Origin of the sequence: Paenarthrobacter sp. NPDC089675 (genome assembly GCF_044749185.1) — a bacterium.
Classification (GTDB): Bacteria; Actinomycetota; Actinomycetes; order Actinomycetales; family Micrococcaceae; genus Arthrobacter.
Genome location: NZ_JBIVHM010000002.1, coordinates 691,065 through 748,735 on the forward strand (window position 1 = coordinate 691,065; position 57,671 = coordinate 748,735).

At 62.8% G+C, this 57,671-nt stretch carries 53 protein-coding genes and 1 tRNA gene (2 of these 54 cut by a window edge); 12 read left to right on the forward strand and 42 right to left on the reverse strand.

Features of this window, described 5'->3' with window-relative positions; all coding sequences use genetic code 11:
• Positions 1-135: the final stretch of a polyphosphate--glucose phosphotransferase gene (ppgK, locus tag ACIPY2_RS07210; protein WP_400265665.1), read on the forward strand. It extends 669 nt beyond the left edge of the window; 135 of the gene's 804 nt are visible here — the last part of the coding sequence; the start codon falls outside the window, past its left edge; the stop codon is at positions 133-135.
• Positions 136-186: 51 nt separating this feature from the next.
• Here ppgK and nrdR read toward each other — a convergent pair whose 3' ends face one another.
• From nrdR to ACIPY2_RS07225, 3 genes are all read right to left on the reverse strand, one after another.
• The gene (nrdR, locus tag ACIPY2_RS07215; RefSeq protein ID WP_400265666.1) at positions 187-678 is read right to left on the reverse strand and encodes a transcriptional regulator NrdR; all 492 of its coding nucleotides are present in this window, start codon (positions 676-678) and stop codon (positions 187-189) included.
• Between the two features lie 162 nt (positions 679-840).
• Entirely contained in the window at positions 841-2,214 is a 1,374-nt protein-coding gene (gene hisD, locus ACIPY2_RS07220) for a histidinol dehydrogenase (RefSeq protein ID WP_400265667.1), read from the reverse strand.
• Positions 2,215-2,218: 4 nt separating this feature from the next.
• Positions 2,219-2,752 carry a hypothetical protein gene (locus ACIPY2_RS07225; RefSeq protein ID WP_400265668.1) on the reverse strand — a complete coding sequence of 178 codons (534 nt, stop codon included), beginning with the start codon at positions 2,750-2,752 and terminating at the stop codon, positions 2,219-2,221.
• A gap of 154 nt (positions 2,753-2,906) precedes the next feature.
• On the opposite strand from ACIPY2_RS07225, the gene ACIPY2_RS07230 reads away from it, so the two are divergent.
• Positions 2,907-3,365: a flavin reductase family protein gene (locus tag ACIPY2_RS07230; protein WP_400265761.1), complete on the forward strand. Its 459-nt coding sequence runs from the start codon at positions 2,907-2,909 to the stop codon at positions 3,363-3,365.
• Positions 3,366-3,392: 27 nt separating this feature from the next.
• Here ACIPY2_RS07230 and dnaE read toward each other — a convergent pair whose 3' ends face one another.
• The 23 genes from dnaE to dinB form a co-directional block, all read right to left on the reverse strand.
• Positions 3,393-6,950, reverse strand: coding sequence for a DNA polymerase III subunit alpha (gene dnaE / locus ACIPY2_RS07235; RefSeq protein WP_400265669.1), 3,558 nt, complete (start codon positions 6,948-6,950; stop codon positions 3,393-3,395).
• A gap of 73 nt (positions 6,951-7,023) precedes the next feature.
• Positions 7,024-7,950: an RluA family pseudouridine synthase gene (locus ACIPY2_RS07240; protein ID WP_400265670.1), complete on the reverse strand. Its 927-nt coding sequence runs from the start codon at positions 7,948-7,950 to the stop codon at positions 7,024-7,026.
• A complete protein-coding gene (gene lspA / locus ACIPY2_RS07245) occupies positions 7,943-8,530 on the reverse strand; it encodes a signal peptidase II (protein ID WP_400265671.1) in 588 nt (195 codons plus the stop codon). The genes ACIPY2_RS07240 and lspA overlap by 8 nt, the downstream gene beginning before the upstream one ends.
• 98 nt (positions 8,531-8,628) lie before the next feature.
• Positions 8,629-9,318: a DivIVA domain-containing protein gene (locus ACIPY2_RS07250; RefSeq protein ID WP_400265672.1), complete on the reverse strand. Its 690-nt coding sequence runs from the start codon at positions 9,316-9,318 to the stop codon at positions 8,629-8,631.
• Positions 9,319-9,475: 157 nt separating this feature from the next.
• Positions 9,476-9,763 (reverse strand): YggT family protein, encoded by a 288-nt coding sequence (locus ACIPY2_RS07255; RefSeq protein ID WP_400265673.1) that lies wholly within the window; start codon positions 9,761-9,763, stop codon positions 9,476-9,478.
• 109 nt (positions 9,764-9,872) lie between these two features.
• Positions 9,873-10,406, reverse strand: a complete 534-nt coding sequence (locus tag ACIPY2_RS07260) for a cell division protein SepF (protein ID WP_400265674.1) — start codon at positions 10,404-10,406, stop codon at positions 9,873-9,875.
• 86 nt (positions 10,407-10,492) lie between these two features.
• Positions 10,493-11,245 carry a YggS family pyridoxal phosphate-dependent enzyme gene (locus ACIPY2_RS07265; protein WP_400265675.1) on the reverse strand — a complete coding sequence of 251 codons (753 nt, stop codon included), beginning with the start codon at positions 11,243-11,245 and terminating at the stop codon, positions 10,493-10,495.
• Positions 11,233-11,940 carry a polyphenol oxidase family protein gene (locus ACIPY2_RS07270; protein WP_400265676.1) on the reverse strand — a complete coding sequence of 236 codons (708 nt, stop codon included), beginning with the start codon at positions 11,938-11,940 and terminating at the stop codon, positions 11,233-11,235. The genes ACIPY2_RS07265 and ACIPY2_RS07270 overlap by 13 nt, the downstream gene beginning before the upstream one ends.
• A 60-nt stretch (positions 11,941-12,000) precedes the next feature.
• Positions 12,001-13,221: a cell division protein FtsZ gene (gene ftsZ, locus ACIPY2_RS07275; protein ID WP_400265677.1), complete on the reverse strand. Its 1,221-nt coding sequence runs from the start codon at positions 13,219-13,221 to the stop codon at positions 12,001-12,003.
• A gap of 214 nt (positions 13,222-13,435) precedes the next feature.
• Positions 13,436-14,380: a cell division protein FtsQ/DivIB gene (locus tag ACIPY2_RS07280; protein WP_400265678.1), complete on the reverse strand. Its 945-nt coding sequence runs from the start codon at positions 14,378-14,380 to the stop codon at positions 13,436-13,438.
• Positions 14,364-15,743 (reverse strand): UDP-N-acetylmuramate--L-alanine ligase, encoded by a 1,380-nt coding sequence (gene murC / locus ACIPY2_RS07285; RefSeq protein ID WP_400265679.1) that lies wholly within the window; start codon positions 15,741-15,743, stop codon positions 14,364-14,366. The genes ACIPY2_RS07280 and murC overlap by 17 nt, the downstream gene beginning before the upstream one ends.
• Entirely contained in the window at positions 15,740-16,858 is a 1,119-nt protein-coding gene (murG, locus tag ACIPY2_RS07290) for an undecaprenyldiphospho-muramoylpentapeptide beta-N-acetylglucosaminyltransferase (RefSeq protein WP_400265680.1), read from the reverse strand. Before murG ends, murC begins: the two co-directional genes overlap by 4 nt.
• Positions 16,855-18,165: a putative lipid II flippase FtsW gene (ftsW, locus tag ACIPY2_RS07295; protein WP_400265681.1), complete on the reverse strand. Its 1,311-nt coding sequence runs from the start codon at positions 18,163-18,165 to the stop codon at positions 16,855-16,857. The genes murG and ftsW overlap by 4 nt, the downstream gene beginning before the upstream one ends.
• Before the next feature lie 2 nt (positions 18,166-18,167).
• Entirely contained in the window at positions 18,168-19,742 is a 1,575-nt protein-coding gene (murD, locus tag ACIPY2_RS07300) for a UDP-N-acetylmuramoyl-L-alanine--D-glutamate ligase (protein WP_400265682.1), read from the reverse strand.
• Positions 19,724-20,833 (reverse strand): phospho-N-acetylmuramoyl-pentapeptide-transferase, encoded by a 1,110-nt coding sequence (gene mraY / locus ACIPY2_RS07305; RefSeq protein ID WP_400265683.1) that lies wholly within the window; start codon positions 20,831-20,833, stop codon positions 19,724-19,726. Before mraY ends, murD begins: the two co-directional genes overlap by 19 nt.
• Entirely contained in the window at positions 20,830-22,320 is a 1,491-nt protein-coding gene (gene murF / locus ACIPY2_RS07310; RefSeq protein WP_400265684.1) for a UDP-N-acetylmuramoyl-tripeptide--D-alanyl-D-alanine ligase, read from the reverse strand. Before murF ends, mraY begins: the two co-directional genes overlap by 4 nt.
• Before the next feature lie 6 nt (positions 22,321-22,326).
• On the reverse strand, positions 22,327-23,964 hold the full coding sequence (locus ACIPY2_RS07315) for a UDP-N-acetylmuramoyl-L-alanyl-D-glutamate--2,6-diaminopimelate ligase (RefSeq protein ID WP_400265685.1): 1,638 nt from the start codon (positions 23,962-23,964) through the stop codon (positions 22,327-22,329).
• Positions 23,965-24,068: 104 nt separating this feature from the next.
• On the reverse strand, positions 24,069-25,865 hold the full coding sequence (locus ACIPY2_RS07320) for a peptidoglycan D,D-transpeptidase FtsI family protein (protein WP_400265686.1): 1,797 nt from the start codon (positions 25,863-25,865) through the stop codon (positions 24,069-24,071).
• A gap of 42 nt (positions 25,866-25,907) precedes the next feature.
• A complete protein-coding gene (locus ACIPY2_RS07325) occupies positions 25,908-26,567 on the reverse strand; it encodes a hypothetical protein (RefSeq protein WP_400265687.1) in 660 nt (219 codons plus the stop codon).
• Complete coding sequence (gene rsmH / locus ACIPY2_RS07330; protein ID WP_400265688.1) at positions 26,564-27,562, reverse strand: 16S rRNA (cytosine(1402)-N(4))-methyltransferase RsmH; 999 nt, start codon at positions 27,560-27,562, stop codon at positions 26,564-26,566. The genes ACIPY2_RS07325 and rsmH overlap by 4 nt, the downstream gene beginning before the upstream one ends.
• A 164-nt stretch (positions 27,563-27,726) precedes the next feature.
• Positions 27,727-28,158 carry a division/cell wall cluster transcriptional repressor MraZ gene (gene mraZ / locus ACIPY2_RS07335; RefSeq protein WP_400265689.1) on the reverse strand — a complete coding sequence of 144 codons (432 nt, stop codon included), beginning with the start codon at positions 28,156-28,158 and terminating at the stop codon, positions 27,727-27,729.
• A 479-nt stretch (positions 28,159-28,637) separates the two neighbouring features.
• Positions 28,638-29,006, reverse strand: a complete 369-nt coding sequence (locus ACIPY2_RS07340) for a DUF3040 domain-containing protein (protein WP_400265690.1) — start codon at positions 29,004-29,006, stop codon at positions 28,638-28,640.
• Positions 29,007-29,237: 231 nt separating this feature from the next.
• A complete protein-coding gene (dinB, locus tag ACIPY2_RS07345) occupies positions 29,238-30,470 on the reverse strand; it encodes a DNA polymerase IV (RefSeq protein WP_400265762.1) in 1,233 nt (410 codons plus the stop codon).
• 105 nt (positions 30,471-30,575) lie between these two features.
• Here dinB and ACIPY2_RS07350 point away from each other — a divergent pair, with 105 nt between their 5' ends.
• Together ACIPY2_RS07350 and ACIPY2_RS07355 are read left to right on the forward strand one after the other, a co-directional pair.
• On the forward strand, positions 30,576-31,148 hold the full coding sequence (locus tag ACIPY2_RS07350) for a hypothetical protein (protein WP_400265691.1): 573 nt from the start codon (positions 30,576-30,578) through the stop codon (positions 31,146-31,148).
• Complete coding sequence (locus ACIPY2_RS07355; RefSeq protein ID WP_400265692.1) at positions 31,145-32,239, forward strand: polyprenyl synthetase family protein; 1,095 nt, start codon at positions 31,145-31,147, stop codon at positions 32,237-32,239. Before ACIPY2_RS07350 ends, ACIPY2_RS07355 begins: the two co-directional genes overlap by 4 nt.
• A 50-nt stretch (positions 32,240-32,289) precedes the next feature.
• Here the strand turns inward: ACIPY2_RS07355 and ACIPY2_RS07360 are convergent, their stop codons facing one another.
• Positions 32,290-32,643 (reverse strand): Rv2175c family DNA-binding protein, encoded by a 354-nt coding sequence (locus tag ACIPY2_RS07360; protein WP_400265693.1) that lies wholly within the window; start codon positions 32,641-32,643, stop codon positions 32,290-32,292.
• Positions 32,644-32,938: 295 nt separating this feature from the next.
• Here ACIPY2_RS07360 and ACIPY2_RS07365 point away from each other — a divergent pair, with 295 nt between their 5' ends.
• On the forward strand, positions 32,939-34,285 hold the full coding sequence (locus ACIPY2_RS07365; RefSeq protein ID WP_400265694.1) for a LysM peptidoglycan-binding domain-containing protein: 1,347 nt from the start codon (positions 32,939-32,941) through the stop codon (positions 34,283-34,285).
• 72 nt (positions 34,286-34,357) lie between these two features.
• Positions 34,358-36,406, forward strand: coding sequence for a Stk1 family PASTA domain-containing Ser/Thr kinase (pknB, locus tag ACIPY2_RS07370; protein WP_400265695.1), 2,049 nt, complete (start codon positions 34,358-34,360; stop codon positions 36,404-36,406).
• Positions 36,407-36,472: 66 nt separating this feature from the next.
• On the opposite strand, the gene ACIPY2_RS07375 is transcribed toward pknB, so the two are convergent.
• Together ACIPY2_RS07375 and ACIPY2_RS07380 are read right to left on the reverse strand one after the other, a co-directional pair.
• Positions 36,473-37,876, reverse strand: coding sequence for a class II 3-deoxy-7-phosphoheptulonate synthase (locus tag ACIPY2_RS07375; protein WP_400265696.1), 1,404 nt, complete (start codon positions 37,874-37,876; stop codon positions 36,473-36,475).
• 141 nt (positions 37,877-38,017) lie between these two features.
• A complete protein-coding gene (locus ACIPY2_RS07380; protein WP_400265697.1) occupies positions 38,018-38,791 on the reverse strand; it encodes a lysophospholipid acyltransferase family protein in 774 nt (257 codons plus the stop codon).
• Positions 38,792-38,898: 107 nt separating this feature from the next.
• Here ACIPY2_RS07380 and ACIPY2_RS07385 point away from each other — a divergent pair, with 107 nt between their 5' ends.
• The 3 genes from ACIPY2_RS07385 to ACIPY2_RS07395 are packed head-to-tail and all read left to right on the forward strand — an operon-like array spanning position 38,899 to position 41,004.
• Entirely contained in the window at positions 38,899-39,687 is a 789-nt protein-coding gene (locus ACIPY2_RS07385; RefSeq protein ID WP_400265698.1) for an alpha/beta hydrolase, read from the forward strand.
• Positions 39,684-40,487, forward strand: a complete 804-nt coding sequence (locus tag ACIPY2_RS07390; protein ID WP_400265699.1) for an alpha/beta hydrolase — start codon at positions 39,684-39,686, stop codon at positions 40,485-40,487. Before ACIPY2_RS07385 ends, ACIPY2_RS07390 begins: the two co-directional genes overlap by 4 nt.
• The gene (locus ACIPY2_RS07395; RefSeq protein ID WP_400265700.1) at positions 40,474-41,004 is read left to right on the forward strand and encodes a hypothetical protein; all 531 of its coding nucleotides are present in this window, start codon (positions 40,474-40,476) and stop codon (positions 41,002-41,004) included. Before ACIPY2_RS07390 ends, ACIPY2_RS07395 begins: the two co-directional genes overlap by 14 nt.
• 45 nt (positions 41,005-41,049) lie before the next feature.
• Here the strand turns inward: ACIPY2_RS07395 and ACIPY2_RS07400 are convergent, their stop codons facing one another.
• The gene (locus ACIPY2_RS07400) at positions 41,050-42,108 is read right to left on the reverse strand and encodes an ROK family glucokinase (RefSeq protein ID WP_400265701.1); all 1,059 of its coding nucleotides are present in this window, start codon (positions 42,106-42,108) and stop codon (positions 41,050-41,052) included.
• A gap of 187 nt (positions 42,109-42,295) precedes the next feature.
• On the opposite strand from ACIPY2_RS07400, the gene ACIPY2_RS07405 reads away from it, so the two are divergent.
• Complete coding sequence (locus ACIPY2_RS07405) at positions 42,296-44,107, forward strand: AMP-dependent synthetase/ligase (RefSeq protein ID WP_400265702.1); 1,812 nt, start codon at positions 42,296-42,298, stop codon at positions 44,105-44,107.
• A gap of 59 nt (positions 44,108-44,166) precedes the next feature.
• Here the strand turns inward: ACIPY2_RS07405 and ACIPY2_RS07410 are convergent, their stop codons facing one another.
• Positions 44,167-47,562 (reverse strand): pyruvate carboxylase, encoded by a 3,396-nt coding sequence (locus ACIPY2_RS07410; protein WP_400265703.1) that lies wholly within the window; start codon positions 47,560-47,562, stop codon positions 44,167-44,169.
• Positions 47,563-47,866: 304 nt separating this feature from the next.
• Here ACIPY2_RS07410 and ACIPY2_RS07415 point away from each other — a divergent pair, with 304 nt between their 5' ends.
• Positions 47,867-48,676 carry a ParA family protein gene (locus ACIPY2_RS07415; RefSeq protein WP_400265704.1) on the forward strand — a complete coding sequence of 270 codons (810 nt, stop codon included), beginning with the start codon at positions 47,867-47,869 and terminating at the stop codon, positions 48,674-48,676.
• 127 nt (positions 48,677-48,803) lie between these two features.
• Here the strand turns inward: ACIPY2_RS07415 and ACIPY2_RS07420 are convergent, their stop codons facing one another.
• From ACIPY2_RS07420 to ACIPY2_RS07445, 6 genes are all read right to left on the reverse strand, one after another.
• Positions 48,804-49,397, reverse strand: coding sequence for a MerR family transcriptional regulator (locus tag ACIPY2_RS07420; RefSeq protein ID WP_347110688.1), 594 nt, complete (start codon positions 49,395-49,397; stop codon positions 48,804-48,806).
• 236 nt (positions 49,398-49,633) lie between these two features.
• Positions 49,634-50,137, reverse strand: a complete 504-nt coding sequence (locus ACIPY2_RS07425) for a bifunctional nuclease family protein (protein ID WP_400265705.1) — start codon at positions 50,135-50,137, stop codon at positions 49,634-49,636.
• Positions 50,137-50,853 (reverse strand): MerR family transcriptional regulator, encoded by a 717-nt coding sequence (locus tag ACIPY2_RS07430; protein WP_400265706.1) that lies wholly within the window; start codon positions 50,851-50,853, stop codon positions 50,137-50,139. The genes ACIPY2_RS07425 and ACIPY2_RS07430 overlap by 1 nt, the downstream gene beginning before the upstream one ends.
• A 24-nt stretch (positions 50,854-50,877) precedes the next feature.
• Positions 50,878-51,354, reverse strand: coding sequence for an FHA domain-containing protein (locus ACIPY2_RS07435; RefSeq protein WP_347110687.1), 477 nt, complete (start codon positions 51,352-51,354; stop codon positions 50,878-50,880).
• Positions 51,355-51,492: 138 nt separating this feature from the next.
• Positions 51,493-51,879 (reverse strand): glycine cleavage system protein GcvH, encoded by a 387-nt coding sequence (gene gcvH / locus ACIPY2_RS07440; RefSeq protein WP_400265707.1) that lies wholly within the window; start codon positions 51,877-51,879, stop codon positions 51,493-51,495.
• Positions 51,880-52,029: 150 nt separating this feature from the next.
• Positions 52,030-53,238 carry an MFS transporter gene (locus ACIPY2_RS07445; protein WP_400265708.1) on the reverse strand — a complete coding sequence of 403 codons (1,209 nt, stop codon included), beginning with the start codon at positions 53,236-53,238 and terminating at the stop codon, positions 52,030-52,032.
• Between the two features lie 170 nt (positions 53,239-53,408).
• Between ACIPY2_RS07445 and ACIPY2_RS07450 the strand changes: the two genes are divergently transcribed.
• Complete coding sequence (locus ACIPY2_RS07450) at positions 53,409-53,855, forward strand: MarR family winged helix-turn-helix transcriptional regulator (protein WP_400265709.1); 447 nt, start codon at positions 53,409-53,411, stop codon at positions 53,853-53,855.
• A 92-nt stretch (positions 53,856-53,947) separates the two neighbouring features.
• On the opposite strand, the gene ACIPY2_RS07455 is transcribed toward ACIPY2_RS07450, so the two are convergent.
• From ACIPY2_RS07455 to ACIPY2_RS07475, 5 genes are all read right to left on the reverse strand, one after another.
• Positions 53,948-54,024 (reverse strand) — tRNA-Pro (locus tag ACIPY2_RS07455).
• Positions 54,025-54,165: 141 nt separating this feature from the next.
• A complete protein-coding gene (gene der / locus ACIPY2_RS07460; RefSeq protein ID WP_400265710.1) occupies positions 54,166-55,716 on the reverse strand; it encodes a ribosome biogenesis GTPase Der in 1,551 nt (516 codons plus the stop codon).
• Positions 55,717-55,727: 11 nt separating this feature from the next.
• Positions 55,728-56,459, reverse strand: coding sequence for a lysophospholipid acyltransferase family protein (locus ACIPY2_RS07465; protein WP_400265711.1), 732 nt, complete (start codon positions 56,457-56,459; stop codon positions 55,728-55,730).
• Complete coding sequence (gene cmk / locus ACIPY2_RS07470; RefSeq protein ID WP_400265712.1) at positions 56,449-57,162, reverse strand: (d)CMP kinase; 714 nt, start codon at positions 57,160-57,162, stop codon at positions 56,449-56,451. The genes ACIPY2_RS07465 and cmk overlap by 11 nt, the downstream gene beginning before the upstream one ends.
• On the reverse strand, positions 57,162-57,671 hold the 3' portion of the coding sequence (locus tag ACIPY2_RS07475) for a prephenate dehydrogenase (RefSeq protein ID WP_400265713.1). Its footprint extends 597 nt past the window's final position; 510 of the gene's 1,107 nt are visible here — the last part of the coding sequence; its start codon lies off the right edge, out of view; its stop codon occupies positions 57,162-57,164. The genes cmk and ACIPY2_RS07475 overlap by 1 nt, the downstream gene beginning before the upstream one ends.

A 57,671-nucleotide genomic window follows, 5' to 3' on the forward strand; every position in this document is an offset into this window, starting at 1 on the left:
ATCTCAAAGCGGTCGGACGAGTACTTCCCCCACCTTGAGCTTCGCACGAAGATCGTCACGGCAAAGCTGAAGAACGACGCCGGGATCGTTGGTGCCGCGCTTGAAGTGGCACTCCACTATAAACTGGCCAACTAGGCACAGTGCCGGTGGCGGCCTGCGGCTTCCCCTCCGCGGCCGCCACCGGAGTCAGAGTTGGCTCTTTTGGGCGCCCCTGGCTTCCTTTGCATGGGCTTCTGCCTCGTGTCGCAAGAGGGCAATAGCCGATTCGAAGTCTTCCAACGATTCGAAGGCCTGATAAACGCTGGCAAACCGGAGATAAGCCACTTCGTCGAGTTTGCGGAGGGGGCCAAGGATGGCGAGTCCCACCTCATGCGCATCAATTTCGGCAGCACCCGAGGACCGGATGTTCTCTTCCACTTCCTGGGCCAGCATGGCAAGGTCGTCTTCCGTGACCGGACGGCCCTGGCAGGCCTTACGGACTCCGCTGATGACCTTGATCCTGCTAAAGGGTTCGCCAACTCCCGAGCGTTTGATCACCGACAAGCTAGTGGTCTCGACCGTGGTGAATCGGCGCCCGCACTCGGGGCACTGACGACGACGGCGGATGGAAGAACCGTCGTCGGCCATACGGCTGTCGACAACGCGGGAATCAGGATTCCGGCAGAACGGACAATACACGCTGGGCCTCCCCTGATTGGCTCCGGCCTGAAAGTGCTGGTCCGTGCGTGCGGACGCAAAAGGTGCCGGAGGTTATCTCCGGCACCAGTTTACGATCACCAGTGCCCTAATGACAAGCGTGTAACTACTATATGTAGTGGTGGGCACCCTTATATGTAGTGGTCAGGACCGCTCGGCAAAACGGATCTTCACGGCGTCTCCGTGCCCTGGAAGGTCCTCGGCGCCGGAAAGGCTGACGATATGGCCACTGACCTCTTCCAAGGCGGTCCGTGAGTAGTTGATGACCTGGACTGCGCGCAGGAACGTGGTGACGTTCAACCCGGATGAGAATGCTGCTGTACCGCTCGTGGGCAATACGTGGTTGGATCCGGCACAGTAGTCACCCAGGCTGACCGGGCTGTAGTCACCCACAAAGACCGCTCCGGCGTTGCGGATCCGGGACGCCACGGAAGGCGCGTCGGCAGTCATGATCTCCAGGTGTTCCGCTGCATACGCATTGCACACTGCGATCCCCTGCTCCAAGTCGTCAACCAGCACTACGCCCGACTGCGGACCGGACAATGCCTCGCATACGCGCGAACTGTGCTTGGTGGCGCCAGCTTGTCGCCTGAGTTCAACCACGACGGCGCCGGCCAGTTCTTCGGAGTCGGTCACCAGCACGGACGCGGCCTTGGGATCGTGCTCGGCCTGGCTGATCAGATCGGCCGCGACGAGCGGGGCCTGCGCGGTCGAGTCGGCCAAAATGGCAATCTCCGTCGTGCCGGCCTCGGAGTCGATACCCACCACGCCCTTGACCAGGCGCTTTGCCGTGGCCACGAAGATGTTGCCCGGACCCGTGACGACGTCGACGGGCTCGATGGGCAGTTCCTCGCCGGATCCCGGGATACCGTAGGCGAAGGACACGATCGCCTGCGCACCACCGATGGCATAAACCTCATCGATGCCCAGCAACGAGGCAGCGGCCAGGATGGTGGGGTGCGGTAGGCCGCCGAAATCCTTCTGGGGAGGCGATGCCAAAGCAATGGATTCCACACCGGCCGCCACCGCAGGCACCACGTTCATGATGACGGAGGAAGCCAAGGGGGCCAGCCCGCCGGGTACGTAAAGGCCAACACGCCCAACCGGAATCCAGTTCTGGCTGACTACGGCACCGTCACCGAGGGCAACGTCGACGTTGGCAGGCCGCTGCTTTTCCGCGAACTGCGTGGCCCGGCTGATCGATTCTTCCAATGCTGCCCGTACTCCGGGATCAAGCTCTGCCAATGCCTTGACCAGCGCCTCCGCCGGCACGCGCGGGTGTGACTGCTCCACGCCGTCGAAATTGCGGGCGAGGTCCCCCAGAGCGGCAAAGCCGCGGCTGCGGACGTCGGCAATGATGTCCAGGACCTTGTGCTCGGCATCAGCGAGCGTTTGATGCTGCGCGCGCGGAACCGCAGAACGAAGTTCTGCCAAAGAGAGATGCCGGCCACGGAAGTCGATACTGCGGAAATTCAGGGACGCCGTGGCAGTGGAGGAAGTATCCGAAGGTGTGCTCACCCGGCTATTTTACGGGCTTGCGGGAGAGAACCCCGAACAGGCCCAGGATGAAGGTCACAAAGGCAGTGGCACACGGCCACAGCAGGAGCACTGCGTAGGAGCGCAAGGTAAACCCGTACTCCGGCCCAAGTGCAGGATCGGGAGCCGTACCCCACAGCTGCGCGGCGAGCAGGCCGACCGCCCAGGACACCGCTGCCCCGACGGCGCCACCGGCCAGCGCCAGCCCGAACCGGCGCCCGGTTCCGGCTCCGTTCAACTTCCCGTCGAGGGCCAGTCCCACCACACAACCGGCGGCCACCATGATGGCGGCGAGAACCAGGTCCCGAGGCAGCCATGAACCCGGGTTCGATGGATTCGCGAGTTCCGGATTGCCGGAGAGCACGTTCAAGCCACCGGGAGCAAGAACCCACCACAGCACGCCCAACACGACGCCGGCCAATGCAGGAATAATCAGCCAGAGGGTATCCCGCGAACGCCAAAAAGCGGTACGGGGAGGTGGCGCGGCTTCCCTCGGGACATCAACAGTTGGCTCGGTCATGCCACTCACATTAACAAAGGTTTACGTGGGTCCGGGAAAATGCGGATGCAAGGGCCGCCGGGGCATACCCTGAAGGAAGACGCCAGGCCCCCAGCCCAGGAGAGCAACAACAGTGGCAAACGCCGTACCCGGTTTTGAGCAGACTTTCAGGGAAATGTTCCGACGCCATGCGGCCGGAGTCGCCATCATCACGGCAAATTTGAACGACAAGCCGTTCGGCTTCACGGCAACCTCGGTCGCTTCCCTTTCCGCGGAGCCGCCGCGGTTCACGTTCAATATGGCCAGGAGTTCGAGTTCCTGGCCGGCCGTCGCCAACGCGACCTACATCGGCGTCCACATGCTCGGCCTTGAAAACCAGGCACTGGCGGACCGCTTCGCCCGCACCAGGGACCGTTTCGACGGCGACCACTGGGAGCCGGGTCCACACGGTGTCCCCATCCTCAAGGACGTCACGGGATGGCTGGTTGGAAAGATCCAGATGCGCCTGTCCTTCGAGAACAACGCCGTAGTGGTAGTCGAGGTGGTTGATGGCCAGGTCGGCGAAACGGGCACTCCCCTGCTCTACCACAGCGGGGCCTACAGCAAGCCGACGCCGCTGGACTACGAGATATAGCAGTCCAGCGACGCGCCTGGATTTGGATCAGTTGTCCAGGCAGGCCGGCCCCAGCAGGACCTTCAAGTCACCGAACAGCGATGGGCTGGGATTGACCCGGAGGTGAACCGGCAGGCCCATGACCTCCACCTTGGTATCGCCCATGAGTTTCAGCCGGACTTCAGAGTTGCCCCTGTGCGTGCGCAGTACATCGCGGAGGTCCGTCACCACCGTCTCCGTGGCCTTGAACGTGGGGATGGTGATCACCACGGGGCCATTAACGCTTTCGCTGAGATCGGGAACGGACAACTCCATGCAGTTCAGGGTGACCGCTCCGTCGTCCCGGCGTTGCAGACGGCCCTTGACCACCACAATGAGATCCTCCGCCAATACCGACGCGATGGGACCATAGACCTGGCCGAAGAACATGACTTCCATCGAACCGCCAAGGTCCTCGATCTCGGCGCGTGCGTAGGCGTTGCCACTGGCCTTGGCGATGCGCCGGCTCAGTGATGTGATCATCCCGGCGATGGTGACAATAGCGCCGTCGTGCGGTCCGTCTTCGGCAATGATCGAGGTAATGGACATCTCCGCGTGCTGGCTCAGTACACCTTCCAGGCCCTGCAGCGGGTGGTCGGAAACGTAAAGGCCCAGCATGTCCCGTTCGAAGGACAACTTGTCCTTTTTCTCCCACTCAGGCAGGTCCGGAATTTCCGTTGTGAGCGAGGCCTCAGGTTCCTGGTCCTCGAAGCCGGCAAAGAGATCGAACTGTCCGATCGCCTCATTTCGCTTGAGCGTAATGACGGAGTCGATGGCTTCTTCGTGGATCATGGCCAAGGCGCGGCGGTGGTGGCCCAGCGAGTCGAATGCCCCGGCCTTGATCAGCGACTCGATGGTGCGCTTGTTGCACACGATCGCCGGGACCTTCATGAGGAAGTCCTTGAATGAGGTGTAGGCACCTTCTGTCGTTCGGGCCGCGACCATGGCTTCCACGACGTTTACGCCGACGTTCCGGATTGCCCCCATTCCAAAGCGGATGTCCGTTCCCACCGGAGTAAAGTTCAGCGACGATTCGTTGACGTCCGGCGGGAGCACGGTGATACCCATCCGGCGGCACTCGTTGAGGTAGATCGCAGACTTGTCTTTGTCATCACCAACGGACGTCAGCAAAGCGGCCATGTACTCCGGCGCGTAATGGGCTTTCAGGTAGGCGGTCCAGTAGGAAATCACTCCGTACGCAGCCGAGTGCGCCTTGTTGAAGGCATAGTCGGAGAAGGGAAGGAGGATGTCCCAGAGCGTCTTGACGGCTTCCATGGAGTAGCCGTTGTCCTGCATGCCTTGGGAGAATCCGGCAAACTGCTTGTCCAGTTCCGACTTCTTCTTCTTACCCATGGCACGCCGGAGGATGTCTGCCTGGCCCAGCGAGTAGCCTGCCAGCTTCTGCGCCACGGCCATGACCTGCTCCTGGTACACGATCAGGCCGAAGGTCCCGCCAAGGATTTCCTTGAGCGGTTCCTCAAGCTCAGGGTGGATCGGGATGACCTCCTGGATGCCGTTCTTGCGCAAGGCATAGTCCGTGTGGGCGTTGGCGCCCATGGGTCCAGGCCGGTACAGGGCAAGGACTGCGGAGATGTCTTCGAAGTTGTCAGGCTTCATGAGCTTCAGCAGCGACCGCATGGGACCGCCGTCGAGCTGGAATACGCCCAAGGTGTCGCCGCGGGCCAGAAGCTCGTAGGACGCTGCGTCGTCCAGTTCCAGGGTTTCGAGGTCGAGCTCGACGCCCCGGTTCATCTTGATGTTTTCCAGGGCGTCCGAAATGATCGTGAGGTTTCGCAGCCCCAGGAAGTCCATCTTGATCAGGCCGAGGCCCTCGGACGTGGGGTAATCGAACTGGGTGATGACCTGGCCGTCCTGGAATCGGCGCATAATCGGAATGACGTCGATGATGGGGTCCGAGGACATGATCACACCGGCAGCGTGCACACCCCATTGGCGTTTCAGGCCCTCGATGCCCAGCGCCGTTTCAAAGACCTTGGCGGCTTCAGGGTCGGTGGCTATGAGTTGCCGGAAGTCCCCCGCCTCGCTGTAGCGCTTGGCCTCAGGGTTCTGGATGTCCGCCAGCGGGATGTCCTTGGCCATTACGGCCGGCGGAAGGGCCTTGGTCAGCGTCTCCCCCATGCTGAACGGGTAGCCCAGCACGCGCGAAGAGTCCTTGAGCGCCTGCTTGGTCTTGATGGTTCCATAGGTCACGATCATCGCCACGCGTTCGTCGCCGTACTTCCTTGTGACGTAGTCGATCACTTCCGAACGGCGGCGATCATCGAAGTCGACGTCGAAGTCGGGCATGGAAACGCGGTCAGGGTTGAGGAAGCGCTCGAAGATCAGGCCGTGCTGGAGCGGGTCGAGGTCGGTGATTCGCATGGCGTAGGCAACCATGGATCCGGCACCGGAACCACGGCCCGGTCCCACGCGGATGCCATTGTTCTTTGCCCAGTTGATGAAGTCGGCCACCACCAGGAAGTATCCGGGGAAGCCCATGGAGGTGATGACCTCAAGCTCGTAATCGGCCTGCTTGCGTACCTTGTCGGGCACACCCTGCGGGTAACGGTACGCCAGGCCTTTGTCCACCTCTTTGACCAGCCAGGAGGTTTCGTCTTCTCCGGGCGGGCAAGGGAAACGGGGCATGTAGTTGGCGCCGGTGTTGAAGGACACTTCGCAGCGCTCGGCGATCAGGAGCGTGTTGTCGCAGGCATCCGGATGGTCCCGGAACAGCTCCCGCATTTCCTGCGGAGACTTCAGGTAGTAGCCGCTGCCCGAGAACGCGAAGCGCGAACCGCCGTTGTCGTATGTTGGCTCCAGCAGCGTGGAGCCGGACTGGATGGCCAGCAAGGCCTCGTGCGCTTTGGCGTCGTGTTCGTGGGTGTAGTGGAGGTCGTTGGTGGCTACCAGAGGGAGGTTAAGTTCCTTCGCCAGCCGCAGCAGATCCCCAGTGACCCGCCGCTCGATGTCCAGGCCGTGGTCCATCAACTCGCAGAAGTAGTTCTCGGCGCCGAAAATGTCCCGGAACTCGGCGGCGGCTTCCACGGCCTCCCGGTACTGGCCAAGCCGCAGCCGGGTCTGCACCTCACCCGACGGGCAGCCCGTGGTGGCAATGAGCCCTTCCGAGTAAGTGTTGAGCAGTTCGCGGTCCAAACGGGGCCACTTGCCGAACACGGAATCCAGCGACGCAATGGACGATGCACGGAAAAGATTCCGCATGCCCACGTTGTTGTAGCTCAACAGCGTCATGTGGGTATAGGAGCCACCACCGGAAACATCGTCCTTGCGCTGGCTCTCGTCTCCCCACCGGACACGTTCTTTGTCCCCCCGTGCTGTTCCGGGGGTGACATAGGCTTCGACGCCGATGATGGGCTTGATGCCTTTGTCCGTGGCTTTGCGCCAAAAGTCGAAGGACCCGAAAAGGTAACCATGGTCCGTAGTGGCCAAGGCAGGCATGCCCAAACGCTCAGTCTCATCAAAGAGTTCGCCAAGCCTGGCTGCTCCATCCAGCATGGAGTACTCGGTGTGGGTGTGCAGGTGGACAAACGAATCATTGCTGGAACTCACCCCGACAGTCTACCGTCTACCCACTGACGGAACTGGGACCGGCAAGGCCGGGCCGCGGGACCATTGCCATGGATCAGGCAGCTCCACTTGCGAGCAAATCCAGTGCATATTGCAGATCAGCCGGATATTCACTGGTCACTTCAACCCAGTCACCCGAACGGGGGTGGTTGAAACCCAGTTTCCGTGCATGCAGCCATTGCCGGGTGAGGCCCAGGGTCGCGGCGAGGCGGGGATCGGCGCCGTAGGTAAGATCACCCGCGCACGGATGACGCAACGCCGAGAAGTGCACACGAATCTGGTGGGTGCGGCCTGTTTCCAGGTGGACCTCCACCAGGGTGGCCTTGCCGAACGCTTCCAGGACCTCGTAGTGAGTCACCGACGGGCGGCCGTCCTCAATCACGGCGAACCGCCAATCGTGTCCTGGATGACGGCCGATCGGAGCATCGATCGTGCCCTCCAACGGATCCGGAAGACCCTGCACCACAGCGTGGTAAACCTTGTCCACCGTACGTTCCTTGAACGCCCGCTTGAGCACGGTATACGCATGCTCCGTCTTCGCTACCACCATCACGCCCGACGTGCCGACGTCGAGCCGGTGAACGATACCGGCCCGTTCGGGCGCTCCGGAAGTGGAAATCCGGTACCCCGCGCCTGCGAGGCCACCAACCACCGTGGGACCCACCCAGCCCGGAGATGGATGCGCAGCAACGCCCACAGGCTTATCGATGACGACGAAATCCTCGTCATCCAGCAGGATCTTCAGGCCTTCCACAACTTCCTCCACGACTTCCAAGGGGTCCGGCCGTTCCGGCACGGTAACTTCCAGGACGGCACCCGCAACGAGTTTTGCCGACTTTCCCAGGGCAGTACCCGCGCTCGTCACGTTTCCTTCGGCAATCAGGAGTGCAGCAGCCGAGCGTGAGATCTCCAGCAGTTTGGCCAGCCCCGCGTCCGCCCGGGCTCCCGCCAAAGCCTCGGGAACAACAACCGTTTCACTCACCGGCCGGCTCCTCAGGGCGGTCTTTCACAGGCTTGCCCGCCGCGTGGCGCTTGCCGTCCATGCCGATACCACGAAGGGTCAAGAGGCAAATGATGACGACGCCGGAAACCACGGCTGAATCGGCAATGTTGAAGATCGCGAAATTCGGCAACTGGATGAAGTCCACCACGTGGCCCATCGCGAACGACGGCTCACGGAAGAGCCGGTCCGTTAGGTTCCCCAAGGCTCCCCCCAAGAGCAGACCCAGCGAGAGGGCCCACCAGGCTGAGCCAAGCCGCCGCAGCTGGAAGAGGATGGCTACGGAGACAGCCGCCATCACGATAGTGAAGATCCACGTGACGTTCTCGCCTATGGAGAAGGCCGCCCCCGAGTTGCGGATGTAGTACCAATGGAGCAGGGGTGGCAGGACGGGAATCCTTTCACCTTCTGTCATGGTGCTGGTCACCCAGAGCTTGGTGAGCTGGTCAAAAACGTAGGCAAATACCGCGAAGCCTGCGAAAAGCCAGATCAGGGCAGGGCGCCATTTTCGTTGGACAGCGGGCGCGGCCTGCGGCGTGCTGCCGGGAAAGTCGTCGGTCATAGGGCTTTCATTCGTGAACCGTAGTGGGAAACGCCAAGGCGTTAACAGCAAAAGCCGGCGGCCGAGGAGTCCTCAGCCACCGGCTTTCAGAATACTTGCTAAACGTCGGCCGTCGCTTCGCCGACCTCCGGGGCAGCTACGGAACCACGGGCGTCGAGGTCACGGAGCTGGCCTTCGATGTAGGCCTTCAGGCGGGAGCGGTAGTCACGTTCGAAGCCACGCAGCTGCTCAACCTTGCGCTCGAGCACCGAGCGCTGCTGCTCCAGGGCGCCAAGGATCTTGCGGGACTTCTCCTGCGCGTCGTTGACCAGGCTGGAGGCTTCGATCTGCGCCTCGGCAATGATCTTTTCCTTCTGCTGCGCACCATCGGCAACGTGTTTGTCGTGCATCTGCTGTGCCATGGCGAGCAGGCCGGCAGCGGACTCGGCAGAGGGGGTGACCGTGTTGTTCGCGGCAGGCGCCTTGGCGGCAGCAGCAGCCTGCTCAGCTTCCTTCTTCTTGGCAGCCTCTGCAGCCTTGGCCTCAGCTTCGGCCTTCGCCTCGGCTTCCTTGTCCACCTTGACGGGGGCCGGAACCTTCTCAACGACCGGAGCCGGAGCAGCAGCCGCCGGCACAGCCGAACCAGCTTCGCTGAGCTTCTTGCGAAGTTCGTCGTTCTCCTGGTTCAGGCGGCGCAGTTCAACCACGATCTCGTCGAGGAAGTCATCCACCTCGTCCTGGTCGTAGCCTTCGCGGAACTTGGTCGGCTGAAAGCGCTTGTTGACAACGTCTTCTGGCGTCAAAGCCATCTGGTCACCTCGTTGGTCTAGTTAGTCAGTAGGCCTTCCGGCCGTTCAAAACTACGGTACCTAAATATCATCTGGTTCCTCTAATTCAACACCATCGTGTTGAATTGGAGAATTTGCGGGCCCTGAGGCCCGGGACGGGCATTCCTGCCCAGGTGCGCTAAGCGAGGCCGCTGCTCACCGCCATGGCGATGCTCACGGCGATGATCAGGACCAGGAAGCCCAAATCCAGGGACACTCCGCCGAGTTGCAAGGGCGGTATCAGTCGCCGCAAGCGCTTCAAGGGTGGGTCCGTCACCGAATAGACCACATGGGCTGTAACCAACGCCACACCCCGGGGCCGCCACTGGCGCGCAAACATCTGCACCCATTCAAAGATCAACCTGATGATCAGAGCAATGAAAAACAGCAACAACACAATATAGATAAGGCCGAAAACAATGCCCACGAGTTAGCTCAGATCTCCCACTTGTTCCGGAATGCCGATCGGTCCCTACTATTGCAACACAGATGCCAGGCAGGATGACCCGCCTGGCATCTGAAGATGAAGACTGTTCTCAGCTCTGGTTGAAGAAGCTGGCCTGCGATTCGCTGGCCTTTTTGTCGTCGCCAATCACTTCCACGTAGGACGGAGAGAGCAGGAAAACTTTGTTGGTCACCCTCTCGATACTGCCATGGAGGCCAAAAACGAGACCGGCGGAGAAATCCACCAGGCGCTTGGCGTCGGCTTCCCCCATATCGGTGACGTTCATGATGACCGGAATGCCATCCCGGAAGCTTTCGCCGATGAGCTTGGCATCGTTGTAGGAGCGCGGGTGGACAGTGGTGATTTGCCTCAAGCCGGAGGCGTCTTCGCGGCTCGACGCCGCACGCTTGATGGGTGTCACGGGTGCGCGGTATTCCTCTTCGGCTTCTACAGTGGGCATTTCACGGACAACTTCCCGGACCGGTGCAGGAGCTCGGCGCTCTTCCCGTTCCTGTGACTGGGGGCGTTCTTCGTCGTGTTGCGCGACAGCCTGCTCAGATTCGTAGTGTTCATCGCCGTCGGCGAGCCCAAGATAGATCATTGTCTTGCGCAGAGCGCCAGCCATGGTGCACTCCTATCGTTTCTGCAGTAGGCGGGCCGCCATGACTTGACGTAGTTGGAACCCCGGCCCGTCATTCCAATACTTTGACGCTACCCCACGGCCGGACGTGATCCGAGAATATCGGAGCCAATTCTCAGGTGTGTCGTCCCGAACTTGATGGCAGCTTCCAGGTCCTGGCTCATCCCGGCAGAGATCCCCGAAGCATGGGGATGGTTCCTCCGGAGTTCCGCGGAGATACCGGCCAGTTTCTCAAAGGCGGCTTCCGGATCGGCTCCCAGGGGAGCAACAGCCATGAGCCCGGCCAGTGTCAGCCCAGGCGAGGCTTCTATCCCATCGGCCAAGCTCCCGACGTCGGCCGGCCGGGCACCGCCGCGGTGCGCTCCGGCGTCGTCATCCAACGTGACCTGGATATAGCAATCAAGATCGCTGCGGCCCGTTGCATCCTGCTCACGGGCCATCGCCTTTTGAAGCGCGGACACAAGTTGCACGCGGTCAATGGACTGTACCGACGAGGCATATCTCACTACCGACTTCGCCTTGTTGCTCTGCAGTTGGCCAATGAAATGCCATCGGACTTCCAGGCCGTTCAGTTCGGCGGACTTGGCGGCAGCCTCTTGGTCACGATTCTCACCCACATCCTTGACTCCAAGGGCAGCCAGACGACTGACGTCCTCAGCCGGATGGAACTTGGTGACAACAATCAGTTGCGGCCGGTCAGTCCTTCCGGCGGCGGCAGTTGCCTGCTCGATGCGCCGCGAGACGGCCGCCAGACGCTCCGCCAACTGCTGCGCGCGTGCGTCCAACGGCGCTCCGCCCGTTTCGAAACCGCTCAATGAGTCCACACCAAACCTGCAAATCGACCCGTGCGGGAGTGCCGCCTGTATGAGAACAAAGCCTCGTTTTCCAAAGTGCAGCCGCCCGAATACTCCACCGGGATGTCGAGGTCGCCCAGCTGGGCCCTGACACCGGCAGGCAGGTCCAACGCCGGTGTCCCCCACGTCGTTTCCGACCATGCCGCCGGCACGACGGCGGCGACGTCCTCCCGCAGGGCGCCGGGGACTTCGTAGCAGCGTCCACAGATGGAGGGTCCGATCCAAGCGGAGATATTGACCGCTCCTTCGGCACGCATCGCGGCCACCGCAGCGGGCACCACCGCGGACGCGACGCCGGGGCGGCCCGCGTGGGCGACGCCGACGACGGGAACATGCCCGGCGTCTTCTCCCACCAGGACTACCGGCACGCAATCGGCCACCATGACGGCGAGGGGCTGCACGGCCCCGGAAGCATCGGGAACCGACACCATGGCATCGACGGTAGGCCCATCACCAAATTCACGGATCATTGCCACGCGGTTCCCATGGACCTGATTCATGTACTGAAAGCGGTTAGGGCCAAGTTCCAGGGCCGACTCCAACTTCTGCCTGCGCCCGACTACCAACTCCGGGTCGTCGCCGACGTGAAGCGCCAGGTTGCCGGCACCGGTATCAGTGAATGCCACGGATATCCCGGGCCGGACTTCGTTGCGCCACCAAAACACCTGGTATTGACTCCCTATGGTTTTGTTTCAGGCCTGTCGACTTATTTCAGGCCCGTCGGCCTACTTCAGGAAATCGGGTACGTCGAGGTCGTCGGAGCGGTTGCCCGTCAGGTCAGGCTCAACCACGGCGGGAAGATCGACGTCGAAGCCCGAGTCGGCAGGGAGCGCGGACGGACGCTGCTGCCCCCAGTTGCTCAGGCTGGCTGCGCCGATGCCGGCTGTTGCATGCTGCGGCGCTGCTGCGTTGCTCGGAGCTGCCGACGGTGCGGCCGGGCGGTCTGCCGGGACCGGGTTTTGGGCCGGACGCGACTGGTCCATCGAAGGCGAGGTTGCCTTGACGTCGTCGAAACCTGCAGCGATGACCGTCACGCGGGCTTCGTCGCCCAAGGCGTCATCAATGACGGCACCGAAGATGATGTTCGCTTCGGGGTGCGCGACTTCCTGAACCAGGCGTGCGGCCTCGTTGATCTCGAACAGACCGAGGTCCGAGCCGCCCTGGATGGAGAGCAGGACACCGTGGGCGCCATCAATCGAAGCTTCCAGGAGCGGAGAAGCAATGGCGAGCTCTGCGGCCTTGACGGCGCGGTCTTCACCACGGGCAGACCCAATACCCATCAACGCCGAGCCTGCACCCTGCATGACCGACTTGACGTCCGCGAAGTCCAGGTTGATCAAGCCGGGAGTCGTGATGAGGTCCGTGATGCCCTGGACACCGGACAGAAGGACCTGGTCAGCGGAGCGGAAGGCGTCCAGGACAGAGACGTTGCGGTCGCTGATGGAGAGGAGGCGGTCGTTAGGGATGACGATCAGGGTGTCGACTTCGTCGCGGAGCGCGTCGATACCCGCTTCGGCAGAACCTGCCCGACGACGGCCTTCGAACGTGAAGGGGCGGGTGACTACACCGATGGTCAGGGCACCAAGCGAACGGGCGATGCGGGCCACAACGGGAGCCCCGCCCGTGCCTGTGCCACCACCTTCACCGGCCGTGACGAACACCATGTCGGCACCTCGGAGCACTTCCTCGATCTCATCGGCGTGGTCTTCGGCGGCCTGCTTACCGACCTCGGGGTTGGCTCCCGCGCCGAGGCCGCGGGTGAGTTCGCGTCCGACGTCGAGCTTGACGTCGGCGTCGCTCATGAGCAGCGCCTGCGCGTCAGTGTTGATGGCGATGAACTCGACGCCGCGAAGGCCGACTTCAATCATCCGGTTGACTGCGTTCACGCCACCGCCGCCGATGCCGACGACCTTGATGACGGCCAAGTAATTCTGCGGTGCTGCCACGTTTCGTGCCCCTTGCTTGTGTCCTATAGCGAAACTGATCGAGTCCAACTTGAATTCTTGGACCTTAACCCTCTAGTTGAAGGTTATAGTTATGTCAAGTAACTCTACAGCGACGGTATTTGCTCTGCTTCACTCATGCAATGACCGCTTGCGCGTGTCGTCTGATTGAGGCAAAACAAGACCACCACCGGCCGCAGATTACTTTGTGAAACAGCTATTTGGTGAATGGATGCCGTGGAACGCTGACGTCGTAGACGCTCACTGGAACCTTGGGATCCGCAGGCATCTTGAGCAAAGCCTCAAGCGCTTTCGCCTTCAGTTCCTTGTCCTCGGCATTGCCCCACACTACCGTCTTTCCGTCCACCAATTTTAGCTCCACAGCATCCGGCGAAGCAGCCGATGCCGTAGACATTCTCGCGAGCACGTCCGCCGGCAAAGTATTCAAAACCTGGGCGATCGCTTTGAAAAGCCCGGTGTTGGTGGCCCCTGCCCCGGCGTCGATCAGTGGAAGCGGTACCGCCGATTGATCCTTGGCAGTTCCAAGCTGGACGCCATCAACGTCCACCATGACGAACGAATCGCCCTGCTTCAACAGGGCAACGGGTACGCGCTCCTCCACATGCACCAGCAGTTCCGACGGCGGGCGTGCCTCGATGGTGGCGGACCGAACCTGCACCAACGGTTTCAACAACTCATTGACTTCCGTCTCCGTTACCTGTGGAAGCGGCTTGCCCTGGACCTTGGACAAGGCGTTCTGCACGACCTCGGGGGTCAACAACCTGGTGCCGTCCACCGAGATGGTTCGGACAGCCAGCGCCGGCGAAAAGACGGCACCGGCAATCACCACAGCGACCACGGCAGCAAGAACAAGCAGCGTCCACAGGACGTGACGCCGGGTACGAAGGCGTTTCGGTTCGGGAAAGGCGATCACGTTGCCGCCGGAGCGAGGCCGGCCGGCTTTGGCTTTCCCTGTTTTATGCGGCCGCTTCGGCTGGGTATTGTTTCCCTTGCCGGCCGCCCCCACGTTCTCCATTTGCCGTTCGGCGCTGATGACGGCGGCGGACTCGGAAGCGCGGGCATCAGCCCCGTTGACAGATCGGGGTGATGCTTTGGCGGAGTCCGTCCCGGGCTTGAACGTTGGCTTACGCGTGCTGGCCATCAAGTTGCTCCACGATGGCCGGACCATATGACGTGACGTCGCCGGCCCCCACCGTCAGGATGACGTCGCCTTCCGATGCAGCTTCCAGAATTGCCGTTACGGCCTGATCGGCGGACACCAAATGCCCGTGTGACAACTTGTCCGTAATCAGCGTGCTGGTAACGCCCGGAATGGGGTCTTCACGGGCCGGATAGATATCCAGGATCAGCGCGGTGTCCGCGAGGTCCAGGGCCGCGGCGAACTCGGCTGCGAATTCACGGGTCCTGGAGAACAAGTGCGGCTGGAACAGGACGTGCACCTTTTTGTCCCCCGCGACGGACCTTGCCGCCGACAGGGCGGCCCGCACCTCGGTTGGGTGGTGGGCGTAGTCATCATAGACCCGCACTCCCCTCCCCTGCCCCTTCAATTCAAAACGCCGCGAAGCTCCCGTGAAATGGCCGAGGGCCGCAGCGGCAGCCCGGGGGTCAACACCAAGCTCCAAGGCAACGCCAAACGCTGCGGCAGCATTCAAGGCGTTGTGCCTGCCCGGTACCTGCAGCTCCAGAGGGTAGCGGACGCCCTCCACCGTGACCGAGACCCTACCAGGCCCGTCGTCCTCAAGGCGGATATCGGCGTCGTCAGCGGTTCCGTACTTCAACACCCGGGTGTTGCCTTGGGAGGCAACCCGACCCGCAAGCGCCCGCGCGCCGGCATCGTCGGCACACGCCAGCAACACTCCTTCCGACGGCAGGAGCGCCGCGAACTTGTCGAAGGACGCGTAGACTGCCTCAGCCGTCCCGTAGTGGTCCAGGTGGTCCGCTTCGACGTTGGTGACTACGGCTATGAGCGGTTGGTAATTGAGGAACGATCCATCGGATTCATCGGCCTCGGCGACAAAAATGTCAGAGGCACCCGCCGCTGCATTGACACCGAGGGCGGGCACGTTGGCGCCGATGGCGAACGTTGGATCGGCCCCGGCCTCTTTCAGCAGCACGGCCACCATGGACGTGGTGGTCGACTTTCCGTGTGTCCCGGCAACCGTGACCACCCGGTGCCCCGCCATGGTTGCGGCCAGGGCCTCGGAACGGTGCAGAACAGGAATGCCGGCGGCCCGCGCAGCAGCCAACTCCGGGTTGTCATCCCTAATTGCCGAGCCGGCAACCACCGTGCTGGCATCGCCCAGGTTGGCGGAATCGTAGCCTACGTCGATTCGGGCTCCGGCGGCCTGGAGATCGTGCATCACCGGTAGGTCCTTTGCATCGGAGCCGCTGACCGGCACACCACGGGAAACCATGATCCGTGCCACCGCGGACATGCCCACTCCGCCAATGCCAATAAAGTGCACGCGCCCCAGGGACTCCAGAGGGACAACAGTTTGCATCATGCGGATACCGCTTCCAGGACAAGATCAGCCATGCGCTGATCGGCGTTTCTTATGCCAAGACGCTCGGACGTCCGGGCCATGTCTTCGAGCCGCTGCCGGTCGCCCAACAACGGTATGAGGGTAGTTTCCAGCCATTCAGGCGTGAGGTCCCTGTCCTCAACAAGCAGCGCGCCACCGGCCTTCACCAAAGCTTCGGCATTCAAGGCCTGTTCCCCATTTCCGATCGGCAGGGGAACAAAAACCGCCGGCACCCCTACTGCCGAGACTTCGCTGACCGTGGCCGCCCCCGCCCGCGCAAGGAGTACGTCGGCGGCAGCATAGACATTCTCCATGCCGTCCACATACTCGACCTGCCGGTAGCCGGCAGCGGTCAGCAGGCCGCCGTCGTCATTGGTAACGGCCTTTCCGGTACCGGTGATGTGCAGCGTCTGTATCCCTGCAGCTCCAAGGGCAGGTAGCGCTGCCGCGATGGATCGGTTGATGCTGGCCGCGCCGGACGAACCGCCCGTGACGATCAACGCGGGCTTTCCGGGTTCGAGGCCCAGCAATGACTTTGCACCGGCCGCCGCAGCAGCGCGGTCCAACGCCGAAATAGCGCGGCGCATCGGCATGCCGACATGTCGCGCACCACGAAGCCTGGTGCCCGCAAACGCAACGGCAACGTGCCTGCTGAATCTGGCTCCCACACGGTTCGCAAGCCCTGGCTTCATGTTGGCCTCGTGGATGACGATCGGAATCCGGCGCTTACGGGCAGCCAGGTACATTGGCGTGCACACGTACCCACCCACACCAACGAGGACGTCCGCCCGTGCATCGTCCAGGATCCGGCCGGCTTGCTTGACTGCCCCCGAGAGGCGGCCAGGCAACCTCAGCAGGTCCAGCGACGGCCGCCGTGGGAACGGTACCCGGTCGATCGTGGCGAGCTCGTAACCGGCAGCAGGAATGAGCCGGGTCTCCATGCCGGTGGGGGTCCCTACTGCCAGCATGGCGGCATCGGGACGCTTTGCCTTGATGGCGTCCGCAATGGCAAGTAGCGGACTGATGTGCCCGGCGGTCCCTCCGCCGGCCAAAACTACGGACAGCGGCTTGGTGGACTGGGGTGAGTCTGTTGTCATGAAGTGCGGGTACGCTTTCGTGCGGTTTTGGAGGAGAAGCGCGGTAAGAATCGGGGGCGCTGTTGGGGAGGTAGCTGGCCGCGGGCCAAGGACAACACTACGCCGACGCCGCTTAGGGACATCACCAAAGCCGAGCCGCCTGCGGAGATGAACGGCAGCGGTACACCAATAACTGGAAGGAGCTGGGTCACCACAGCCATGTTCATGCTCGCCTGGCCCAGGAGCCACACCATGATTCCGCCCGCGAGCGTCCGCTGGAAAGGATCGGTTTGGCGGACCACCACCCGGAAGATCGCTATGCCGAGGATGGCGAACAAGACCAGCACCACAATGGTGCCAACCAAACCCAGTTCCTCGCCGATGATCGCGAAGATGAAGTCGTTGTGGGCTTCAGGCAGCCAGTTGTACTTTTGCCGGCTCTGGCCGAGCCCCAAACCTGTCCAGCTGCCTTGGGCCAAGCCGTACATCCCGTTAGTGGACTGGTAGGTGAAGTCCGAATCGGCGGTGCATGAATCCCCTGCGATGCCGAGCCATGCCGTAACGCGGCACATGCGGTTGGGACTGATGACTGTCATTGCCGTTGCCCCGATGACGCCCAGGGCAGCGGCGATGGCAAGCATCTTCCCTGGAACACCCGCGAAGAAGAGTCCTGCAGCCACGATCGCCATGACCACGATCGCCGTGCCCAAGTCATTGCCCACGAGGATCAGGCCCAGGACGAGCCCGGCTCCAGGCACCACCGGGATGATGACATGCATCCACCGGTTCAGGTACTTCTCCTTGCGCGCCAACACGGCAGCGATCCAGACACACAAAACGAGCTTGGCAATTTCCGATGGCTGGATGCTGATTCCACCGATGTCGAGCCAGTTTTGGTTGCCCAAGGTGCTGCGGCCGAAGACCTGGACCGCCGCAAGGAGGACCACCACCGCACCGAGGCCCCACCAGGACAGGCGCTTCATCCAGCTCACGTTCGTCCGGGAAATGACATACATGGCCACCAGCCCCACGGCTCCGAACATGGCCTGCTTCAATGCATCAGCGTATGGAGACTTACCCTCCGAGATGGCCTCCACGCTGGAGGCCGAAAGAACCATCATCACGCCAATGGCCGTCAAAGCCATGGCGCAACCAAGGATCAAGTAGTACGTGGAGCTGTTGGGAGCCTTGCTCCTGCCCTCCAGGCTTTCCCAGAAGCCGCGGAGATGCCTGCGGAGACCCGCGGGCTGTTTTCCGGCTGCCTGCGCGGCCCTTTCTTTCCCGTCGCCGGGCGCTTTGCCGCGGCTGCGGGTGGGCGTGCTGACCATTGCTACTCCTCGGTGGTCTGTGCCTGCCCTTCCACGAGCTCGCGGACTGCCTGGATGAAAGCGTCGCCACGGTGAGCGTAGGAAGAGAACTGATCCATGGAGGCTGCTGCCGGAGCCATAAGGACGGTATCGCCGGGTCCGGCAACACCGGCCGCCGAAGCCACGGCCTGGGCCATGATGGTCTCGCCAAAAATCGGCGAACCGGCTGCGGTTTCCACCCTTTCAGTGTCACCCTTGGGCTGGAAGATCACGGGGACATCGGGCGCGTGTCGCTGGAGCGCGGCTTCAAGGGCTTCGGTGTCCGTGCCGATAAGCACTACTGCCTTTAGCCTGGGAGCCTGTTCCTTGACGAGCTGGTCATAGTTGACCCCTTTGGAAAGACCGCCCGCAATCCACACAACGTTGGTGAAAGCGGACAATGCCGCAGACGCTGCGTGCGGGTTTGTGGCCTTGGAGTCGTTGATCCACAAAACGTCGTTGTGCTTGGCAACGAGTTGGATCCGGTGGGCACCCGGAAGGAAATTCAACAGTCCCTGCTTGACGGCTGCGGGCTCGACGCCGTAAGCGCGGACCAAAGCCGCAGCAGCCAAGGCGTTAGCCACCATGTGGCGCGGGGCCACAGGACCCAGGTCGGACATGGAAGCCAGCTCAGCGGCAGAGTCCTTGCGCCCGGCAATGAACGCTCGATCCACCAGGAGTCCCTCAACAACACCCACCATGCTGATGGCGGGGGTTGTGGTCGTGAAGCCGATTGCGCGGCACCCCTCGATGACGTCGGCATTTTCGACCATGCGCTCGGTCTCGATTTGCTCTGCGTTGTAGATGGCGGCCTTCTGCGTGTTCTCGTAGACCTTCGCCTTGTCGGCAAGATAGGACGCATAGGAGCCATGCCAGTCCACGTGGTCTTCTGCCACGTTCAGGCAAACGCTGGCAACAGGAGACAACGAATGGCTCCAGTGCAGCTGGAAGCTGGAGAGTTCCACTGCGAACGCGTCGTACTCCACGGGATCGCGGAGGGCATCCAGGATTGGGGTTCCCACATTGCCCACCGCGATGGCCTTGAGCCCGGCCGCCTGGAGCATGGATTCGGTCATTCCCACGGTGGTGGTCTTGCCATTGGTTCCTGTGATCGCGAGCCAGTCGGCGGTCTTCCGGCCCTCGCGCACCCTCAACCGCCATGCCAGTTCAACATCGCCCCAGACGGGGATGTGCTTGCGTTTGGCCGCAGCCAGCAACGCTTGGTCCGGACGCCACCCTGGTGATGTCACCACCAGTTCAGGTTTCTCACCTTCGATGAGCGGCAAGGCGTTCACGGCTTCCTCGCCGAGGAGGACGTCTACCGCACCCACGATCTTGAGGGTGTCGGCCTGCGCGACGGCCTTGGCCGAGGTAGCGGCGTCAACCACCACCACCTTTGCACCGAGTTCGATCAGCGTGTCCGCGGCAGCGAAGCCGGAGACTCCGATGCCCGTCACCACAACACGGAGACCGCTCCAATTGGCGTCCCAGCTAGTGAGGCCGGCGAGCCGATCGGCCGCAGTCGGTTCAACGGTCCCGTTCACAGCAGCACCACCCATTCAGCGTAGAAAATTCCCAGGCCGGCGGCCACGAACAAACCGGCAAGGATCCAGAAGCGGACAACAACCGTGACTTCGGCCCAACCCTTGAGCTCGAAGTGGTGCTGGAGCGGAGCCATCTTGAAGACCCGTTTACCACCGGTGAGCTTGAAGAAGCCCACCTGGATAATGACCGAGAGCGTGATCAGTACGAAGAGGCCGCCAATGAACGCCAGGAGAAGTTCGGTGCGGGACAGGATGGCGAAAGCTGCCACCGCTCCACCAATGGCGAGCGAACCGGTGTCGCCCATGAAGATCTTCGCCGGAGAGGTGTTCCACCAAAGGAACCCGACCAGGGCCGCGCTGAGGATGGCAGCGAGCAGTGCAAGGTCCATAGGGTCACGCACTTGGTAGCAGCCGCTTCCGGCCTCCCTGGGTGAACCGCACGCCTGGTTGTTCTGCCAAATGCCCATGATGGTGTACGCGCCGAAGACCATGATCGAGGCACCTGCCGCGAGGCCATCCAGGCCGTCGGTGAGGTTCACGCCATTGGTTGCCGCCGTGATGATGAGGTTGGACCAGATGATGAAGAGGATCGCGCCAACCACTGTGCCGGCAAAGGCAAGGTCAAGCCATGGAATGTCGCGGACCAGGGAAATCTGGGTGGAGGCCGGACGGAGTCCGTCCTCGTTGGGGAACTGCAGCACAAGGATGGCAAAGATGATGCCAACGGCTGCCTGCAGGATCAGCTTGGCCCGGGCATTCAGGCCAAGGCTGCGTTTGTTGGAGATCTTGATGTAATCGTCAAGGAAGCCGACGAAGCCCATGCCCACCATGAGGAAAAGCAGGAGGAGTCCGGAAGCAGTGGGACCGGGAGACCGGGGATTCATCATCCACATGATCAGGTGGGTCACGAAGTAGGCAACCAGGACAGCAGCGACCACGACCGTACCGCCCATAGTGGGAGTACCCCGTTTGGTGTGGTGCGAGGTCGGCCCGTCGTCACGGATGAACTGACCGTAGCGTTTGGCCACCAGGAACCGGATGAAGAGTGGCGTCCCGATAAGGGCCACCAACAGGGCGACGCCTGCGCCGATCAATAGTGCAATCACAGCAGCTCGTTCCCTTCGCTTGCGGCGTCAGTTGCCGCGCTGTCCCCGGTGGGCTCGACCCGTGGGGGTAATGCTATCCGATCGCCCAGGTGCCGCAGCCCCACGCCATTGGAGGACTTGAAGAGGACCAGGTCACCCGGTCGCAATTCCCGCTGCAGGAGTTCGTACGCCTCTTCCACGGTTTCGGTGAAGGAACACTCGTCTCCCCAGGAACCTTCCTGGATGGCCGAAACGTAAAGCGCCCGGGCCTCCCGGCCCACCACTACGAGTCGCGAGATGTTGAGCCTGACCACCTGGGTACCCACGGCCGTGTGCTCCCGGATGGAGTCCTCACCCAGCTCGAGCATCGCGCCCAGGACAGCCCAGGTGCGGCGGCCCTGGCCAAGGTCGGCAAGCGTCCGCAAGGCAGCCCGCATGGATTCAGGATTGGCGTTGTAGGCATCGTTGATAATGGTGACGCCGTCGGGACGCTCTGTGCGCTCCATGCGCCAGCGGCTCGCCGCGGTCTGGGAGCTGAGGGAAGCGGCGATGTCCGCCGCCGGAACACCTGCGGCGAATGCCGCCGAGGCGGCCGCCAGCAGGTTCGTCACGTGGTGTCCGCCGATCAGCTTGCTGTGCACCTCGACGGCGGGACCGCCGTCGGGCAGCACCAGCTCGAACGTCGGGTGCCCCTGCGGGTTGACCACAACGTTGCGTGCTTCGACTTCCTCGTTGGTGGACGGGGACGCGGTGAACCCCAGGATGTGCGCCTTCGTCCGGGAACGCATGGCGGCCACGCGGCCGTCGTCAAGGTTGAGGACAGCGGTGCCATCCTCCCCCAAGGCCTCAACCATTTCCCCCTTGGCCTTGGCGATGTTCTCGACGCCGCCGAATTCGCCCGAATGCGCCGTACCTACTACCAGGACCACGCCGATGTCAGGCTTGACCATGTCCGCGAGGTACTTGATGTGGCCAACACCGGTGGCACCCATCTCGATGACCAGGTAACGGGTGTCTTCCGTCGCGGAAAAGACCGTCAGCGGAACACCCACCTCTCCGTTGTAGGAGCCCTGGGGGGCAACAGTAGGGCCTGCCTGCGAAAGGATGCCGGCCAGGAGATCCTTGGTGGTTGTCTTGCCGGCGGAGCCCGTGATGCCGATAACCGTGAAGTCTTCGCCTCGTTGGGTGCGGGCGGCCCGGATGCGGCGAACGGCTTCCGCGGCCAAGGCACCCATGGCGATGACGGCGTCTTCAACAACGACGGCGGGATAAGGCCTGCCGTCGTTGTCGGCGACTTCGCGTTCGGTCAAGGCCAGGACGGCGCCCCGTTCAAAAGCTGCGTGGACGAAGTCGTGGCCGTCCGCGTGTTCACCGGGCTTTGCAACATACAGCGAACCGGCTGTTGCCTCCCGTGAATCGGTGACTACGGAACCGGGCACGACGTCCCGGTTTCCTGTCAATCGGCCATGGGTGATGTCGGCGATCTCCGCCGCAGTAAATGCAATCATCTCGGTTCAGGACTCTATCCGCTGGTCCGGTGAAACGCTGAATCCCCTGGATGTCAAGGCGCTCCGGAGCTCCACCCTGTCGTCGAGGGCCAGGTTCACACCCTTGACCTCCTGCCAGACCTCGTGCCCGCGGCCTGCCACCAGGATGGTGTCCTTCGCGGTGGCCGTCTGCACCGCCAGCCTGATGGCCTCGTCGCGCGGGTACGACTCGATGATGGTGCTGCTCAAACCCTCTTTCTCAACCGCAGCACGGGCGCCGGCCAGCACCTCCGCGCGGATGGCGGCTGCATCCTCGTCGTGCGGATCGTCGTCGCTGACGATCACCACATCGGCCAGTCGGGCGGCAATGGCGCCCATCGTGGGACGTTTTCCTTGGTCCCGTTGACCGGTTGCGCCAAACACCACGATGACCCGTGAACCCTCTTCCGGGGACCGCACCGCCTTCAACGCGCGGGCCAGCGCATCCGGGTTGTGGGCAAAGTCGACCACCGACGCCGGCGAGGTGGAAACCAGCTGCATTCGGCCAGGCACCGCAACAGTGAACGGGTCGTGCTGGTCCAAGGCTTGCTGCAGCGTTTGGTGGTCAACGCCCGAGGCAGCAACCATTGCGGCGGCCAGCGCCGCGTTCGCCACGTTGAAGTCGCCGGGAAGCCCCGTGTGCACCCGCAGCACGCGGCCGTCGCGGTGGCCCAATTCAACCTCCGTTCCAAGCCCCCGGGCTGCAGTTGAAACCACCCGCCAATCGGCGTCGAAATCATCCGAGGTGACCGCCAGGGTGGTGACCGGAATGCCTGCACGGCCCGCGAGCTGACGGCCCCAGCCGTCGTCGACCGTTACCACGGCTTGGCGCGCGTGACCGGAGGTAAAGAGCTCGGCCTTGGTGTTGAAGTACTCCTCCATGCTCCCGTGCAGGTCCAGATGGTCCTGCGTGAGGTTGGTGAAGCCCGCGACATCGAACATGACACCGTCCACGCGGTGGTAGGAGATCGCGTGGGAAGAAACTTCCATGGACGCGGCTTCAAGGCCCTTCTCCCGCATCAGCGCCAGCAGTCCGTGGACCTCGGTGGACTCGGGCGTGGTGAGGAGGCTGGGAATGGGATCGCCGCCGGCGAGGATTTCGATGGTTCCGATGAGGCCCGGCGTCTTGCCCAACGCACGGAGCAGGGAGTTGATGAAGTAGGTGGTGGTGGTCTTGCCGTTCGTGCCCGTGACACCGAACAGGGTGGGGTGGCCCCCCTCTTCGGGCTGGCTGCGGTAGATGAGGGCCGCCAAGCGTCCGACGACGGTCCGCGGCTCCTCCACGACCAGTACGGGAACAGGCTGCTCACCGTACAGCGCGAGCTGGCGCGCACCGGCGTCGTCCGTCACCACGGCGACCGCTCCCGCCTCGACGGCCTGGGTAACGAAGTCGGCTCCGTGCCGCGAGGCGCCCGGGAGCGCAACGTAGATATCGCCGGGCTCAACGGCCCGGGAGTTCAGCGAGATGCCGGTAACTCCCCCGCCCTCTACTTCTTCGGGCACGGCGACGCCAAGTTCACCGGCAATCGCCGCCAACGGCACCGCGGCTACCGATTCCGGGCGAAAGCCCGAGCCACCGGCGTTCGACGTTGTGGCGTGGGAAGCTGCCTCATTGTGCTCTGACACGTGGTTCTCCATTGGTGCTCATTGGAACGACCGGCTGGGGGCCAGCGGCGCCCTGCCGGTCGTGGTGGATCGAATCCCTGGGCCGAAACAGACGCCCAAGAAGCTTACTTGACGAACTGCGGCAAATGCGCGGCAGTCCCGGTGGACGGCGGGACGTTGTAGGTGCGGAGCACCTGTGACATGACGGAACGGAAGACCGGACCATTGGTGATGCCGTAGATGCTGCCTTTGGGGCGCTGCAGTACCACTTCCACAATGAACCTCGGGTCGTCCATGGGAGCCATACCCACCATTGAGGCGGTGTAACCATCGAAGCCGGGCAAACCGTCCTCACGCGGAGCCTGCGAGGTTCCGGTCTTGGCGCCCACACGGTAGCCGGCAATGGCGGCATCCTTGATCTGGCCTTCAGTGACGGCGCTTTCAAGAATGTCCCGGACCTGTTGCGCCGTTTCCTTGGAAACCACCTGGCGGGAGTCCTTGGCCGGCACCTTCTGTTCCACTCCCTCGGGGGAAATGTAGCTGTCGATAAGGCGCGGTTGGAGCATCACGCCGTTGTTGGCGATGCTCTGGTAGGCGCGGACCGTTTGCAGCGTGGATTGCGACACACCCTGTCCGAACAGCACGGTATATTGCTGCCGCTCATCCCACTGGTCAGGCTTAGCCAAGATACCCGTCGCCTCCGCAGGAAGACCAATATCGGTCTGCTCGCCGATGCCGAACTTCTTGAGGTACTCGTACCGCTGATCCTTGCTCAACCTGCTACCGGCCATCACCGTACCCGTGTTCATGGACCATCCCAGGATCCCGGCCAGGGTGCGTTCCTCGGTTCCGTGCTCAAAAGCGTCAGTGAAGGTCTGGCCGTCAATGGTGTAGGACGGCGGGATGGTGAAGTGGTCCAGCGGGTTGGACTTGCCCTCCTCGATGACCGCGGCGGCAGTGATCATCTTCTCGACAGAGCCCGGCTCATAGGCCGCTGTAACCGCCCGTACGCCGCGATCCTTGGCGTCCACCTTGCCGGGATCGTTGGGATCGGGGGCGTTGGTGTCCGCCAGGGCCACCAGGTTGCCGGTCTTGGTGTCCATGACCACTATGACGCCCCACTCGGCGCTGAGCTTGTTGACCTGGCTCTGGATGGCCTGCTGGGCGAAGTACTGAATATCGGTGTTGATGGTGAGCTTGACGTCGCTGCCATCCACGGCCGGCGTCAGTTCGTCCGTGGCGACAGGGATTCGCAGGCCATCGGCCCCGATTTCAAAAACACGCTTACCTTCGGTGCCTCGCAGGATCTGGTCCTGGGTCTGCTCGATGCCGGCCTGCCCAGTCGTGCCGTCCTGGAGGAAACCCACCACCCCGCCGGCTACGCTGCCGTTGGGGTAGACACGCTTGCTGACGCCTTCCGCGGCCACTCCCGGGATCCTGAGCTTGGTGATCCGGTCCTCAAGCTCGGGTTTGATGTCCTTCGCAACCACGGCGTACTTCTTGTCGCCGGTCAGCGATTCGCGGACCTTGGCGGCGTCAGCGCCCAGCAGCGAAGCCAGTTCGGCGATGCCTTGGTCACGGGAGACGGTTTCCACGGCCTCGGTCTGCTGGTTGTAGCGCTTGAACTCCGAGGTTGCCGTGTTGAGTACCTGGTCCACCACGATGTTGTAACGGATGACGCTGCTGGCCAGGACGTTGCCATTGGCATCCACAATCCGACCACGCTCGGCCGGGAGGACCTGAGGAGTCAGCCTGTTGGCGAGGGCGGCCTCCGCCATACCGCCCATATCCAGGCCCTGGACCATGAAAAGCTTGCCACCCACAACCAGCAGCAAGGTCAGCATGATGCCCAGGCCAACCCGGAGGCGCTTCCTGGCCGCCGGCACCTTCGTCTTTTTCGATTTGCCGGGGATCTGCGCCACGATGATTCCTTGCTGCTGGCCTTGGTTCAGTGGACTGGCGGGCTACTGCCCTGGGTTCTTCTGCTGGGGGGCCGGGACCGAACCGCCATGGAGTTCTGCCGGCGGTGTTGGCTGGGCCGCAGGAGCGGCAGGCTGGGCCGGCGTGGCTGCAGGTGCAGCGGAGCCTGAAGGCTTCTGGTTTTCCAGCGGGTCCTTGGTGGTTGCAGACGGAACAACGGAAAGCTGCCCGGCTATGGCTGGCGGAGCAATGAGGGCGCCCGGGTTGTCCCCTTTGACTGCGGGAGTCGCCTTGCCGGTTACTGTCATGGTGTTCACATCTATCTGGCCCTTGACCGTGGACTGTACCATTCCCAATTCTGCGGCCTTGGCTGCCAGATTCTGTGGAGCCTCGAAGTTTTGCTTCTTCTGTGTCAGATCCTGGTTTTCCTTGGTCAGAGTGGCAGCTTCAGCCTTCAACTGCACCAGCCGGTACTGTGCTGTGGACACCGAGATGTTCAGCACAAGAACGGTCAGAAGCGCGGCAGCAAGGGCAACGAGGCACAGCACCACCACCGGAGTACGCCGCTTGCCCGGTGCGCTCCGCACAACGGACAGCGGCGTACGCGCCTTCCGTCCGGCGTCGGGCTTTCCGACCGGTGCGGGCAAGGCGCGCGCAGTGTTTCCCACCACAGAGGGCATTGTCTTCGCTGCGGCGGTGCTCATACGACTCTCCTTGGCTTGATGCGCTCCACGGCCCGCAACCGGGCAGACGCCGCGCGTGGGTTTTCGGCGATTTCTTCCGCTGTGGGAACCTCTGTGCCCTTGGTCAGCGTCTTCAGTTCGGGTTTGTGTTCTTCAAGTTCAACCGGGAAGCCCAAGGGAGCAGAGGACTTGGAACCGGCTTGGAAGACCGATTTGACGATCTTGTCTTCCAGGGAGTGGTAAGACATGACAACTACCCTGCCGCCGAGGGCCGTGGATGCCACCGCCGCAGGAACGGCCCGCTCCAGAACATCGAGTTCCTCATTGACCTCGATCCTTAGCGCCTGGAATGTGCGCTTGGCCGGGTGTCCGCCGCTCTTTGCCGCAGCCGCGGGAACCACTTCGCGGATCTGCTCCACGAGCTCCCCCGTGGTGGCGAACGGCTTCCGGGCCCGGGCACTGACAATCCTGTTGGCAATCCGGCCGGCGAACTTCTCCTCGCCCCATTTGCGGATAATCCGGACGAGTTCTTCTTCGCTGTAGTTGTTTACTACATCTGCTGCCGTCTGACCCCGACTCGTGTCCATCCGCATGTCCAGCGGGGCGTCGTAGGAGTAGGCAAATCCGCGTTCACGTTCATCCAACTGAAGGGACGAAACTCCGAGGTCCATCAGGATGCCGTTGACCTCCGCGATACCGAGGTCCGCGAGGACATCCTCGATCTCGTCGTAGACCGCGTGGACGAGGTCCGTGCGTGCGGCGAAGGGCTCCAGCCGGGCGCCCGCCAAGGCCAAGGCCTCCTCATCGCGATCAATACCCACGAGGTGGAGATCCGGAAAGCGCTGCAGCATGGCTTCGGAGTGGCCGCCCATTCCGAGGGTCGCATCAATTACCACTGGAGTCTCGCCACGCTGGCGGGCGGCGTCGAAGCCGGGAGCAAGAAGGTTGATGCAGCGGTCTTTAAGGACGGGCACGTGGCGTTCCGATGTCGGCTTTGCCGCGTCTTGCTCCTCCACGCTGCCTCCTCTTTCCTCAATCGCCTTGCTTGCTTTTCTTGGACCGGATCCCCATCCGCGCCTATCTTTCCGCCGGCCTGGCTCCGGGGAAGTTGAGCCAGGAAAGCAGTCAAACGGGCGGCTGGAGATCCCATCCAAGAACGGGGTACCGCTCCTTGGTCCGGTTAGAAAAACCCGGGAAGGTTGTCATCGTCGGTTTCCGAGAACGCGGCTTCTTTCTCGGCGAGGTACTCATTCCAAGCTTCGGCGTCCCAGATCTCGGCCCTGGTCCCGGCACCGATGACTGCCAGTTCCCTGCCGAGGCCCGCGTAAGCCCGGAGCGCCGGCGGAATGGTCACGCGCCCCTGCTTGTCAGGTACCTCGTCAGAGGCTCCAGACAGGAAGACCCGGATGTAGTCACGCGCTTGCTTGGAGGACAACGGCGCCTCCCGCATCGACTCGTGAATGCGTTCGAATTCTTTCTGGCTGAAGACGTAAATGCAGCGCTCCTGGCCCCTCGTGAGAACCAGCCCCTCGGCAAGCTCCTCGCGGAACTTGGCGGGGAGGATGATGCGTCCCTTCTCATCAAGGCGCGGTGAATGGGTGCCTAGAAACACCGGCCCACCGCCCCTCAATCAAGGTGCCCGCACTATCCAGCTCTGCCATTACCCTCTTATGCGCTCCACTTTACTCCACAAAGCACCACAGTCAACGCACAGGACGGCGTTTCTCCACCACTTTTAGTTTGAAAAGCACCGGAATCACGGGGAAGGGGCCGGGTGGTGCGAAGTGGAGCACGCCGCCAGGCAAGGGCACGGGGTGGCGGCAGCTGTCCGACGTCAGGGGCGCGGGCCAGCGGCAGATGGCCGAATCGAGGCCGGGCGACAGGTCAGGTCAGCGCACGTGGTGCAAAGTGGAGGGGCTCACGCTGTGGGGCGATGTGGAGTGCGGCGTCGGGCCTTAAAACGCAAAAGGCCCGCAGGCGGGCCTTTTGTTTCGCGATGACTCGGAGTCTCAGTCCCGGGGACGCCGGAACTCATGAATTATTTCTGGTGCACTCCAAACCTGGCAGCCGGAGCAACCGGGTGGGGCGTGTTCAGCTATCGTCCCTGCGCCGCTCGTCCCAACGCTCCTCGAGATTGCTCATGAAGGAGCTCTTGGACTTGGTCCGGCCGGGCCTGCCTTTGCGAGTCTTACCGAACGCGGCTCCACGGAGCGTGGCGAAGTAGACGCCGGCACCCATGACCACAAAACCAAGGACACCCACAAAAATCTGTTGCATGGACACGCCCACGAGCAACAGCAGGACGCCCGCTATGGCGCCCAGCACACCGATAATGACGTGCCGCGTCGACCAACTGCGGATGGGATCCGAGCCCATGGTGTTGGCAAACTTTGGATCGTCCTCGTGAAGCTGCTTCTCGAGTTGCTCCAACAGCTTCTGTTCGTGCTCCGAGAGGGGCATCGCGACCTCCTTAAGTCAGCCAGCGTCCGGACGAACTACGGCCTTTCCGTCTGTTACCAGAACGAACAGGTCCTTTGCTTCGTTCCCGGGAATGGCTACCGACTTTGGCAGGTTCCGCGGGAGCAAAAAGCTCAGGTAAAAGCCGTCCAGACGATCTAAATATCTGTACTAATTAGGATAGTTTGTCCAGCGCCGTTCTGAAAGACGGCCCAAAGGCGCGCAAACGGGGTGCTACGGCGATTCCTGCGACTTGCCCGGTTCCAGGAGCCGGGCGGGAAGCAGCGTCTTCGATCCGAAGCGCTCGGCAACCCGGTCCAGCGCCTGCTCCGCGGCCCGCCAGTTCTCATCACGGCGGTCCAGGCTCAACTGCATGGATGTCCGGGCGGCAGGCTCCAGCTGCTCCAGCCTGACGCCTACGAGCCTGACGCTCATTGGCCTGGCCCCCAAGGACTCCATCAGTTGGACTGCCACTTGGTAAATCAATTGCGCACTGTCCACGGGCGTTTGCAAAGTGCGGCTGCGGCTCACTGTGGAGAAATCCGAGTAGCGGAGTTTGAGGGCAATAGTCCGGGACAGCAGTCCGGAACTCCGGAGGCGGGCGGCGGTCCGGTGCGACAACCTCAGCAGCTCCCTGTTAAGCAATGCGTCGTCGGCTGTGTCCATGGCAAAGGTTTCTTCCGCGCCGATGCTCTTTTCCAGCCTCGTGGGAGTCACCGGACGTGGATCGACACCCATGGACAGACGGTGGACGTGCTCGCCTCCGGCCCCCAGGATTCTCCTGAGCGTGGCCACCGGGGTGGACGCCACATCCGCCACTGTGCGGATTCCCAGCCGGGCCAAGGCCTCCGCGGTTTTACCGCCTACACCCCACAAGGCATTGACCGGCAGGCTGTGCAGGTAAGGAACGGTATCCTCTGCGTTGATCTGCAGGATGCCATCGGGCTTGCAACGCGTAGAGGCGATTTTGGCAACAAACTTCGTACCGGCGATCCCAACGGAAGCGGTGATTCCCAGCTCGGACTGAACCCGGCGACGGACCAACTGGCCTATCTCGAGGGGGGACCCCAGCCGCCTGATGGCTCCCCCGACATCGAGGAACGCCTCATCCACGCTGAGGGGTTCAACGAGGTCCGTGATCGAGGAAAAGATCTCCATGATCTGTTCCGATACCTCGTAGTACAGCTTATGCCGGGGGTTGATGACGATGGCCGCCGGACACATCCGCATTGCGATGGCCATGGGCATCGCCGACTTGACCCCGGTAGCCCGGGCCTCGTAAGAAGCGGAAAGGACCACGGAACGTTCTGCCGGGAAACCGACAATAACCGGCTTGCCCCGCAACTCAGGGCGACTGCGCAATTCCACGGATACAAAAAAGGCGTCCATGTCCACGTGCAGGATGCTGGTTCGCCGCATGTCCCGCAGGACCTCTTCGGTTCTGCGGGTCGGTTCCGTGCCGCCCATTGGGCTGCCGTCCGATGCATCCTGCCTCACAACGGCAATACTATGCCCGGCCACTGACTAAACTGGAGGCTCAGCCCCGGCGTCAGCCCACGGAAGGATACCCCTGTGAAGTTCCCTGGATCTCCCCAAACGCGAGGGCTTGCCCTGCTCGCCGTGACCGTCGCCGTTGCTGCATCGGCCTGCACGGCCGGCCCTGGCGCTCCGGACTCCGCTTCGACGTCCTCCTCCGGCACGTCGTCAAGCACGACGCCGGCAACTTCCTCGGCGTCCGGTTCCGCAACGCCGAGCAGCTCCGGGGCAACGGACACCCCCGCTTCGGCAGTTCCCAATGCAACGGCAACCGTAGGCGCGCTGGTGGAGGGGTTCCCACAGCAGCTCATTCCAGTCATGCCCAAGTCTTCCGTGCGCTCAAGCAGCTTCGACAAAAGCGCCTCCCCCGCCACAGTTGCCTTGGTCGGAACCGTGAAGGCCCCGCCGGAGGGAGTCGTGGACTACTACAAGGCGTCCCTTGAAGCCCAGGGGTTCAAGATTGTTCCGGGACCGGAAGCCGTCGGCAACGTCACGTCGATCGACTTCATCCGTGGCGAGGGCGAGACCGTGAACCTGTCCGTGCGCCAAAAGGAGGGTGTCTCCACCTTCACCATCGGCGCAAACGTGGCGGCCGGGTCCGTCAAGTGAACCCAGCTCAGCAACTTGAGTCCGAACAGTCCAGCTTCATCTCCGGCGTTTCCCGGAGGTTGGAATCGTTCTTGTCGGACCAGCGAGTCATCATGGACACGGTGTCGCCGGACGTCGCACCGCTTCTGGGTTCCATTTCGAGCCTGGTGACAGGTGGCAAGAGGCTGCGAGCCCTGATGTGTTACTGGGGCTGGAGGGGCGTCGGCGGCAATGCCGATGACTCCGGGATACTGACGGCTGGTTGCGCCCTGGAGCTTTTCCAGGCGGCCGCTTTGATCCACGACGACATCATTGATCGCTCGGATACCCGTCGGGGTGGCCCCAGCGTCCATAAGCGCTTCAGCCAATTGCACCAAGCCAATGGCTGGGCCCTTGATAATGAGCGCTTCGGACACGCCGCGGCAATCCTAACCGGAGACCTTTGCCTCTCCTTCAGCGAGGAGTCCTTCACGGAGATCGGACCACCGGCGGCATCCGGGACCGAGGCCCGCCGCATTTTCAACCTCATGAGGGCAGAGGTCATGGCCGGACAATACCTGGACATCCTCGAGGAAGTGGCAGGCCCTGTCCGGGACCGTATGGGTTCGGTTGAGCGGGCAAAGGCGATCATCCGCTACAAGTCGGCGAAGTACTCCATGGAGCATCCGCTGGCATTGGGCGGAGCACTGGCGGGGGCCTCCACGGACCTCCTTAGGCTGTACTCCGCCTTTTCCTTGCCACTGGGCGAAGCGTTCCAAATGCGCGATGACGTCCTTGGCGTTTTTGGCGACCCGGAGACCACGGGAAAACCTGCAGGGGACGACCTCCGCGAAGGCAAACGCACCGTCCTTGTCGGTTTTGCGATCAATCTGGCGCCCGCAGAGGAAGCGGCATACGTGGATCGAATGCTCGGAAGGCAAAACCTGAGCTCGGAAGAAGTTGACCGGATCCGTCACATTATTGTCGAATGCGGCGCTTTGGACGCCACAGAGTCGCTCATTGCAGAACTCAGCGATACGGCTTTCTCGGCCCTGGATCGGCTGCCGCTGGATGAATTGCCCCTGGCCGCCCTGCGTCGACTGGCAGAGGCTGCAGTCAGCAGGGCCGCATAGAAACGACGACGGCGGCATAGCGCCGCCGTCGTCCTTGGCCAAGCCGGGATTTACCAGGCGAGGGACTGGGCCCTGCGGCGGATTTCCGTCTTTCGGCCCTCACGCAGGGCATCGATAGGCCGGCCGCCCAAAGACTCATCGGGCGTGAACAGCCAAACGATCAGTTCTTCGTCGCTGTAACCGGCATCGCCGAGCACCGCGATGGTCCCCTTCAGGCTGTCTACGACATGCCCATCCTGGATGAACAGTGCGGGGATCGACCGGATATTCCGTTCCCCCCGTTTGAGCGCGACGAGCGCGCGCTCGTCCAGCAATCCGTGCACTTTGGTGATGCTGACATCCAGGATTTCGGCAACATCGGGCAAAGGCAACCAGTCGGAAACAAGGGTTTCTACATTACTCACGGATCAAGGTTGCCATGGCTGCCCATCCCGCGCCTAGCTGTACTGCCCAGGGAGGTTGGTTAGCCGGGTGAATCTGTGGCTTCAGGGCAATTTCCCGATCGTCCCGGGAGCGTCGGCAATTCATCTCCGCTTTCATGCGGCGACAGGAATTGTTGTGCGGACGCAATAAGTGTGAGAGATTCACACTGATCACACTTGCAACATTGATAACAAATGCAACATTGTTAACATCAGTAACACTGGTAACAGCGGAAACTCCCCGACCTGCCCGCTGCCGAGATGAGGACAACAATCCATGACCACGCCCCGCTCGACGAAACGAACCATGAGCATGCCGGTTATCGCGGCAACCACGGCTGCGCTTCCCGCCGTGGTCTTGTCCTCGCTTGCCTTGGCCCAACCGGCCACGGCGGCTCCGACACCCCAACCGCGGAAAATCCCGGCAACACTCGCCGCCGCCATCAAGGCCCAGGCCGCTCAAACGGGCAATGTCATTCCCGCCCAGGCCGTTGCTTCCACGATCCCTGCGGGCCTGCGCCCGCTGGCGCCCTCGGTGCCGGATACCTACAAGATCGTGCGCGGTGACACCATCAGTGCGATCGCGCGCCGTTTCAACCTGGACACCAACGATGTCCTGCGGCTGAACAACCTCTCGGCCACAACGCTGATCTTTCCCGGCCAAACCATCAAGCTCACGGGCACGGCACCCAAGGCACCTGAGGCCGCGCCGGCCCCTGCCCCTGCGCCCGCAGCAACCACCAACGCCACCACCTACACCGTGGTACCGGGAGATACCCTCAGCGGAATTGCCGCGAAGCACGGTGTCCCCCTCTCCAGCATCTTCAGCTGGAACAACCTCAACGGCAGCTCGATCATTTACCCCGGCCAGAAAATCAAGGTCAGCGGCGGGAGCACCGCACAGGCTCCGGCGGCACCGACCGCACCAGCACCGGCTGCCCCAGCGCAGCCTGTCAGTGGCGGTTCCTACACCATCAAGGCCGGGGACACGCTCAGTGCCATCGCTTCGCGCCTGGGCGTCTCCTTGTCCGCGCTGATGAGCGCGAACAACGTGACCGCCACAACCGTGATCTACCCGGGCCAAAAGCTGACCGTGCCGGGTTCTTCCAGCCTGCAGCCGGCTTCCGGCACCACCCCGTTGGTGCCAAGCTCGTTCCTTGGATTTACGTACCCGCCTGCGGTGGTCAATTCGGCCAATGAGAACAAAGCGCTTTTGAACGCCTCCCCCGTGCCAAGCCGGGCCGAGATGAAGACCATAGTTGCCGATACTGCCCGCCGCCTGGGCGTCAGCCCTTCCCTGGCATTGGCCTTTGCCGAGCAGGAGTCCGGATTCGACCAGCGCGCTGTTTCGCCGGCCAATGCAATCGGCACCATGCAGGTCATCCCGTCGTCGGGCCAGTGGGCATCAGACCTTGTGGGACGCAAATTGAACCTGCTTGACCCGTACGACAACGCCACGGCAGGCGTGGCCATCATCCGCGCGCTCGTCGCGACCAGCAAGGATCTGGACACAGCCATTGCCGGCTACTACCAGGGCCAGTACTCGGTGAGCAAATATGGCATGTACGACGACACCAAGAGGTACGTCGAATCGATCAAGGCACGGCAACGTACGTTCAGCTAAGCCATGTGCTTGAGAAAGGCCCGGATTCCGCAGGAGTTCGGGCCTTTTCCTCGCCTCGATTAGGATCGTAAGGTGCAAGAACCTCAGCAGGACCACCTGATCGGCACAACTGTGGACGGGCGCTACCAGGTGCGCTCACGCCTCGCGAAGGGCGGGATGTCCACGGTCTATCTGGCGACGGACAAACGGCTGGAACGCGACGTGGCCCTGAAAGTCCTGCACCCCCACCTGGCTAACGACCAGACCTTCCTGGAGCGGTTGAGCCGCGAAGCCAAGGCCGCAGCAAGTCTTTCCCACCCCCATGTGGTGGGTGTCCTTGACCAAGGCGAGGACGGCCATATCGCGTACCTTGTGATGGAGTACGTCAAAGGCCATACGCTCCGCGATGTACTGAACGAACAGGGCGCCCTCCCGCCGCGTTTGGCGCTGGCTTTGATCGATCCGGTGGTCGAGGGCCTCGCCGCCGCCCATCGATCGGGCCTTATCCACCGTGACATCAAGCCCGAGAATGTGCTGATTGCCGACGACGGCCGGATCAAGGTGGGCGACTTCGGACTGGCCCGTGCCGTCACCGCGACCACCAGCACAGGTGCGCTGATTGGAACCGTCGCCTACCTTGCGCCCGAATTGGTCCTGGGGAAGGCCGCCGACGCCCGCAGCGACATCTACGCCGCCGGGATCATGCTTTATGAGATGCTCACCGGGCAGCAGCCCTACTCCGGCGAGTCCCCCATCCAGGTCGCCTACCAACACGTCAACTCAGCAGTAGGGCACCCATCCGCAGTGGTACCGGGCCTTGCCCAGGACCTGGACGAACTGGTCCAGTGGTCCACCTCCGTCGACGCGGAAAACCGGCCTGTGGACGGAACAGCCTTCCTGAGCGAGCTCAGGCACGTGCGAAGGACCCTCAGCGACGAGCAGTTGGATCACCGGGCTGAAGGCTCTGTCCATGGTGCCTTCCCGGCACCGGGAGTCGAAGGTTCCGGAGGGCAGGCCACGGAAGCCATCCCCTCCGCCGTCTCCCCCACCGAGTTCATCTCCCGGCAGAGCAACCCCACCACGGTCATGGCAGCCTCAAACGCGGGACCTGGGCAAACACGGATGGTGGTGCCCGGAGTGGACGAAGATCTCCGCCAACCGGGCAAACGCGAGCTGAAACGCATCGAACGGCAGGACGCGAAGGATCGTGCCCGCGCTGCCGCCACGCCTACCCGGCCCCTAAGCGAAGGCAATCCCCGGAGGCGAGGTGTCATCTGGGCCATCGTGATCCTGGTAATCGCCATCCTTGCCGGTTCGGCCGGATGGTTCTTTGGCATGGGCCCGGGTTCTCCCGGGACGGTTCCGGACGTCAAGAACAAGACGGTCGCCGAAGCCCAACAGCTCTTGCGGACCGCTGGTTTCCAATCCGAACCCCAGGACGTCTTCGACGACGACATCCAGTCTGGTTTCGCGGTGGGCACCAAACCTGAATCAGGGTCACAGGTGCGGAAGTTCCAGCCCATCACGCTTTTCGTTTCGAAAGGGGCCGAACTCTTCGCACTTCCAGGTCTTGCTGGCGGAACCCTGGACGACGCAAAGAACGCCCTGAACGCGGCCCAAATGGCCCTTGGAAACGTCACCCAGGCCTTCGACGACAAGGTTCCCGCCGGCGTCGTGATTTCGCAGGACCCAGCCAAAGGCACCGAGGTGCGGCACGGGACTCCGGTAGCGCTGGTGGTTTCCAAGGGACCGCAGCCCATTCCCGTGCCGGATGTTCGCGGCCAGACCCAGGATGCCGCAGTCAAGGCCCTGCAAGACGCCGGACTCAAAGCAGTCATCGCCCCGGAAACAGTCAACGACAAGACCGTGCCAAAGGGCTCCATCGTGTCGCAATCGCCAGCCAACGGCAACCTGGTCAAGGGCGACGCCGTGACTTTGACGGTTTCCAAGGGCCCGAAAATGGTCAAAGTGCCTAACTTCATCGGCAAGCAGGCCAGGGACGCGCGCAAGCAATTGGAGGATCTCGGATTCGACGTAAAGGTCAACGAAATCCTTGGCGGCTTCTTCGGGACCGTCCGTGACCAGAATCCGGTCAACACCGAGGTCCCCGAGGGATCCCTCGTCACCTTAACCGTCGTTTAAGTCGGAATCACGAAAAAGAGGCGCGGCCCGGATATTCCGGCCGCGCCTCTTTTGTGTGTCTTTGGCCTAGCGCTTGGAAAGGGCTCCCGCCACAAGGAACGCCATCTCCAGGGACTGCATGTGGTTCAGGCGGGGGTCGCAGACTGACTCGTAGCGGTCCAGGAAGGCGTCCTGGTCGATGGGGTCGGCGCCACCGAGGCACTCGGCCACGTCGTCGCCGGTCATCTCGACGTGCAGGCCGCCGGGAACTGTACCCAGGGAGTGGTGTACCTCGAAGAAGCCGCGTACCTCGTCGATCACGTCGTCGAAGTTGCGGGTCTTGTAGCCGTTCGGCGAGGTGACGGTGTTGCCGTGCATGGGGTCCGTCACCCACAGGACCTGGGCGCCGGATGCAGTGACGCGCTCGACGACGGCGGGCAGCTTTTCGCGGATGTTCTTCGCACCCATGCGGGTGATGAACGTCAGTCGACCCGGTTCGCGGTTCGGGTCCAGCTTGTCGATGAGGCGCAAGGCATCGTCGCCGCTGGTGGTCGGGCCAAGCTTGACGCCGATGGGGTTCCGGACGCGGGACAGGAAGTCCACATGCGCGTGGTCGAGCTCGCGGGTCCGTTCGCCGATCCACAGGAAATGCGCCGAGGTGTCGTAGGGCAGGCCGGTGCGGGAGTCGATGCGGGTAAGGGCCCGCTCGTAGTCGAGCAGCAGGGCCTCGTGGCTGGCGAAGAACTCGACTCGCTTCAGTGCCTCGAAGTCGGCGCCACAGGAGTCCATGAACTTGATGGCGCGGTCGATGTCCCTGGCAAGGGATTCATAGCGGGCGTGGGCGGGGTTCTCCGTGAAGCCCTTGTTCCACTGGTGGACGAGGCGCAGATCCGCGAAGCCGCCCTGTGTGAAGGCACGGATCAGGTTGAGGGTGGAGGCGGACGTGCGGTAAGCCTGCAGCATCCGGCCGGCGTCGTGTGCGCGGGACTCCGGGGTGAAGTCGTAACCATTGACGATATCGCCGCGGTAGGCCGGGAGCGTGACACCGTCACGCGTCTCGTCGTTGGAGGAGCGCGGCTTGGCGAACTGGCCCGCCATGCGGCCCATCTTGATGACGGGCATTGCTGCACCGTAGGTAAGGACCACGGCCATCTGAAGAATGGTCTTCACGCGGGCACTGATCTTGTCGGCCGTGGCAGCCTCAAAGGTTTCTGCACAGTCGCCGCCCTGAAGCAGGAAAGCCTTGCCCTGCGCTGCGGCCGCCAGGCGCTCCCGCAGAACATCCACTTCACCGGCAAACACCAGCGGCGGGACGACGGAAAGTTCCTTGACGGACGCCTCGAAGACCTCGGCATCCGCCCATGAAGGCTGCTGGGAGATGGGCAGGTCACGCCAGGCGTCGAGTCCGGGATAGTTGGCGGCTCCGCTCTGGGCGGTGCTGGCAAGCGGATCTGCTACAGATGGTGCGGTGTTCGCGGTAAGCTCAGTCACCCTACAAGAGTAGTGCCCGCGCGGCGGTTGGGACATCGGGCCCGTAACTGACCCTGCCCGATCCGTCACAGTGTCGCCTGATGGTTCCCAGTGCAAGCGGATGGTTCCAGTGCGTGCGGATGGGTCCCAGCGCCGCGGGTCCTATCGAACCGCGGGTCCCGGTTCGTCCCTGTCGTCTGCTATGTCGCCGGGGGCTTCCGCCGCTGCTTCGGCCTTCTTCACAGGTTCCGGCCCCTTCCCTGCCAGGCTTGCCTTGACCACGGCGGCGTATTCATCGACGTACTCCTGACCGGAGAGCCTCATGAGTTCACGCATGATCTCGTCCGTCACCGCTCGCTGTATGAGGCGGTCATCTTCCATTCCGTAGTATCGGCTGAAGTCCAGTGGTTGCCCGAAGATAATCCCGATCCTGCGGATGTTGGGCATCCTCTTCCCGATCGGTTGCACTTTCTCCGTACCAATCATGGCTACCGGAACCACCGGCACCCGCGTTTGCAGGGCGAGCCTCGCAACGCCCACCTTGCCTCGGTAGAGGCGCGCATCGGGGCTCCTGGTTCCTTCGGGATAGATGCCAAGGAGTCCACCGGCATTCAGCACGTCCTTGCCGGCCTGCAAAGACATCTCCGACGCTGCGCCCCCTGAGCGGTCCATTGGCAACTGGTTGCTCAATCGGAAGAACAATGCCGTCATCCGGCCCTTAAGTCCTTTTCCAGTGAAGTACTCAGACTTCGCCAGGAAAATCACGGGCCTGTGGACCATCAAGGGCAGGAAGATGGAGTCGGAAAAAGACAAATGGTTGGAGGCAAGGATCGCGGCTCCATGGTCTGGAACGTTGTCCAGTCCTTTGACCCAAGGCCGGAACAGGAGCTTGACGAGAGGACCCAGGAAGATCCTCTTCATGACCCAATAGAACACGCTCGTCCTCTCACGGCCGATGGGTTGGCACTCCCGGCGGCAAGGCAGGGATTCAACAGCAACCCTACTCCAGTGAGAAATCTGCCGAACAGTGACACGATGGAGCCATGACGGAACGCAACCACGCTCCCGCCCCGCTTGCCTTCCACTACCCGGGCCACGGAGAGAATGCCTCCACGGGCGTCGCCATCTGCCATGGCTTCACGGGCAGTCCGCTCAGCGTCCTTCCCTGGGCCGAATTCCTGGCTGAACAGGGCTTCGCGGTTTCCGTCCCGTTGCTCCCGGGCCATGGAACCAGCTGGCGCGACCTTGCCACCACCCGCTGGCAGGACTGGTACCGGACGTTCGAGCAAAGTTATTTGGATCTCGCCGCGCAAACAGAGACATGCTTCGTGGCCGGCTTGTCGATGGGAGGCGCCGTGGCCCTGCGCGTGGCAGCACTCCACCCCGTCCCCGGCCTTGTCCTGGTCAACCCCGGACTGAGCTTCTATGACCGCCGCGTCAAGTACGTGGCTGCCTTGAAGTACGTCATGCCGACCACCTCTCCCATCGAAGAGGAAAATCCAGTAACCACAGTCACCGAGGACGGAGATTATTCAAAGACACCCTTGAAGGCCGTGCATGAATTGAAGAAGCTGTTCGGACAGGCAACACGGGCGCTCCCCCGGGTCCAGGCGCCTGCCTTGGTATTCAAGTCCGTGGTTGACGGTGTCATACCGCCGACTTCGCTGGCTACCATCGCCAAGCACCTTGACCCGGCCAAACTCAAGGTGGTCTCCCTTCCGGGAAGCGGTCATGTGGCGACGCTGGACGTTGACGCGCCAGTGATTTTCGAGGAATCCGCCCGTTTTTTCCGCCGGCATGCCGATGACAGAGTAGCCTCGGAGTCATCATGAAAATGCTTCCCGATTTCTCACCGTTCCGTAGTCCCTGGAGCGGCTCGGGTCCGCGCGTCGGGGTGGTGATGTCCCATGGCTTCACGGGCAGCCCGCACAGCGTCCGGCCCTGGGCGGAGCACCTTGCCGCGTCCGGATTCGCCGTCAGCCTTCCCCTGCTTCCCGGGCATGGGACGACGTGGCAGGACATGGCCACCCGGTCATGGCATGAGTGGCACCAGGCAGTGGACGAGGCATACCTGGAACTGGCCGCGGAGTGCGACTACGTCTTCGCCGCGGGCTTGTCCATGGGCGGGACCTTGGCACTGCGCATCGCGGCCACCCGCCCGGTGGCCGGCACGATCGTGGTTAACCCGGGAATGGTGCTGGATGATCCCCGTGCCTTGGTGGTGGCAGCACTGAAGTACGTAGTCAAGAGCACTCCGGCGATCGCCAACGACATCCTCAAGCCCGATCAGGACGAGGGCGCCTACGCCCGTACACCTGTGGCAGCGGCCCACCAATTGAAGAAGATGTACAAGGACACCGCAGCGCTGCTCCCACGCATTGATGCTCCTGTGCGGGTATTCCGTTCCACGGTTGACAACGTGGTCTCCAACGCGAGCCTGAAATTCCTGCAGGCCAGGGTTCAGGCCCCTGTTGACATCACTTACCTCCACAACAGCCACCACGTTGCCACCCTGGACAACGATGCTCCCGAGATCTTCGCCGGCACTGTGGAGTTCATCCAGAAAACGCTGGCGATGCGAGACGGCAACGGGCCTTCGCTGGAAAAGGACAAAGCCGATGAACAGGCCTGATCCAAACTCCGCCGACCAGAGCGCCAACAATGATGACGACGCGGTGTGGCTCGATCTTGTTGCCAGGCTGGAAGCTACGCAGTCATCCCTCGTCGATGACGAGGACAAAGACGAAAGCACAGGCACCGTGTCGAGTGGGGCCGGAAGGGTCTTCGCGGACTTCGATCCGCTGGGCCTGCAGGTCCCGACTGATCCAGTGGCAGGGAACGCGCCTGCAGAAAAGGAATTGGACGGCAGGACGCCGGGTCCCCGCGACTTTGAGGTGGACGACGACGATGACGGGGCCTTCGTGCCCGAGGACCCGCCGAGCCTGGCGGGAACCGAACCCCTGACGATGCTGGCTTGGCTGGGCGCCGTGGGAGGCCCGCTTGCCCTGCTGTTCACGGCGATGTTCTGGCGGACGGCTCCGCTGGCAGCAGTCATGGGGATCGTTGCCGCCTTTATCGCCTCGGTGGTCTACCTCATCATGCGTCTTCCCCGCGAAAAGAACGAGGACGACGACGGCGCCCGCATCTAGTTACCCCCTCGCGTCAGGCGGCAATGAGTGCCGGGCGCCGGACGTTCAGCTGTGGGCCCTGCCGCTGACGCGTGACAAATCGGCCGCACCTATCATGCCGGCGGCGGGGCCGAGGGCGGCAAGCTCGATGCGCGCCATTGGCCGGAAGCCCCTGCCTGTCAGGTTCCTGGCGAAGGTTTCCCGTGCAGGGTCGGCCAGCAGGTCGCCGGCATCGCACAACCCACCGCCAATGACAAACATTCCCGGGTCCAGCGCGGCCGCCAGGTTGGCCAGCCCGAGTCCCAGCCACTCGCCCTGATCGGCGATCAGTTCCCTGGAAGTGGCGTCCCCCGCGAGGGCAAGGGCCGTAACTGCTGCTCCCGTGATGCTGTCCGCCGTTCCGCCGGCCTTACGCAGAAGCCCGCGGCCTTCGGGCGAGTTGGTTTTTACCAGTTGGCGGGCTTCCCTGCCAAGGGCGTTCCCGGAGGCGTACTGCTCCCAGCATCCCCGGTTTCCGCATTCACAACGGTGGCCTCCGGGAAAGATGATCTGGTGCCCGAACTCACCTGCGACGCCATAGCGGCCGCGTTCCACCCGGCCATCCATGACCATCGCCCCACCGATCCCCGTCCCCAGGGTGATGCAGACGAGCCGGCTTTCACCCTGTCCGGCACCGAACCGCCACTCCGCCCAAGCGGCCGCATCGGCGTCGTTCGTCAACAGGACCGGGCGCCTGAGCAGGTTCTGGAGGCTTTCCCGGAGGGGCTCGTTACGCCAGGCGAGGTGGGGGCTGAACAGCACGGTCCCGCCGTCGAGGTCCATCCATCCGGCCGCACCGATCCCCACGGAAGCGATGCGGTGGTCACGGCCCAACTCGTCAACCAGCTCCACGATGGTGCGCTCTACGGCGCGCGGATCGGAGCCCGGAGTTGACCTGCGTGCCTCGGCGAGGACGCGCCCTTCTGCATCGACGACGCCGGCGGCAACCTTGGTGCCGCCGATGTCGATGCCGATGGCCAGGCCCCTCCGACCCAGATGACTCCTCCGGGCGGCCCACGGGACGTCCCTTAAGGCAGCGGCGGGAGGCCGGAGCCAGGGACGGGAGCTTGACCGGAACTGTGGCATCCCACAATCCTATTCCGCGGCCCCTCGCAGCCCTTCATCGGCTGCGCTTCATGGCATGAAGTTGCTCCAAATGGGGCCTTCTCCGTAAAGTTACTCGCCAGTAGGTGAAATCGGACACACCTCCGCGAGTGGGCATACTAGAGTGGAAAGCGCCCCCTCGTGGCCCGTGGATATCAAAGGAGCTACCGTGCGTGAAATCAGTGTTCCTCCCCTCGTCAAAGTCGCCCCTGAAACCAACATCACGGACTTCGTCGTCCGGGAAGCCGCAAAGGCATCCAACCCGGCGCTCTTTTCCAAGCTGGACGGCAGCGGGCAATGGCAGGACATCCGCGCCACGGACTTCCTCGCCGACGTCAAGTCCCTCGCAAAAGGCCTCATGGCAAGCGGCGTTGGTGCCGGTGACCGTGTGGGCATCATGTCAAGGACGCGTTATGAGTGGTCCCTGGTGGACTTCGCCATCTGGTTCGCCGGAGCCGTTTCGGTCCCGATCTATGAAACATCCTCCCCCTCTCAGGTGGCTTGGAACCTTGGCGACTCCGGTGCCGTCGCGGCGTTCGGCGAGGCCGCCCACCACGAGGACATCATCCGCCAGGCGGTTGCGGCGGAGGACATCAGCGCAGTAGCGCATGTTTGGCAGCTCGAAGGCGGCGGCCTGGACGCCCTGCGCACCGCAGGAACCGGCGTCAGCGACGACGAACTCGAGGCCCGCCGCTCGGCGGCCGGCCTCACCGACCTCGCAACCATCATTTACACCTCCGGCACCACCGGCCGGCCCAAAGGCTGTGAACTGACGCACGGAAACTTCGTGGAGCTTTCCGAGAACGCCAGGGCCTCACTCGGCGAAATCATCAACGAGGATGCCAAGACCATCATGTTCCTGCCTTTGGCCCACGTTTTTGCGCGGTTCATCTCCGTGCTCGCCGTGGCCGGAGGCGTCAAGGTGGCGCACACGCCGGACATCAAGAACCTCCTGGGCGACCTCCAGAGTTTCCAGCCCACCTTCATCCTGGCCGTGCCCCGCGTCTTCGAAAAGGTCTACAACTCCGCGCTGACCAAGGCTGAGGATGGCGGAAAGGGAGCCATCTTCCACCGCGCTGTGGATACGGCCATCGAATATTCCAAGGCACGCCAGTCCGGCTCCCTGGGCCTTGGCTTGAAGATCAAGCACACCATTTTCGACAAACTCGTCTATGGGAAGCTCAGGGCCGCCATGGGTGGCCAGGTGGCCCACGCCGTTTCGGGCGGAGGGCCTCTGGGCGAACGCCTGGGCCACTTCTTCCAAGGCATCGGCCTGCAGATCCTTGAGGGTTACGGCCTCACGGAGACCACGGCACCTATCTCGGTGAACACGCCCTCGATGATCAAGATCGGCACGGTAGGGGCGCCCCTTCCGGGCAACGCCGTAAAGATTGCCGACGACGGCGAAATCCTCGCCAAGGGCGTCTGCGTCATGCGGGGTTACTACAAGCGGGAAGACCTGATGGCCGAGACCTTCACTGACGGTTGGTTCCGCACCGGGGACATCGGAGAACTGGACAGCAACGGTTTCCTCAAAATCACCGGCCGGAAGAAGGAAATCATCGTCACCGCCGGTGGCAAGAATGTGGTTCCCGCGCTGCTGGAGGACCAGATCCGAGCCGACGCACTCGTATCCCAGGTGCTGGTGGTGGGCGACAACCGCCCGTTCATCGGCGCGCTGGTGACCCTGGACGAAGAAGCCTTGCCGGGTTGGCTGGAGCGGCACGGGTTGCCGGGCTCCACAACACTGGAAGAGGCAACGGAAAACGCGGCGGTGAAGGCCGCGGTCCAGGAGCTCATCAACAAGGCGAACCAGTCCGTTTCCCAAGCCGAGGCCATCAAGTCTTTCCGGATTGTCTCGTCGGACTTCACGGAGGCCTCCGGCCACCTGACCCCATCACTGAAGGTCAAGCGCGCCCAGGTGATGAAGGACTTCGATACGGTCATCGAGGAAATGTACTCAGCACCCCGCCCCTCGTAGGCTCCAATGAAAAGAACCCCGCCGGGAATCCTCCCGGCGGGGTTCTTTCGCTTTCGCGGCTAGCCGACCACCAGCAGGAGGTCTCCGCCCTGGACCTGCTCCACTGCGGAGATCGCCAGGCGGGAAACAGTACCCGCAACAGGGGTAGTGATGGAGGCTTCCATCTTCATGGCCTCGATCGTGGCAACGGTGTCGCCTGCCTTGACTTCGTCCCCTACCTTGACGGTTACAGTGACAGCGCCGGCAAACGGTGCGGCAACCTGCCCCGGCTGGGCAGGGTCTGCCTTCTCTGCGGCCTTGACGTTGCTGACCACGGAGCGGTCGCGGACAACGACAGGGCGGGACTGGCCGTTCAGCGTACACATGACCGTACGCATGCCTTTCTCGTCCGGGTCCGAGACGGCTTCGAGCTGGGCGATCAGGCGAACACCCTTCTCAAGCTCGATGACGTGTTCGGCACCCCGCTGGAGTCCGTACAGGTAATCGCGGGTGTCGAGCACGGAGATGTTGCCGTAAGTGTCAACGCTCTTCTGATAGTCCTTGGTGGGACCAGCAAACAGAAGCCGGTTCAGCGTCTGCTGGCGCGTCTTCGAGTCGGACTTGAGGGCAGCACTGTCTTCGGCGCTGATCTCAACGTCGCGCACCTTGACGCTCCTGCCCTGGAGGGCCTTGGTGCGGAAGGGCTCAGGCCAGCCTCCGGGAGGATCACCGAGCTCGCCTGACAGGAAACCGATTACGGAATCCGGGATGTCGTAGTTTTGCGGGTTCTCGTTGAAGTCCGCAGGATCTGCGTTCAGGCCCACCAGGTGGAGGGCGAGGTCACCAACGACCTTCGAAGACGGGGTCACCTTGACCAAGTGGCCGAGGATGCGGTCCGCAGCCGTGTACATGTCCTCAATGGCTTCGAACTGCTCGCCGAGGCCCAGTGCGATCGCCTGCTGCCGCAGGTTGGACAACTGGCCACCCGGGATCTCGTGCTGGTAGACCCGGCCTGTGGGACCGGGCAGTCCGGACTCGAACGGCGCATAGACGCGGCGGACAGCCTCCCAGTAGGGTTCGAGCGCCCCGACGTTCTGCAAGCTGAGGCCGGTGTCCCGCGGCGTGTTCGCGAGTGCGGCCACCAGTGCAGAGGCTGCGGGCTGGCTGGTGGTCCCGGCCAGGGATGCTGCGGCGACGTCTACGGCATCGACGCCGGCATCCACAGCTGCGAGCAGCGTCGCGAGCTGGCCACCGGCAGTGTCGTGCGTGTGCAGGTGCACGGGAAGATCGAACCGCTCGCGGAGTGCGGAGACCAGCTTTGCCGCGGCTGCGGGACGCAACAGGCCCGCCATGTCCTTGATCGCAAGGATGTGGGCGCCGGCGTCCACGATCTTCTGGGCAAGGTCCAGGTAGTAGTCGAGGGTGTAGAGCTTCTCTTCAGGGTCCAGGAGGTTGCCCGTGTAGCAGAGTGCAACCTCAGCCACCGCAGTTCCCGTCGCCCGGACGGCCCGAATGGCAGGTGCCATCTGGTTCACGTCGTTGAGGGCGTCGAAAATACGGAAGATGTCGATACCGGTGGCGGCGGCCTCGTTGACGAAGGCTTCGGTCACCTCTTCCGGGTACGGCGTGTACCCCACGGTGTTGCGGCCGCGGAGGAGCATCTGGATACAGGTATTGGGCAGGGCCTGGCGCAAAGCAGCCAAACGGTCCCAAGGGTCCTCGCCCAGGAAGCGAAGCGCGACGTCGTAAGTAGCACCGCCCCAGGCTTCAACGGACAGCAACTCGGGCATCAAAGCCGTCACCGCCGGACCGGCCGCGACGAGGTCGCGGGTGCGGACGCGCGTGGCCAGGAGGGACTGGTGGGCATCACGGAACGTGGTGTCCGTGACGGCAACGGCGTTCTGCTCACGAAGTGCCTTGGCAAATCCTTCCGGCCCAAGTTCCAGCAGACGTTGGCGCGAACCCGACGATGGCACGGGACCGTCGATCACGGGAAGCTTACTGGCGGGATCCGAATGGACCGTCAGTTCGCCGTTGGGCTTGTTCACCGTAACGTCGGCGAGCCACGTCAGGAGCTTGGTGCCACGGTCGGCCGAGATGTGCGACTTCAGCAGCTCGGGACGCTTGTCGATGAAGTCCGTGGCAACATTGCCCGCGTTGAAGTCGGGGTCGGCCAAGACGGCCTGCAGGAACGGGATGTTGGTGGATACACCGCGGATACGGAATTCTGCCAGGCCACGGCGTGCACGGGCAACGGCCGCCGGATAGTCCCGCCCGCGGCATGTCAGCTTCACCAGCATGGAGTCGAAGTGGGGGCTGATCTCGGCACCCGAGTAGACCGTACCGCCGTCGAGCCGGACGCCTGCGCCACCCGCCGAACGGTAACCGGTGATCTTTCCGACGTCGGGACGGAAGCCATTGGCGGGGTCCTCGGTGGTGATGCGGCACTGGAGCGCCGCACCCTTGATGGCAACGGATTCCTGGCTGAGTCCGAGATCCGCGAGGGTCTCTCCCGAGGCAATCCGCATCTGGGCCTGGACCAGGTCAACGTCCGTGATTTCCTCGGTCACCGTGTGCTCAACCTGGATGCGGGGGTTCATTTCAATGAAGACGTGCTGGCCGGCCCTGGCACCTTCGGTGTCCACGAGGAACTCAACAGTTCCGGCATTGACGTAGTTCAGTGCCTTCGCAAAAGCGACGGCGTCACGGTAGAGGGCCTGGCGGATGTTCTCGTCCAGGTTCGGGGCCGGAGCGATCTCCACCACTTTCTGGTGGCGGCGTTGGAGCGAACAGTCGCGCTCAAAGAGGTGCATGACGTTGCCCTCGGCATCCGCAAGAATCTGCACTTCGATGTGGCGCGGACGCAGGACGGCCTGCTCCAGGAACATCGTTGGGTCACCGAAAGCCGCGTCCGCTTCACGCATGGCGGACTGCAGTGCCTCCGGCAAGGCTTCCCGGGTTTCGACCCGGCGCATGCCGCGACCGCCACCCCCGGCCACAGCCTTGGCAAAAATAGGGAAACCGATCTCATCCGCTGCGGCAATAAGTTCGTCCAGGTCCTTGGAGGGCTTGCTGGACTTCAGGACGGGAACACCGGCCTTGCGCGCCGCTTCCAAGGCAGCAACCTTGTTTCCGGCCAGTTCCAGGACTTCGGCGGGAGGACCGACGAACGTGATGCCCGCGGCCTTGGCCGCACGGGCGAGGTCCGGGTTCTCGGACAGGAAACCGTAACCGGGGTAGATGGCGTCAGCGCCGGCTTCCTTGGCGACGCGGACAACCTCCTCCACGTCAAGGTACGCGCGGACAGGGTGGCCCACCTCGCCGATCAGGTAGGCCTCGTCGGCTTTCTGCCGGTGGATCGAGTTACGGTCCTCATGCGGAAAGACGGCTACGGTCTTGGCGCCCAGTTCATAACCAGCGCGAAACGCCCTGATCGCGATTTCTCCGCGATTGGCCACCAGAATTTTCGAAAACATACTTCTCCTGCATCATTGCGGGTGGATCGGTCGGTGGTCACAGTGTGAAGTGCCACCAGCATCAAACACAAATCTTTGTGGCAACCATCACAATGGAATCGTCATCTGCAGTGTATATAGGCACGCGCCTACGCACAGCATGCTATTGCCCCGCCATTCCCCAAGGGAACGGGCGCGTAGAAAGCAGGAAACCGAGGCCATGCAACATATGATGTTCAGGGGGCTTCGGCAAGCCCCGGCTCCGGGACGATCGGAGCAGAAAACAGCGCGATACGGCAACCGGCGTTAGGTTTTGGGTTTTCAAGTGCAAGTAGTCAGCATCAGCAGCCTCAAAGGCGGCGTGGGAAAGACATCCGTAACCACCGGCCTCGCCTCAGCGGCCCTCGCAGCCGGAATTCCTACGCTGGTGGTGGACCTCGATCCGCACGCTGATGCCACCACCGCACTGGGCGTCCAGCCCAACGGCAAACTCGATATCGGCCGCATGCTGAAAAGCCCACGCAAGGCAAGGCTTCCCGAGAACGTCTCAAGCAGCAGCTGGGTCTCCAACGGTTCCAGCGACGGCACCTTGGACGTAGCGGTGGGATCGGCCTTGACCGGAATCTACGACCGCCCGGACCTTGGACGCCGCGATCTTCGCAGGCTGTCTGCCGTCCTGTCGGGTACCAGCAACTACGAGCTCATCCTGGTGGACTGCCCTCCCTCCCTCAATGGGCTGACCCGCATGGCCTGGAGCGCCAGCGACCGCGTGGTCCTTGTGGCTGAGCCCGGTCTGTTTTCTGTGGCCGGAACGGAGCGCACAATGCGCGCAATCCAGCTGTTCCGCCAGGAATTCGCGCCCAACCTGGCTCCTGCCGGGATCGTGGCAAACCGCGTGCGGACGGGTTCTTCCGAACACACGTTCCGGCTGGCGGAGATGGAGTCCATGTTCGGCGACCTCCTGCTGAGCCCGCACATCCCCGAACAAGCCAACTGGCAGCAAATCCAGGGTGCAGCACATTCCGTCCACCACTGGCCGGGCGATTCAGCCAAGAACTCCGCAAAGTTGTTCGACGAGTTGCTCCAGAGCCTCCTCAACGGCCAGGGTTCCCTGCGTGACCGAAGGCAGCGGTAGCACCTGACCAGTTGACAGGCGGTCCCGCTGCGGAAGAAGAATTCAGTTGGGCACAAAGAAGCCGCTTTCCTCAACGGAGGAAAGCGGCTCTACTCTCGGGGTCCGTCCGGGCGTTCGGGTGGACACCCTAACTGATACGGCGGGCCACCCTGCGCTTGCTCAACTCGTCGTCGGGAAACGACTGCTCGGCAGCGTGCTCACTGGGCAACGCGGCGAGGCTTCCTTCGACCTCCCGCCAGACACGCCCAACAGCAATTCCAAAAACTCCTTGGCCTCCCTGGACGAGGTCAATGACTTCGTCGGCCGACGTGCATTCATACACACTGGCACCGTCGCTCATGAGGGTGATCTGAGCAAGATCCTCTACACCACGTTCGCGAAGATGCTCAACGGCGGTCCGGATCTGCTGCAGGGAAACGCCCGTATCCAGGAGCCGCTTGACGACTTTGAGGACCAGGATGTCACGGAAACCGTACAGCCGCTGGGAACCGGAACCTGCGGCTCCGCGAACGGCAGGTTCAACCAAGCCGGTGCGGGCCCAGTAGTCCAGTTGGCGGTAGGTAATGCCGGCAGCCTTGCATGCGGTGGGACCGCGGTAACCGGCGTCCTCGTCCAGCACGGGAAGGTCTTCTGTGAAGAGCAACCCTTGGGCGCCGGACGCGGGCGCAGCAATACCGGTCGAGGCCTGCTTCAGCTCGCCTGCTTCGCCTTTCGGACTCACGTGACCTCCTTGTTGTCAGTTCCCTTGGGGACGGTGCATAACACTGGACACAACGATGAAAATCAGTCGTGTAATTCCCACAAGTCCGCACTTTCCAGTGTGACTTGCGCCGGCAGTGTATGCAACGGGAACTTGATACTTCGACGTTAGGCCGGTAAGCGCCCGAGGTCAAAGACGTTGGGTCCGAAAAATGGTCGTGTCGAAAGTTTCACCCTCGACTTTAGGCTTAGGGTGGTTCAGCCTTCGAAATCTTCAGGCTCGACGTCGTCCAGGAACTCGCGGAAGCGGCGCATCTCGCGCTCCTCGTCCACGCTCGGGGCAGCCTCGGCGTCCTCCCCCTCATCATGTTCCGTAATCCGGACGCCGGCTTCCTCCATCACGGCATCGGCGCACCAGATCCGGCATTTTGCCCTTAGCGCCAAAGCCAGCGCATCCGACGCCCGCGAACTCACCACGGTACCGTCGTCGAACTGGAGTTGACCGTAGAAGATGTTGTCTTCCACGGCCACGATGTTGACGCTGATGATCGCGTGGCCCAACGCCTCCACAACATCCACAAGGAGATCGTGCGTCATGGGGCGCGGCGGAACCACTCCCTGCTGTGCAAGCGCGATGGCGCTGGCCTCGGGCGTGCCGATCCAAATGGGTACGTGCCGCTCGCCCTTGATCTCCCGGAGGAGCACCAGTGGCTGGTTGGACGGCAGCTCGATGCGGACACCAACAATTTCAACTTCGATCATCAGCTGTCCATCCGTGAGATGCGGTCGTGGACGAGCGCCCTGTGCAGGGTCAGGCAGAGGTCGCTGATTTCGCGCGCGGCCTCGGCGGCACGAGCCTGGGAGGCCGCGTCCTTGCGCGAGGTCAACGGCGCGACGGCGCGTTCCACCAGCCCGAACTCACGATCGGCTGCCGCTTGGAACGGCCGGAGGTGACGCGGCTCCAAGCCGTGAACCTCCAACTGGACACATGCACGCGCCACCTGCAGTGCGTGTTCGTCGAACTTGCCCCCAACATGGCCGATCAGCCCGAAACTCAACAGGGACTCAAGAAGGGGAACACTGGCACCCGACTCCGCGCGGAGCTGCTCTTCGGTAAGGGTACGGGCGCGCCCATGGATCTCCGCGGCCATCTCCGCCGTTACCGCCCTGGGCGAGACCGTAACTCCAGGAGGCAGGTTGTCGGGGCGTTCACCGCGGTCGATCGCATCGAGGTAGTCCTTGATGACTTTGAGCGGCAGGTATTGGTCCCGCTGGAGGGCAAGGACAAAGCGGAGGCGCTCCACGTCGCCGTCCGCATACTGCCTGTAACCGGCTGGAGTCCGCTTGGGGTTGATCAACCCCTTTTCCTCAAGGAAACGAATCTTGGACGCAGTCATTCCAGGGAAATCGTCGCTCAGCTGAGCCAGGACTTCCCCAATGTTAAGGACCTGCGGTCCGCGACGTTCCGGCTGGGCCATTGCCACAGGCAGGTTCCCCCGGGATCAGACTTGGCCCGCCGGGCGGCCAGGGCTCAGGTAATAGGTCAGCCGGAACTTGCCGATTTGGACCTCGTTGCCGCTCTTGAGCTGCACGCGGTCCACTCGGTCGTGGTTGACGTAGGTGCCGTTGAGGCTACCCATGTCCACCAGTTCAAAGCCGGCGGGTGTGCGGTGGAATTCGACATGCTTCCGGGAAACCGTGACGTCGTCCAGGAAGATGTCAGCGTCCGGGTGCCGACCTGCCGTGGTCGTGTCCGCGTCCAGCAGGAAGCGGGCGCCGGCGTTGGGGCCGCTGTGCGCGATGAGCAGAGCAGAGTCCGGGGGCAAGGCGTCCACGGAGGCGCGTTCTTCCGGCGCCAGCTTGGGTGCGATGCTCGGCTCATCCCAGGTTGGCGTGATGCTGATCGAGGTGGTCTCCGACGTGGGCTGTTCCTCCGCGCCGTTCCCGACATTGGCTTGGTTCTTGTCGCCGCCAACCATGGAAATTCCTCCTCATCCGCCGGCAGTCCACAACGTGCCGGCAACATCCACCTCCCGGTACCGCCGGGCAAATCGGTTCCCGGCCCGCCCTCCCGGGTTTCCCGTAACGGGAAATACGGCCGGGCGGGCCAGATGACTTTAGCCTACCTGTTGTTCGTACTCCGATGCACTGAGCAGGGAGTCTACTGCGTCAGCTTCAGCTGGTTTTACTTCAAAAAGCCAGCCTTCACCGTAAGGATCAGAGTTAATGAGGGCCGGGTCCGAGTCCAGGGAGTCATTCCGGCTAACCACTTCACCGGAAATTGGTGCGTAGATGTCGCTGACACTCTTGGTCGATTCGACTTCGCCGACCACGTCATTGCCGGTTATTTTGGTTCCCGGTTCCGGCATCTGGGCGTAAACGACGTCACCGAGGGCGTCCTGGGCGAAATCCGTGATGCCAACACGCACCACTCCATCGGCATCCGGTGCCGAAACCCATTCGTGTTCTGCAGTGTAGGAAAGATCGGCTGGAATGTTGCTCATGGGTCGCCTTTCATCGGGACGGTTATTGACCTCGACGGCGGCCCGGGCGTCCGGCCACCGGTGAAAGTATAGGCATAAGTGCCGCGACGCCAGCAGGTCCTGCGGTGTTTCATTCGGAACTGAAACGCACTCCCCCGCAACCGGGCAGCGTCAGCTGACCGTGACCGCCTGCGCTTCGCTTTCGACGTCGGAAGTCGCACCGGTGCGGGATGCGTTGCTGCGCTTTGCAGCCCATGCGGCGGTGACCATGACCGCCAAGGCCGCCACCGTAATTCCCGCTCCAGCCCACACCGGAGAGGTGTACCCGAGTCCCGCAGTGATGGTTACGCCACCGAGCCAGGCTCCGAGGGCATTACCGAGATTGAACGCGCCGATATTCGCGCCCGAAGCCAAGGTCGGAGCTGTTGCGGCGAAGTGCATGACACGCATCTGCAGGCCTGGGACGGTGGCGAAGCCGAAGCCCCCCATCAGGGCGAGCGAGACGAGCGTGGCGATGCCGTTGGATGCCGTTAGTGCGAAGAAGACCAGGACCAGGACCAGGCCACCGAGTATCACGATCAAGGATTTATCGAGGGCCTTGTCAGCGGCCTTGCCGCCCAGGAAGTTGCCGACGAACAATCCGCCGCCGAAAAGCACGAGGAGCCAAGGAACAGCGCCCGCTGCAAATCCGGAAACTTCGGTCAACGTGAAGGCAATGTAGGTGAACGCGCCAAACATCCCGCCGAACCCCAGGATGGTGACCACAATGGAGAGCCACACTTGGCCGTTCCGGAAAGCACCAAGTTCACTGCGGAGGCTTTTCACGTTATCCGCACCCTGCTTCGGAACCATCAGGGCAATGCCGATGAGCGCCAGGGCACCGATCGCGGTGATGGCCCAGAACGTGGAGCGCCAGCCCAAGTGCTGGCCAAGCAGGGTGCCAAAGGGTACCCCCAGCACGTTGGCCGCCGTGAGCCCGGTGAACATAATGGCGATGGCGCTTGCCTTTTTGTGTGCGGGAACCAGGCCCGCGGCCACCACTGAGCCGATACCGAAGAAGGCTCCATGGCACAGTGCTGCGACGATGCGCCCAATAAGCATCATCGTGTAGCCGTCGGCCACGGCAGAGAGGAAGTTGCCTGCAATGAACAGAACCAGCAGGCCCATGAGGACCGGCTTCCGGGGCAGGCGGGTGACAGCGGCCGTGACGAGTAGCGCGCCGACCGTGACACTCAGGGCGTAGCCGGAGATGAACCAACCGGCAGACGCTTCGCTGACCCTGAAGTCTGTTGCAACTTCGGGCAAGAGGCCCATGATGACGAACTCGGTCAATCCGATGCCGAAGCCGCCGAGGGCAAGGGCTATCAACCCTGCGGGCATGTGGAACTCCTTCAATGGGGCGGTTTCCCGGGAAAGTGGAAGGGCGCCGTCGGGAACCGTAGAATAATAGTTGCAGACGCTGTATATATAGTTGCACACGCTAGATAATTGCGCAAGCAACTACTTTGCTCGTCTTCGACCAGACTCAATCCAGGCAGGAGCACAAAAACATGGGCATCAAGGATGACGCCGTAGAAGTCCGGGCACAGGGATGGCGTACCCTTGCCGCCCTGCACGGGAGCATCGAAGCGGAACTCGAGAAGGCACTTCAGGCCTCGAGTGAGCTATCCGTCGTGGAGTACACGGTGCTCGATGCCTTGAGCCGGCAGGACGGCTGGCACATGCGCATGCAGCAGCTGGCACGGGCCACGGCTCTCTCAAGCAGCGCCACCACCAGGCTTGTCAACCGACTGGAGGACCGCGGCCTGCTCACGAGGATTCTCTGCGCAGACGACCGCCGCGGCATCTATACGGAATTGACCCAGGCGGGTCAGAAGTTGCTCGTGGACGCCAAGCCGGTCCACGACGACACGCTCGAATCGGCTTTATCGGCGGCAGGCCAGGTCCCTGAGCTTGAACCGTTGGTCAAAGCACTGGGGGCACTGCAGCAGGCCTGAACCGAAGCCGCGCAGAAGTCACGCGGCGGTTGGACCCGCGGTACAACGACCAAAGGCCGGAATCACGTGTTTCCACGTGATTCCGGCCTTTTTGGTCGGGCTGACAGGATTTGAACCTGCGACCCCTTGACCCCCAGTCAAGTGCGCTACCAAGCTGCGCTACAGCCCGCTGGTTCCACCGTTCTCCGCCCAGGTTGTCCTCCGAAGATTCCCACCTAAGCAGTCCGGCCGAACCACCTCCAAAAGCTTACACGAAGTTGGAGGGTGCTTATGCCATCAGAGCCAAAGTCGGCTGTGATGCCCGTCTCATTTACTTCTTCTTGCCCCGCTTTTCGCGCACGCGCATGCTGACCTCGATGGGAGTGCCCTCGAAGCCAAACGTCTCGCGAAGGCGGCGCGTGATGAAGCGGCGGTATCCGGGATCCAGGAACCCGGTAGTGAACAGCACGAACTTCGGCGGACGGCTGGACGCCTGCGTGCCGAACAGAATACGGGGCTGCTTGCCGCCACGGACCGGGTGCGGGTGTGCAGCAACGAGTTCGCCAAGGAAGGCATTGAGGCGCCCCGTGGGAATACGCCGGTCCCAACTCTCCAAGGCCTTGTCCAGGGCAGGCACCAGACGGTCCTTGTGCCAGCCGGTCTTGGCCGAAATGTTGACCCTCGGCGCCCATTCGACGTGTGCGAGGTCCTGCTCGATTTCACGCTCGAGGTAGCGACGGCGCTCATCATCAAGCAAGTCCCACTTGTTGAAGGCAAGCACCAGCGCGCGGCCGGATTCGATGGCCAACTGAAGGATGCGGACATCCTGCTCGCTGAGCACCTCATCGACGGCAAGGAGCACGACGGCGACCTCCGCCTTTTCGAGGGCGGCCTGCGTCCGGAGGGAAGCATAGAAGTCTGCACCCTGGGCCATGTGCTGGCGGCGGCGGATACCAGCCGTGTCAACGAAGCGCCACGTCCTGTCCCCCAGTTCGATGAACTCGTCCACGGGGTCGCGGGTGGTTCCAGCCAGCGGGTCCACGACCACTCGCTCGGAACCTGCCAGTTTGTTCAGGAGGGAGGACTTGCCAACGTTCGGACGCCCGATCAGCGCGATACGGCGAGGGCCGCCTGAGCGGTCAACGCCCTCCACCTGGGAGAACTCCGGAAGCGTTTCGATGACGTGGTCCAGGAGGTCAGCCACACCGCGGCCATGCAAGGCCGAAACGGGATAGGGCTGGCCGAAACCGAGGCCCCACAATGCAGCGGAATCGGCTTCCTGCGCAAAATCGTCAACCTTGTTGGCCACCATGATGACAGGCTTCTTGCTCTTGCGGAGCATCTTCATGACGCCCTCGTCCGTGGCGGTAGCGCCCACGGCCGAGTCGACGACGAACAGGACCGCGTCAGCGAGTTCAACGGCCATCTCGGCCTGGTCGGCCACACGGGCATGGATGCCCTTGGCGTCGTGCTCCCACCCACCGGTATCCACCAGGGTGAAGTTCTTGCCGTTCCAACGCGCGGAGTACATGACACGGTCGCGGGTCACACCTGGGGTGTCCTCCACAACCGCCTCACGGCGGCCCAGGATGCGGTTGACCAAGGTTGACTTGCCCACGTTGGGCCGTCCGATGATGGCCAGGACCGGATCAAGCTTCAGCGGACCTTCGTCGCCTTCGTCTTCGTAGTCGCCGCTGAGCAGGGCGGCGTCGTCCTCGTCCAGTTCGTAATCGTCCAGTCCGGCGCGGAGGGTGGCGGCGCGGAGCTCCGCTTCCTCATCGTCCAGGGCAGCCAGGTTTTCGGCCACCTGGTCGGTGCCGCTGGGCGTGTATTCGTCGTCGCCGGCGCCGTGGTGGCCGGATTTTTGAGTCGTATCGCTCATTGCACTTTTCCTTAGTGGTGGTCTGCCGGAACTCCGGCTGCTGCTGTGTTGCTGTGCTGCTGGGAAGGACCGGACGGAGGCCCTGAAGGCAGGGGTTGTCCCGTGTCCAGGACAGCTCGCCTAACGTGCGCTGCCAGGGCATCCCTGATGGTTGCTGCGGCCCTGTCCATTGAAGCACGCCCTGCCTCGCCCTTCCGGCGCTGCACCGTAAGTGGTTCGCCGAAGCTGACATACAGTTTCCTGCGCATGCTTGGGATGTGGTCCCTGTGCTCATGTCCGAGCCGGGTCCCCAGGATGGCTACCGGAATAACAGTGGCACCGGAGTTGATGGCCAGCCAGGCAACCCCGTTGCTGATGCTTTCCGCTGAGCCGCTCCCCCGCGTCCCCTCCGGCAGGATGCCCACGCACCTGCCGGCGTCTAGAATCTGCTTCGCAAGGTGGAGGGCGGAACGGTCGCCGGTCCGGTCAACCGCAATCTGGCCTGATGCCTTCAAAACCCTGCCCAGGAAACCCTTGAACATTTCTTTCTTGACAAGGATGTGCATTGGGCGGGGTGAGGCACCAAACATCACGGGGCCATCCAGGAAGCTGATGTGGTTTGCCGCGAAGATCACCGGACCAGCCACCGGAACGTTGCTTCTGCCCGAAACCACGGTCCGGTACAGGACATGGTCAAGGACCCAGCCGACGGGACGGCTCCACAGTCGGCTGCCTGCCGAGGGCATCTTGGAATCAGTCGCCATAGATGACCTTGCTGACGATCGCCAAGGCAGTATCCACCGTTTCCTCGAAGTCGAGATCGGAGGAATCCAGCGTCACCACGCCGTCGGCCGCCTGGGTGAAGTTGACTACGGTTGAGTCCTTGGCGTCCCGTTGGATGACCTGGGCGGCAAGCTGCTCCCTGGTTTGCGTTCCGCCCAGCTGGATACCACGACGGCGAAGCCTGGCTTCCTCACTGGCGGTCAGGAGCATTCGCACTTCTGCGCCCGGCGCAACGACGGTGGTGATGTCCCGGCCCTCAACCACCATGCGGTGGTGGTGCTGCTCGATGAGCTGGCGCTGGCGGCGGATCAGCTCCGTGCGCGCTCCAAGGGTGGTGGCAACGGCGCTCACGGAGGAGGAGATACGAGGTTCCCTGATCTCTTCGGTGATGTCGGTGCCGTCGACTGCCACGTACTCGATTGCGGCACTGGTACTGATCTCCAACGGCATGGTCTTGGAAGCCTGCTCCACCGCGCCGCCGTCCTGCAGGTCCACCCCGGTCTTGAGGCAATACCAGGTCAACGCACGGTACATCGCGCCGGTATCGAGGTACGCCAGTTTCAATCGACGGGCCACTTCCTTGCTCACGCTTGATTTGCCGGAGCCTGATGGACCGTCGATGGCAATCACCAGCGGCTTGCCGGGCCGGGCCACTGTCTCGGGGCCAAAGAATTCACGCGTCATTACTGCAGTACCCGCCATCCACGGTCAGTCAGTGCTTCTACCAGGAGATCGTGCTTGCTGGGCAGGACGGAAAGCTCCACCATGCCCACATTCTGTCCTGAGGAGTGATCCAGCCGGAGGTCCTCAAGGTTCACGCCGATCTCACCGATCTCGGTCAACAGGTGCGCAATCTGCCCGGGCCGGTCGTCGACCAGGATGGTGAGCCACGAATACGCCTGCGGAGGTCCGCCATGCTTCCCCGGAATACGGGCTTGGCCGGCATTGCCCTCGCTGATGAGCTGGGCCAGGTCAAGCCGTGCACCCGGAGCATTCGGCGCCTCGAGGGTACCTATCAAACGGTTGAGGTCCTCACGGACACCATGGAGGATCGAGACCACTTTTTCTGCGTTGCCACCGAGGATCTGGACCCACAATGTGGGGTCGCTGGCGGCAATGCGGGTGGTATCGCGCAGGCCGTTGCCCGCGAGCGATAACGCATGCAGCGGGGTGCCCTGGAGGCGGCTCGCCAG

Excerpts from the sequence above, each read along its gene's own strand:
- ACIPY2_RS07225 (WP_400265668.1), bottom strand. The coding sequence starts at position 2,752 with ATGACCGAGCCAACTGTTGATGTCCCGAGGGAAGCCGCGCCACCTCCC.
- murC (WP_400265679.1), bottom strand. The coding sequence starts at position 15,743 with ATGATGCAAACTGTTGTCCCTCTGGAGTCCCTGGGGCGCGTGCACTTT.
- ACIPY2_RS07325 (WP_400265687.1), bottom strand. The coding sequence starts at position 26,567 with ATGAGCACCGCCGCAGCGAAGACAATGCCCTCTGTGGTGGGAAACACT.
- ACIPY2_RS07400 (WP_400265701.1), bottom strand. The coding sequence starts at position 42,108 with ATGCCACAGTTCCGGTCAAGCTCCCGTCCCTGGCTCCGGCCTCCCGCC.
- ACIPY2_RS07445 (WP_400265708.1), bottom strand. The coding sequence starts at position 53,238 with ATGCCCGCAGGGTTGATAGCCCTTGCCCTCGGCGGCTTCGGCATCGGA.
- ACIPY2_RS07410 (WP_400265703.1), bottom strand. The coding sequence starts at position 47,562 with ATGTTTTCGAAAATTCTGGTGGCCAATCGCGGAGAAATCGCGATCAGG.
- murF (WP_400265684.1), bottom strand. The coding sequence starts at position 22,320 with ATGATTGCATTTACTGCGGCGGAGATCGCCGACATCACCCATGGCCGA.
- ACIPY2_RS07230 (WP_400265761.1), top strand. The coding sequence starts at position 2,907 with ATGTTCCGACGCCATGCGGCCGGAGTCGCCATCATCACGGCAAATTTG.
- gcvH (WP_400265707.1), bottom strand. The coding sequence starts at position 51,879 with ATGAGCAACATTCCAGCCGATCTTTCCTACACTGCAGAACACGAATGG.
- ACIPY2_RS07425 (WP_400265705.1), bottom strand. The coding sequence starts at position 50,137 with ATGATCGAAGTTGAAATTGTTGGTGTCCGCATCGAGCTGCCGTCCAAC.
- cmk (WP_400265712.1), bottom strand. The coding sequence starts at position 57,162 with ATGACGCGTGAATTCTTTGGCCCCGAGACAGTGGCCCGGCCCGGCAAG.
- ACIPY2_RS07435 (WP_347110687.1), bottom strand. The coding sequence starts at position 51,354 with ATGGTTGGCGGCGACAAGAACCAAGCCAATGTCGGGAACGGCGCGGAG.
- ACIPY2_RS07390 (WP_400265699.1), top strand. The coding sequence starts at position 39,684 with ATGAAAATGCTTCCCGATTTCTCACCGTTCCGTAGTCCCTGGAGCGGC.
- ACIPY2_RS07280 (WP_400265678.1), bottom strand. The coding sequence starts at position 14,380 with ATGGCCAGCACGCGTAAGCCAACGTTCAAGCCCGGGACGGACTCCGCC.
- ACIPY2_RS07250 (WP_400265672.1), bottom strand. The coding sequence starts at position 9,318 with ATGGCTTTGACGCCAGAAGACGTTGTCAACAAGCGCTTTCAGCCGACC.
- ACIPY2_RS07385 (WP_400265698.1), top strand. The coding sequence starts at position 38,899 with ATGACGGAACGCAACCACGCTCCCGCCCCGCTTGCCTTCCACTACCCG.
- ACIPY2_RS07430 (WP_400265706.1), bottom strand. The coding sequence starts at position 50,853 with ATGGCCCAGCCGGAACGTCGCGGACCGCAGGTCCTTAACATTGGGGAA.
- ACIPY2_RS07260 (WP_400265674.1), bottom strand. The coding sequence starts at position 10,406 with ATGGCTGGCGCTCTGCGCAAGACAATGATCTATCTTGGGCTCGCCGAC.
- ACIPY2_RS07450 (WP_400265709.1), top strand. The coding sequence starts at position 53,409 with ATGGGCATCAAGGATGACGCCGTAGAAGTCCGGGCACAGGGATGGCGT.
- ACIPY2_RS07465 (WP_400265711.1), bottom strand. The coding sequence starts at position 56,459 with ATGGCGACTGATTCCAAGATGCCCTCGGCAGGCAGCCGACTGTGGAGC.
- dinB (WP_400265762.1), bottom strand. The coding sequence starts at position 30,470 with ATGGGCGGCACGGAACCGACCCGCAGAACCGAAGAGGTCCTGCGGGAC.
- der (WP_400265710.1), bottom strand. The coding sequence starts at position 55,716 with ATGAGCGATACGACTCAAAAATCCGGCCACCACGGCGCCGGCGACGAC.
- murG (WP_400265680.1), bottom strand. The coding sequence starts at position 16,858 with ATGACAACAGACTCACCCCAGTCCACCAAGCCGCTGTCCGTAGTTTTG.
- ACIPY2_RS07395 (WP_400265700.1), top strand. The coding sequence starts at position 40,474 with ATGAACAGGCCTGATCCAAACTCCGCCGACCAGAGCGCCAACAATGAT.
- lspA (WP_400265671.1), bottom strand. The coding sequence starts at position 8,530 with ATGACCGACGACTTTCCCGGCAGCACGCCGCAGGCCGCGCCCGCTGTC.
- ACIPY2_RS07340 (WP_400265690.1), bottom strand. The coding sequence starts at position 29,006 with ATGCCCCTCTCGGAGCACGAACAGAAGCTGTTGGAGCAACTCGAGAAG.
- murD (WP_400265682.1), bottom strand. The coding sequence starts at position 19,742 with ATGGGTGGTGCTGCTGTGAACGGGACCGTTGAACCGACTGCGGCCGAT.
- ACIPY2_RS07365 (WP_400265694.1), top strand. The coding sequence starts at position 32,939 with ATGACCACGCCCCGCTCGACGAAACGAACCATGAGCATGCCGGTTATC.
- ftsW (WP_400265681.1), bottom strand. The coding sequence starts at position 18,165 with ATGGTCAGCACGCCCACCCGCAGCCGCGGCAAAGCGCCCGGCGACGGG.